The sequence below is a fragment of the Sphingopyxis sp. SE2 genome, assembly GCF_032227185.1.
GTDB lineage: Bacteria > Pseudomonadota > Alphaproteobacteria > Sphingomonadales > Sphingomonadaceae > Sphingopyxis.
Window position 1 is genome coordinate 3,095,605 of the sequence record NZ_JAPMXW010000001.1, and the last position, 56,178, is coordinate 3,151,782.

Annotated in this window: 57 protein-coding genes and 2 pseudogenes (2 of these 59 cut by a window edge); 20 read left to right on the top strand and 39 right to left on the bottom strand. The window is 65.2% G+C overall.

All coding sequences use genetic code 11. The annotated features are described in order from the left end of the window. From metC to OVY29_RS14780, 3 genes are all read left to right on the top strand, one after another. Window positions 1–475, top strand: partial view of a cystathionine beta-lyase gene (metC, locus tag OVY29_RS14770; protein WP_310256014.1) — the final stretch only. 731 nt of this gene lie to the left of the window's left edge; the window shows 475 of its 1,206 coding nt (coding positions 732–1,206); its start codon lies beyond the left edge, outside the window; its stop codon occupies window positions 473–475. Window positions 476–549: 74 nt separating this feature from the next. Continuing rightward, a complete protein-coding gene (locus OVY29_RS14775; protein ID WP_294048577.1) occupies window positions 550–3,024 on the top strand; it encodes a TonB-dependent receptor plug domain-containing protein in 2,475 nt (824 codons plus the stop codon). A gap of 27 nt (window positions 3,025–3,051) precedes the next feature. Continuing rightward, window positions 3,052–4,542 carry a VCBS repeat-containing protein gene (locus OVY29_RS14780; protein WP_313911633.1) on the top strand — a complete coding sequence of 497 codons (1,491 nt, stop codon included), beginning with the start codon at window positions 3,052–3,054 and terminating at the stop codon, window positions 4,540–4,542. 255 nt (window positions 4,543–4,797) lie between these two features. Here the strand turns inward: OVY29_RS14780 and OVY29_RS14785 are convergent, their stop codons facing one another. From OVY29_RS14785 to OVY29_RS14840, 12 genes are all read right to left on the bottom strand, one after another. Continuing rightward, window positions 4,798–5,103 (bottom strand): hypothetical protein, encoded by a 306-nt coding sequence (locus OVY29_RS14785; protein ID WP_137890099.1) that lies wholly within the window; start codon window positions 5,101–5,103, stop codon window positions 4,798–4,800. Between the two features lie 162 nt (window positions 5,104–5,265). Continuing rightward, on the bottom strand, window positions 5,266–5,910 hold the full coding sequence (locus OVY29_RS14790; protein ID WP_053555674.1) for a DsbA family protein: 645 nt from the start codon (window positions 5,908–5,910) through the stop codon (window positions 5,266–5,268). Continuing rightward, window positions 5,907–6,326, bottom strand: coding sequence for a disulfide bond formation protein B (locus tag OVY29_RS14795; RefSeq protein ID WP_137890200.1), 420 nt, complete (start codon window positions 6,324–6,326; stop codon window positions 5,907–5,909). Before OVY29_RS14795 ends, OVY29_RS14790 begins: the two co-directional genes overlap by 4 nt. A gap of 11 nt (window positions 6,327–6,337) precedes the next feature. After that, window positions 6,338–6,823, bottom strand: coding sequence for an SRPBCC family protein (locus OVY29_RS14800; protein WP_053555675.1), 486 nt, complete (start codon window positions 6,821–6,823; stop codon window positions 6,338–6,340). 13 nt (window positions 6,824–6,836) lie between these two features. After that, window positions 6,837–10,016, bottom strand: a complete 3,180-nt coding sequence (locus OVY29_RS14805; RefSeq protein ID WP_053555676.1) for an efflux RND transporter permease subunit — start codon at window positions 10,014–10,016, stop codon at window positions 6,837–6,839. A gap of 44 nt (window positions 10,017–10,060) precedes the next feature. Beyond that, window positions 10,061–12,601 (bottom strand): heavy metal translocating P-type ATPase, encoded by a 2,541-nt coding sequence (locus OVY29_RS14810; protein WP_313911634.1) that lies wholly within the window; start codon window positions 12,599–12,601, stop codon window positions 10,061–10,063. 190 nt (window positions 12,602–12,791) lie between these two features. After that, window positions 12,792–13,262 (bottom strand): SRPBCC family protein, encoded by a 471-nt coding sequence (locus OVY29_RS14815; RefSeq protein ID WP_053555678.1) that lies wholly within the window; start codon window positions 13,260–13,262, stop codon window positions 12,792–12,794. 81 nt (window positions 13,263–13,343) lie between these two features. Next, entirely contained in the window at window positions 13,344–13,688 is a 345-nt protein-coding gene (locus OVY29_RS14820) for a DUF190 domain-containing protein (protein WP_053555679.1), read from the bottom strand. 9 nt (window positions 13,689–13,697) lie between these two features. Further along, complete coding sequence (locus OVY29_RS14825) at window positions 13,698–16,940, bottom strand: CusA/CzcA family heavy metal efflux RND transporter (protein WP_313911635.1); 3,243 nt, start codon at window positions 16,938–16,940, stop codon at window positions 13,698–13,700. Between the two features lie 3 nt (window positions 16,941–16,943). Further along, a complete protein-coding gene (locus OVY29_RS14830) occupies window positions 16,944–18,113 on the bottom strand; it encodes an efflux RND transporter periplasmic adaptor subunit (protein WP_313911636.1) in 1,170 nt (389 codons plus the stop codon). Between the two features lie 109 nt (window positions 18,114–18,222). Further along, entirely contained in the window at window positions 18,223–19,530 is a 1,308-nt protein-coding gene (locus OVY29_RS14835; protein ID WP_313911637.1) for a TolC family protein, read from the bottom strand. Between the two features lie 63 nt (window positions 19,531–19,593). Next, entirely contained in the window at window positions 19,594–20,022 is a 429-nt protein-coding gene (locus OVY29_RS14840) for a hypothetical protein (protein ID WP_313911638.1), read from the bottom strand. A gap of 348 nt (window positions 20,023–20,370) precedes the next feature. Between OVY29_RS14840 and OVY29_RS14845 the strand changes: the two genes are divergently transcribed. The 7 genes and pseudogenes from OVY29_RS14845 (at window position 20,371) to OVY29_RS14880 (ending at window position 27,634) form a co-directional block, all read left to right on the top strand. Beyond that, window positions 20,371–20,778: a DUF3703 domain-containing protein gene (locus OVY29_RS14845; RefSeq protein ID WP_089217538.1), complete on the top strand. Its 408-nt coding sequence runs from the start codon at window positions 20,371–20,373 to the stop codon at window positions 20,776–20,778. Between the two features lie 49 nt (window positions 20,779–20,827). After that, the gene (locus tag OVY29_RS14850) at window positions 20,828–21,166 is read left to right on the top strand and encodes a hypothetical protein (protein WP_313911639.1); all 339 of its coding nucleotides are present in this window, start codon (window positions 20,828–20,830) and stop codon (window positions 21,164–21,166) included. A 65-nt stretch (window positions 21,167–21,231) separates the two neighbouring features. Beyond that, window positions 21,232–21,402: a hypothetical protein gene (locus OVY29_RS14855; RefSeq protein WP_313911640.1), complete on the top strand. Its 171-nt coding sequence runs from the start codon at window positions 21,232–21,234 to the stop codon at window positions 21,400–21,402. Window positions 21,403–21,423: 21 nt separating this feature from the next. Then, window positions 21,424–22,467: pseudogene (locus OVY29_RS24715) on the top strand (TolC family protein); the annotation flags it as partial. After that, window positions 22,464–23,726 carry an efflux RND transporter periplasmic adaptor subunit gene (locus tag OVY29_RS14870; RefSeq protein WP_137865639.1) on the top strand — a complete coding sequence of 421 codons (1,263 nt, stop codon included), beginning with the start codon at window positions 22,464–22,466 and terminating at the stop codon, window positions 23,724–23,726. The pseudogene OVY29_RS24715 and the gene OVY29_RS14870, both read left to right, overlap by 4 nt. A gap of 17 nt (window positions 23,727–23,743) precedes the next feature. After that, window positions 23,744–26,905, top strand: coding sequence for a CusA/CzcA family heavy metal efflux RND transporter (locus OVY29_RS14875; protein ID WP_313911642.1), 3,162 nt, complete (start codon window positions 23,744–23,746; stop codon window positions 26,903–26,905). 117 nt (window positions 26,906–27,022) lie between these two features. Beyond that, entirely contained in the window at window positions 27,023–27,634 is a 612-nt protein-coding gene (locus tag OVY29_RS14880) for a cation transporter (RefSeq protein ID WP_313911643.1), read from the top strand. A gap of 48 nt (window positions 27,635–27,682) precedes the next feature. Here the strand turns inward: OVY29_RS14880 and OVY29_RS14885 are convergent, their stop codons facing one another. Then, a complete protein-coding gene (locus OVY29_RS14885; RefSeq protein WP_313912068.1) occupies window positions 27,683–28,105 on the bottom strand; it encodes a helix-turn-helix domain-containing protein in 423 nt (140 codons plus the stop codon). A 69-nt stretch (window positions 28,106–28,174) separates the two neighbouring features. Between OVY29_RS14885 and OVY29_RS14890 the strand changes: the two genes are divergently transcribed. From OVY29_RS14890 to OVY29_RS14900, 3 genes are all read left to right on the top strand, one after another. Further along, window positions 28,175–28,810, top strand: coding sequence for a cation diffusion facilitator family transporter (locus tag OVY29_RS14890; RefSeq protein ID WP_313911644.1), 636 nt, complete (start codon window positions 28,175–28,177; stop codon window positions 28,808–28,810). A 20-nt stretch (window positions 28,811–28,830) separates the two neighbouring features. After that, window positions 28,831–30,768 carry a cytochrome c/FTR1 family iron permease gene (locus tag OVY29_RS14895; protein WP_313911645.1) on the top strand — a complete coding sequence of 646 codons (1,938 nt, stop codon included), beginning with the start codon at window positions 28,831–28,833 and terminating at the stop codon, window positions 30,766–30,768. Between the two features lie 216 nt (window positions 30,769–30,984). Beyond that, the gene (locus OVY29_RS14900) at window positions 30,985–31,272 is read left to right on the top strand and encodes a hypothetical protein (RefSeq protein ID WP_313911646.1); all 288 of its coding nucleotides are present in this window, start codon (window positions 30,985–30,987) and stop codon (window positions 31,270–31,272) included. 345 nt (window positions 31,273–31,617) lie between these two features. Here the strand turns inward: OVY29_RS14900 and OVY29_RS14905 are convergent, their stop codons facing one another. After that, complete coding sequence (locus OVY29_RS14905; protein WP_313911647.1) at window positions 31,618–33,003, bottom strand: sodium:proton exchanger; 1,386 nt, start codon at window positions 33,001–33,003, stop codon at window positions 31,618–31,620. Between the two features lie 225 nt (window positions 33,004–33,228). On the opposite strand from OVY29_RS14905, the gene OVY29_RS14910 reads away from it, so the two are divergent. After that, on the top strand, window positions 33,229–33,432 hold the full coding sequence (locus OVY29_RS14910; RefSeq protein ID WP_313911648.1) for a hypothetical protein: 204 nt from the start codon (window positions 33,229–33,231) through the stop codon (window positions 33,430–33,432). Between the two features lie 13 nt (window positions 33,433–33,445). After that, complete coding sequence (locus tag OVY29_RS14915; protein WP_313911649.1) at window positions 33,446–33,988, top strand: MAPEG family protein; 543 nt, start codon at window positions 33,446–33,448, stop codon at window positions 33,986–33,988. Between the two features lie 364 nt (window positions 33,989–34,352). Here OVY29_RS14915 and OVY29_RS14920 read toward each other — a convergent pair whose 3' ends face one another. From OVY29_RS14920 to trbB, 12 genes are all read right to left on the bottom strand, one after another. After that, a complete protein-coding gene (locus OVY29_RS14920; RefSeq protein WP_313911650.1) occupies window positions 34,353–35,573 on the bottom strand; it encodes an aspartyl protease family protein in 1,221 nt (406 codons plus the stop codon). A gap of 148 nt (window positions 35,574–35,721) precedes the next feature. Then, complete coding sequence (locus OVY29_RS14925; RefSeq protein WP_313911651.1) at window positions 35,722–35,943, bottom strand: DUF2274 domain-containing protein; 222 nt, start codon at window positions 35,941–35,943, stop codon at window positions 35,722–35,724. Further along, window positions 35,940–37,145: a TrbI/VirB10 family protein gene (locus OVY29_RS14930; protein WP_313911652.1), complete on the bottom strand. Its 1,206-nt coding sequence runs from the start codon at window positions 37,143–37,145 to the stop codon at window positions 35,940–35,942. Before OVY29_RS14930 ends, OVY29_RS14925 begins: the two co-directional genes overlap by 4 nt. Continuing rightward, the gene (trbG, locus tag OVY29_RS14935) at window positions 37,142–37,978 is read right to left on the bottom strand and encodes a P-type conjugative transfer protein TrbG (RefSeq protein ID WP_313911653.1); all 837 of its coding nucleotides are present in this window, start codon (window positions 37,976–37,978) and stop codon (window positions 37,142–37,144) included. The genes OVY29_RS14930 and trbG overlap by 4 nt, the downstream gene beginning before the upstream one ends. Then, the gene (trbF, locus tag OVY29_RS14940) at window positions 37,975–38,658 is read right to left on the bottom strand and encodes a conjugal transfer protein TrbF (protein WP_077032451.1); all 684 of its coding nucleotides are present in this window, start codon (window positions 38,656–38,658) and stop codon (window positions 37,975–37,977) included. The genes trbG and trbF overlap by 4 nt, the downstream gene beginning before the upstream one ends. Window positions 38,659–38,662: 4 nt before the next feature. After that, window positions 38,663–39,943 (bottom strand): P-type conjugative transfer protein TrbL, encoded by a 1,281-nt coding sequence (gene trbL / locus OVY29_RS14945; protein WP_313911654.1) that lies wholly within the window; start codon window positions 39,941–39,943, stop codon window positions 38,663–38,665. After that, the gene (gene trbK-alt / locus OVY29_RS24720; protein WP_409581483.1) at window positions 39,940–40,263 is read right to left on the bottom strand and encodes a putative entry exclusion protein TrbK-alt; all 324 of its coding nucleotides are present in this window, start codon (window positions 40,261–40,263) and stop codon (window positions 39,940–39,942) included. The genes trbL and trbK-alt overlap by 4 nt, the downstream gene beginning before the upstream one ends. Then, window positions 40,193–40,909 (bottom strand): P-type conjugative transfer protein TrbJ, encoded by a 717-nt coding sequence (gene trbJ / locus OVY29_RS14950; RefSeq protein ID WP_313911655.1) that lies wholly within the window; start codon window positions 40,907–40,909, stop codon window positions 40,193–40,195. Before trbJ ends, trbK-alt begins: the two co-directional genes overlap by 71 nt. A 6-nt stretch (window positions 40,910–40,915) precedes the next feature. Continuing rightward, window positions 40,916–43,351: a conjugal transfer protein TrbE gene (gene trbE, locus OVY29_RS14955; RefSeq protein WP_313911656.1), complete on the bottom strand. Its 2,436-nt coding sequence runs from the start codon at window positions 43,349–43,351 to the stop codon at window positions 40,916–40,918. Next, complete coding sequence (locus OVY29_RS14960; RefSeq protein ID WP_053555699.1) at window positions 43,348–43,617, bottom strand: VirB3 family type IV secretion system protein; 270 nt, start codon at window positions 43,615–43,617, stop codon at window positions 43,348–43,350. The genes trbE and OVY29_RS14960 overlap by 4 nt, the downstream gene beginning before the upstream one ends. After that, window positions 43,617–43,913: a TrbC/VirB2 family protein gene (locus OVY29_RS14965; RefSeq protein ID WP_405053473.1), complete on the bottom strand. Its 297-nt coding sequence runs from the start codon at window positions 43,911–43,913 to the stop codon at window positions 43,617–43,619. The genes OVY29_RS14960 and OVY29_RS14965 overlap by 1 nt, the downstream gene beginning before the upstream one ends. A gap of 32 nt (window positions 43,914–43,945) precedes the next feature. Next, window positions 43,946–44,926 carry a P-type conjugative transfer ATPase TrbB gene (gene trbB, locus OVY29_RS14970; RefSeq protein ID WP_137890088.1) on the bottom strand — a complete coding sequence of 327 codons (981 nt, stop codon included), beginning with the start codon at window positions 44,924–44,926 and terminating at the stop codon, window positions 43,946–43,948. Window positions 44,927–45,146: 220 nt separating this feature from the next. Here trbB and OVY29_RS14975 point away from each other — a divergent pair, with 220 nt between their 5' ends. The 5 genes and pseudogenes from OVY29_RS14975 (at window position 45,147) to OVY29_RS14995 (ending at window position 47,513) form a co-directional block, all read left to right on the top strand. Then, entirely contained in the window at window positions 45,147–45,665 is a 519-nt protein-coding gene (locus OVY29_RS14975) for a LuxR C-terminal-related transcriptional regulator (RefSeq protein WP_137890087.1), read from the top strand. A gap of 62 nt (window positions 45,666–45,727) precedes the next feature. Next, the gene (locus tag OVY29_RS14980; RefSeq protein WP_137890086.1) at window positions 45,728–46,060 is read left to right on the top strand and encodes a hypothetical protein; all 333 of its coding nucleotides are present in this window, start codon (window positions 45,728–45,730) and stop codon (window positions 46,058–46,060) included. A gap of 47 nt (window positions 46,061–46,107) precedes the next feature. Continuing rightward, a complete protein-coding gene (locus tag OVY29_RS14985; RefSeq protein WP_310256050.1) occupies window positions 46,108–46,575 on the top strand; it encodes a hypothetical protein in 468 nt (155 codons plus the stop codon). Window positions 46,576–46,784: 209 nt separating this feature from the next. Next, a pseudogene (locus OVY29_RS24725) lies at window positions 46,785–47,024 on the top strand (JAB domain-containing protein); the annotation flags it as partial. Window positions 47,025–47,132: 108 nt separating this feature from the next. Then, on the top strand, window positions 47,133–47,513 hold the full coding sequence (locus OVY29_RS14995; protein WP_313911658.1) for a MarR family transcriptional regulator: 381 nt from the start codon (window positions 47,133–47,135) through the stop codon (window positions 47,511–47,513). Here the strand turns inward: OVY29_RS14995 and OVY29_RS15000 are convergent. The 13 genes from OVY29_RS15000 to OVY29_RS15060 all read right to left on the bottom strand — a co-directional run. Beyond that, window positions 47,489–47,929, bottom strand: a complete 441-nt coding sequence (locus OVY29_RS15000; protein ID WP_137890084.1) for a ribbon-helix-helix protein, CopG family — start codon at window positions 47,927–47,929, stop codon at window positions 47,489–47,491. The genes OVY29_RS14995 and OVY29_RS15000 overlap by 25 nt on opposite strands. Then, window positions 47,926–49,971, bottom strand: a complete 2,046-nt coding sequence (locus OVY29_RS15005) for a conjugal transfer protein TraG (protein ID WP_137890083.1) — start codon at window positions 49,969–49,971, stop codon at window positions 47,926–47,928. The genes OVY29_RS15000 and OVY29_RS15005 overlap by 4 nt, the downstream gene beginning before the upstream one ends. Before the next feature lie 28 nt (window positions 49,972–49,999). Next, complete coding sequence (locus tag OVY29_RS15010) at window positions 50,000–51,637, bottom strand: relaxase/mobilization nuclease domain-containing protein (protein WP_313911659.1); 1,638 nt, start codon at window positions 51,635–51,637, stop codon at window positions 50,000–50,002. Window positions 51,638–51,732: 95 nt separating this feature from the next. Continuing rightward, the gene (locus OVY29_RS15015) at window positions 51,733–51,978 is read right to left on the bottom strand and encodes a hypothetical protein (RefSeq protein WP_313911660.1); all 246 of its coding nucleotides are present in this window, start codon (window positions 51,976–51,978) and stop codon (window positions 51,733–51,735) included. Further along, window positions 51,975–52,724 carry a lytic transglycosylase domain-containing protein gene (locus OVY29_RS15020; RefSeq protein ID WP_313911661.1) on the bottom strand — a complete coding sequence of 250 codons (750 nt, stop codon included), beginning with the start codon at window positions 52,722–52,724 and terminating at the stop codon, window positions 51,975–51,977. Before OVY29_RS15020 ends, OVY29_RS15015 begins: the two co-directional genes overlap by 4 nt. Before the next feature lie 3 nt (window positions 52,725–52,727). Then, window positions 52,728–53,060, bottom strand: coding sequence for a DUF736 domain-containing protein (locus OVY29_RS15025; protein ID WP_137893452.1), 333 nt, complete (start codon window positions 53,058–53,060; stop codon window positions 52,728–52,730). A 5-nt stretch (window positions 53,061–53,065) separates the two neighbouring features. Continuing rightward, entirely contained in the window at window positions 53,066–53,638 is a 573-nt protein-coding gene (locus tag OVY29_RS15030; protein ID WP_409581484.1) for a S26 family signal peptidase, read from the bottom strand. Further along, entirely contained in the window at window positions 53,632–54,141 is a 510-nt protein-coding gene (locus tag OVY29_RS15035) for a DUF2840 domain-containing protein (protein WP_137893456.1), read from the bottom strand. Before OVY29_RS15035 ends, OVY29_RS15030 begins: the two co-directional genes overlap by 7 nt. Continuing rightward, window positions 54,138–54,389, bottom strand: a complete 252-nt coding sequence (locus OVY29_RS15040) for a helix-turn-helix transcriptional regulator (protein WP_053555711.1) — start codon at window positions 54,387–54,389, stop codon at window positions 54,138–54,140. Before OVY29_RS15040 ends, OVY29_RS15035 begins: the two co-directional genes overlap by 4 nt. Window positions 54,390–54,486: 97 nt before the next feature. Beyond that, a complete protein-coding gene (locus tag OVY29_RS15045; protein WP_313911663.1) occupies window positions 54,487–55,020 on the bottom strand; it encodes a DUF2285 domain-containing protein in 534 nt (177 codons plus the stop codon). Beyond that, window positions 54,992–55,285: a transcriptional regulator domain-containing protein gene (locus OVY29_RS15050; RefSeq protein WP_313911664.1), complete on the bottom strand. Its 294-nt coding sequence runs from the start codon at window positions 55,283–55,285 to the stop codon at window positions 54,992–54,994. Before OVY29_RS15050 ends, OVY29_RS15045 begins: the two co-directional genes overlap by 29 nt. Before the next feature lie 127 nt (window positions 55,286–55,412). Continuing rightward, window positions 55,413–55,730 carry a DUF736 domain-containing protein gene (locus OVY29_RS15055; RefSeq protein WP_137893458.1) on the bottom strand — a complete coding sequence of 106 codons (318 nt, stop codon included), beginning with the start codon at window positions 55,728–55,730 and terminating at the stop codon, window positions 55,413–55,415. A 322-nt stretch (window positions 55,731–56,052) separates the two neighbouring features. Next, on the bottom strand, window positions 56,053–56,178 hold the 3' portion of the coding sequence (locus OVY29_RS15060; RefSeq protein WP_313911665.1) for a hypothetical protein. The gene runs 315 nt beyond the window's last position; the window shows 126 of its 441 coding nt (coding positions 316–441); its start codon lies off the right edge, out of view; the stop codon is at window positions 56,053–56,055.

The window sequence follows — 56,178 nt, forward strand, 5'->3', positions numbered from 1 at the left end:
CGCCTATATGGCGATCCGCGGTCTGCGGACACTCCATACCCGTCTCGCACAACATGGCGCCGCCGCGCTTCAGGTCGCCAAATGGCTCGAGGCGCAGCCCGAAGTCCATTCGGTGATGTGCCCCGCGCTGCCGAGCGATCCGGGTCATGCGATCTGGAAGCGCGATTTCACGGGCATCTGCGGCCTGATCGGCGCGGTACTCCAGCCCGCGCCCGAAACGGCTGTCGCCGCGATGGTCGAGCAGCTCAAGCTTTTCGGTCTCGGTTTCAGCTGGGGCGGCTATGAGAGCCTCGCCATTCCCGTCGACCCGCAGCTCAAGGCCCGGACCCACAAGCTCAGCTATCCCGGCCCCTTGCTAAGATTGCACATCGGGCTCGAAAGGGTGGATGACCTCATCGCGGATTTGCGGCAAGGGCTCGACACCCTTTCGCAGGACACCGCAGCGCCACCGCGCAAGTTGAGGGCCGCAGGATAAGCGCCGAAACAAGCGGAAAACAAAAAATCGCAGGTTCACCGGGGGAACGATTTTCCGTATTCAGGAGCAAGACCATGCAAAAATATACGAGACTTCTGGCGGGGGCGTCCTGCGTCGCCGCCGCCATCTCCATGCCTGCTTTCGCGCAGGATGCCCCGGTCGACGACGCCGGTGAAACGGCCTCCCAGTCCGAAATCATCGTCACCGGCACCCGCGGCCAGGCTCGCACCGTCATTTCGAGCCCGACCCCGATCGACGTGATCGGCGGCGAAGAGCTTGAAAAGCTCGGCGGCGGCATGCAGCTGCGCGACGCGCTGACGCAGCTCGTGCCGTCCTTCCAGTCGACGACCGTGGGCAGCTCGTCGTTCAACAGCCTGACGCGCCCCGCGGGCCTTCGCGGCCTTTCGGGCGTCCATGTCCTCGTGCTGGTCAACGGCAAGCGCCGTCACAACAGCTCGATCATCGACTTCAACTCGGGCGCGACGTCGCAGGGCGGCAACCCGGTCGATCTCGACCTCATTCCGTCGAGCGCAATCGAGCGTATCGAAGTGCTGCGCGACGGTGCCTCGGCACAATATGGCTCGGATGCGATCGCGGGTGTGATCAACGTCATCCTGAAGACCAATGACTCGGGCGGCAAGGCGACCCTCGAAGCCGGCCAGCGCTATGGTCGCGACGGCAGCGGCAGCGATGGCGAAACCATCTCAGGCAGCGTCTCGCACGGCTTCGCGCTCGGCGACGGCGGTTCGTTCACACTGTCGGTCGAAGGCAAGAAGGCCAATGCCGCCGTGCGCAACACCGACGTAACCGGGGCGCTTTATTTCCCGCTCGCCGGCGGTGTACCCGATCCGCGCGAACTCACCGCCAATCGCCGCACCTATCAAGGCGGCCTCCCCGACGTGAAGGACGTCAAGGTCGCGCAAACGCTCATCCTGCCGCTCGGCAACGTCACCTTCTATTCGGATGGCACCTTCGGCTATCGCGACGCGCGCGTCGGCCAGGCCGGCCGCCGCCCGAACAGCAACCAGAACATCATCCAGATCTATCCCGACGGCTTCACGCCTTACTACACGCTGCAGGAAACCGACTTCCAGTTCACCGGCGGCCTTCGCGGCGAGACTGCGGACTGGAACATCGATCTCAGCAGCACCTATGGCCGCAACTATGCCAAGAATGGCGCCGAAAATACGCTCAACGCGTCGCTCGGTCCGTCGAGCCCGACCGAGTTCAAGACCTTCAGCTCGGCGTTCGACCAGTGGACGAACAATCTCGACCTGACGCGTCGTATCGAGTTCGGCGGCGAGACGGCACTCCAGGTCTCGCTCGGCGCTGAATATCGTTACGAGAATTACGTCACCAAGCCGCTCGACGTCGACAGCTACCGGGCCGGGGGCTATTTCTATCCGACCGGCCCACTCGCCGGGCGCCCGGCACAGGTCGGCGCGCAGGGCGCGATCGTCGTCACCCCCGAGGATGCCGCGAACATCAATCGCAACATCTGGGCGGGTTATGTCGATCTCGCGCTCGACGTCAGCCCGCGTTTTCTGGTCACAGCGGCGGGCCGCTTCGAGCATTTCGACGACAGCTCGGGCAGCGTCTTCAGCGGCAAGGTGAGCGCACGCTATGAGCTGACCGACTGGCTCGCACTGCGAGGTGCGTTCAGCAACGGCTTCCGCGCCCCCTCGCTGGCGCAGCAGGACTTCGCGCAGACCTCGACGTCGATCAATCTTGTCGGCGGCGTCTATATCCCGGTGCTCACCAAGATCGTGAAGACCAACTCGGCGGTCGCGCAGGCGCTCGGCGCGCAGCCACTCAAGCCGGAGAAGTCGAAGAACTACAGCCTCGGCTTCACGCTGACGCCGGCGTCGGGTCTCTCGCTCTCGGTCGATGCCTATCAGATCGATCTTGATGACCGCATCACCCTCACCGGCCTGTTGTCGGGCACGGGGATCCGGAACATCCTGATCGCGAACGGCTTCTCGGGTGACCAGTCGGTGCGCTTCTTCACCAACGCCGTCGACACGCGCACGCGCGGCGTCGATGTCGTGGGCACCTATGCGTTCGACGTCGGCAGTGCCGGACGCCTGCGCACGAGCGTCGGCTTCAACTATAATGACACCGACATCAGGAAGATCGCAGCCAACCCGAGCGAACTCGCGGGCCTCGGCCTGACCCTGTTCGACCGGCGCACGCAGGGATGGTTCACCTCGACTCCCAAGACCAAGCTGATCCTCGGCGCCAACTTCGAATCCGGTCCCTTCACGATTAACGTCAAGGAAACGCGCTACGACAAATTCAAGTCGCTCGATAATCTCGTCGGGGGCCTTCCCGTCAACGACCAGAGCTTCGGCGCCAAGTGGATCACCGATCTCGAGGTCTCCTATGGCGTGACCGAGAAGTTACGGGTCGCAGCGGGTGCCTATAATATTTTCGACGTCTATCCCGACCGCACGACCGTCGCCAACACCATCGGGCTCGCGCCTTATGGCGCCGGGCCGTTCGGCCAATATGGCGGTTACTATTATGGCCGGATCGCACTCGATTTCTGATCCCCACCATCCTCAGGAGTCCGCATCATGCGCGATGAACTGATGCGGAACCTGTCCTGGGCCGTCCTGTCGATCGGCATTGCCGGCGGCGGGACGGCCGGGACGGCCGGCCCCGCTTTCGCTCCCGTCCAGACCGCCGATTTCGCCATTCCCGGCTCGCTCTCCAACAGCTGGGCAGATTTCGACCGTGATGGCGATCTTGACCTCGCCGTGTCGATCAAGACCGGCGAAATTCGCCTCTACCGCAATGATCGCGGAACTTTCACCAGCATCGGTGCCGCGATGGGCCTGCCCGTCTCCGGCGCCGAGATGCGCGGGCTGTCATGGGGCGACTATGACGGCGATGGTTGGTTCGATCTCTATGCCGGCGCCACCAAGGCGACCGAAGCCAACCTTCTGTTCCGCAATGAGAGCGGCCGCCGTTTCATCCGCCAGGACCTCACACCCGTCGTTCCCGGACGCTCGGCGCGGCAATCGAGCTGGGTCGATTACGACAATGACGGCGACCTGGACCTTTTCACTGCCGACCGCGCTGGCCCCAATGCGCTGTTTCGCCAGGATGCGGGCCGTTTCGTGCGCGTCGACGCCGAACAGGCAGGCGACGACGCGCGGCCGACCGTAGGTGCCTGCTGGTTCGATTACGACCGCGATGGCGATCTCGATCTCTTCCTCGCCAACCAGTCGGGCGCAACCGACGCACTGTGGCGCAACGACGGCGGTCGCTTCGTCGACGTCGCTCCCGCGCTCGGCATGGACCGCCCCGGCCGTCCGGCCGAAGATGGCAGCGTCGGCTGCGCCATCGGCGATTATGACAATGACGGCGAACTCGACCTGTTCGTCGCGAGCTACGGCGTCAATATCCTCTACCGCAACAAGGGCGGAGGCCGCTTCGAGAATGTCGCGCCGCAGCTCGGTCTCGCCGAGGATAATCATGCCGTCGGCGCCGCTTGGGGTGATTTCGACAACGATGGCTGGCTCGACCTCTTCGTTGCCGCCTACACCGGCAAATCGGGCGCGCAGCAGCCAGCGAACCGCCTCTACCGCAACCTCGGTGGCAAGGGCTTCGAGAACGTCCTACCGGCCGGCTCCGAGCTCGACGTCGCCGATCATGGCGTCCAGTGGATCGACTATGACCGCGACGGCGCGCTCGATCTTTCGGTGACGCGCGGATATACCGCGACCGGCGGCCATTTCCTCTTCCATAACGATCCGGGCAAGCAGGCGGCGCGGCGCGGCCTTTCGGTGCGCGTCCTCGACAAGGCGGGGCGTTTCACTCGCATGGGCGCCGAAGTCCGGCTCTACGACGCCGCCGGCCAGATCGTCGCGACGCGTCTGGTCTCGACCGGCGAAGGCTATAATTCGCAAGGCACCCAGCCGGTCCACTTCGGCCTCGCCTCCATGACGCCGGTGACCGTCGAAGTCACCTTCATGAACAGGGCGAGCCGCCGGACGCAGCGGATCGAGCATGTTCGCCCGGAGCGCTATGCCGGGACCGAACTCGTGATCCGTGAGCGGTAGCCCCGGCGGGCGATGCGGCTCCAATCCGGTTACCCGAATGATATCCATGAAACTGTGACCGCGTATGAACGGCCCTGCGCTGGCAAACGGCTCGAAGGTCAGCACGGCCTGCTTGTTGGCGCAGCCTTACGCCGGCCTTTGAAGCGGCTCTGCTATCGTCGCCGACGATGCCCTCCCTGGCTTTGCGCACCAAGGCAAGGTTGTTGTCGATCAGAGAGGTCGCTCTACCTGACGCGGAGACGGCATTCGCCGCGCCTAGCCTCGCCAGTGACGGCCCCGGTGATGATGATGCTGTCGCCTCTTCTGGTAGCGCCGTTCGTATTGATCGCGCCGCTCGAACCGATGAGCGTTGCCGCGATAATAGGGATCGTAGGAACGATAGCCCCGGTCGTGGCCATAAGTGGGGGCGCTGTGCCGAATGGGCCGGTAATCGCGGTCATGTCCGCGCGGAGCATCATGGCTGCCACTCCAGCCGCCACGATCACCATGATGTTGAGCCATTGCGGTGCCCGGGATCGCAAATGCGAGCAGCGCCGCCGCGAACTGCACAAATTTTCGCATGTCTGTCTCTCCTTTTACGAACCTGCAAACTCCCCCTTCGTCATTGAACGCACTGTGAATATCGCACCCGAACACGAGCCGGTGGATCACTCGGGCCAGTGCTGCGGCAGGACGAGATGCTGGAGCGGCTCGCTACCCCGTCAAGGGACACCCCGCTCCGGCTCATTGCCCCATCGCCGCGACCGCGGCCTGAACCTTGGCCTCGACCTGTTCGGGGCTCGGCTGGACGAGCATCTCGCCATTGACGAAGAAGGTCGGGGTGCCCTTGACGCCGACCGCACGCGCGTCGGCAATGTCCTGCTCCATCCAGGCCATTGCATCGGTGGTCGGCATCGCGCGCGCCTTCGCGACATTGAGGCCGGCCTTCTCGGCCGCGGCCCAGGCACCGTCCATCTTGCCGTCGTGCCAGTCGGGCTGCGCCTCGAGCAGCGCCGCCGTTACGGGCTGGAGCTTGCCCTGCACGCGCGCGGCTTCGAGGATCACGATCGCCTCGGCCGAGCCGGGATGGAGCGGCAGGTAGCGCATCACGAGACGCACATCCTTGGGATATTTGGCGACGATGCCCTTCACCGTCGGATAGAAGGCGCGGCAGGCCTCGCACGAGGGGTCGAAGAATTCGACGATGGTCACCGGCGCATTCTTTGGACCGATGATTGGAGAGTGCGGACGAATGAGGCTGTCGACCGGCCCCGCCACGACCTTCTTCGTGGGTTCGCCCTCGGCGGTTCCGCTGTAGAGCATCGCGCCGCCGGTGAAGGCGAGTGCCGAGAGGACAAGCGTGGCAACGACACCGATACGTCTGTTCATGATTTCAGTCTCCTTTGGAAGTTGAGCAAGAGGATAAGGATGAGCGCAAACGCGGCCAGCGACAGGAGGGGCAGCGGCACGCCTCCGATTGCCATGCTCTCTCCCGAGCATGACGGGCCGCCGGTACAGGGGACGATCTGGGCCGGAATGACGCCGACGTAGAGCAGGCTGTGATAGAAAGCGACGAGACCGCCGCCGAAAGCCAGCGCCAGCCCATAAGGAACGACGGCGCGGTCCGACATGAACGCCGCGATGCCGAGAATGATCGCGAGCGGAAACATGAAAGCGCGCTGGAACCAGCAGAGATCGCACGGCGCCTGGCCCATGACCTCACCGACGAAGAGGACAGCTAGGCTCGACAGGAGGGCAATTGCCCAGGCCGCGCCGAGCGGACGCCATTTGTGCGGCGCGAGCATCGGAAAGCTCGTCATCGCCGACCACCTTTGAACTTCGACTTGGGCCGCCGCGGCGGCGATTGCGGCTTGCTGTACTTGGACTTGAGGTAGCTGAGCAGGATGCCGTCGATCGATGCGAGCATCCTTTGAAAGCTCGTCTGGATGCCGGGAAGCCGGAGCCAGGCAAAAGGTCCGCGGCAGCGATAGCGATGGAGGAATTTGGTCCCTTCCGGCGTCCGGGTCAGGATATAGCTCTCCTCGAACTGGAGGATGAAGCTCGGCTTTACGTCGAGAATCAGTTCCTCGCCGGAGCGCGCGGAAAGGACCGTCGCGGAGACTTCGAGAAACTTGGGCTTGTTGGGATCCATTCGCATCGAATAGCGGATCGCGATCGGGTCCTCGGCAAGCCGCTCGATCCGGACATAGGGATTCCAGATCCGGTGGTTCTCGAAATCGCCGAGGACCGCCCATATCTGTTCCGGACTATAGGGGAGGTCATGCTCCCGCTCGAACTCCATCAACTTCACTCCTCTATCGATCGGCCGCCGGGCTTTGCCCCGCGCCGATGTCGGTGACGCCCGCAGGCGATGGGTCGGCGTGCGCGCCGCCGGTCGTGAACCAGCGGCGCAGGCGCGGGGCCATCCGGCGCTCGAAGCCCGCCGCAAGGCTGAAGGACGCCGGTACGATCAGCAGCGTCAGCATCGTCGAAAGGATGAGACCGCCGATCACCGTGACCGCCATCGGCGCGCGCCATGCACCGTCGCCGGTGAGCGACAGCGCGGTCGGGATCATGCCCGCGACCATCGCGACCGTGGTCATCAGGATCGGCTGCGCGCGCTTGTGCCCCGCGTCGACGATCGCCTCGTCGCGCGGCACGCCGGACGCCATTTCCTCGATCGCAAAATCGACGAGCAGAATGCTGTTCTTGCCGACGATACCGAGCAGCATCAGCACCCCGATGAAGACGGGGAGCGACAGCGGATAGCCGGTCAAGAGCAACGCGATCGCACCGCCGAGCGGGGCGAGCAGCAGCGAACCCATGTTGACGAAGGGCGGGATGATCTTGCGATAGAGCAGGATCAGAACGGCGAGCACGAGGAAGATGCCCGACACCACCGCGATTGCGAAGTTACGCAGCATCTCGGCCTGCCATTTGGCGCTGCCGAGCACGAGCCGCGTGACGCCGGCGGGAAGCTGCTTGAGCGCGGGCAGCGCCTCGACTTTTTCCATCGCCTGACCCGTCACCAGACCCGGGGCGAGGTCGGCCCCGATGGTGAGCTGGCGCACCTGATTGGTGCGATTGATCTGGGTCGGGCCGGCGCCAAAGCCGATCTCAGCGACGACCGAGAGCGGCACCGTTCCGCCGTTGCGGGTCGGGACCGGCATATTGCGGAGCGTATCGAGCCGCTCGCGCGCGGTTTCCGCGAGCGCGACGCGAACCGGGATTTGCCGATCGGATAGCGAGAATTTCGCGCTGTTCTGGTCAATCTCACCAAGCGTCGCGACGCGGATCGACTGGCTGAGGGCCTGTGTCGTCACCCCGAGCTGCGCGGCGAGCGCAAAGCGCGGGCGAATGACGATCTCGGGGCGCTGAAGATTGCCCTCGACGCGCGGCGAGCGGATTTCCTTCACCTTGGCCATTTCGGCAAGCAGCCGGTTGCCGACATCTTCAAGCTTCTTCGGGTCGTCGCTGCCGAGTGTGATCGAGATGTCGCGGCTGCTGCCGCCACCGCCGCCATGCTGCGACTGGAAGTTGATGCGCGCATCGGGAACCGCAGCCAGCCGCGGCGCGCGGTCCTTTTCGAACTCGGTCGAGGTGAGTTCGCGGTCCTTGCGCAATTTCAGATAGACCGTCGCCGTGCCGACATCGATCCGCGACAAGGCGGATTCGACGAGCGGGTCGCGCTTCATGAGATCGGTCACCTCGTCGGCCACTGCCTCGGTTTGTTCGAGCGTTGCACCCGGAGCGAGCTGGATTGCGACGCGGCTCGTGTCGGAATCGATCGACGGCTGGAAGGTCATCGGGAGCAGCGAGAAGCTGAAGATGGTCGCGAAGAGCGCGAGTACCCCGATACCGACGACCCAGAGCCGGTGATCCTTGATGTAGGCGAGCCATTTCCAGCGATCGCCTCGGGCGCGGGCCGCATCGGCGGCCCTGGCATCGAGGCTCCAGCGCAGCACGCGCATATAGGTGTCGATCAGCGGGCCTTCGCCATGCTTCTGCGGACCCTGCGCGGAGAGAAAATAAGCGGCGAGCATCGGCGTGATCATGCGCGCGACCGCGAGGCTCATCAGCACCGCCGCGACGACGGTCAGCCCGAAATTCTTGAAATATTGTCCGGCGACCCCCGGCATCAGCCCGACGGGCAGGAAGACCGCGACGATCGTCATGGTGGTCGCGAGCACGGCCAGGCCAATCTCGTCGGCGGCGTCGATCGAGGCCTGGTAAGCGGATTTGCCCATCCGCATGTGGCGGACGATATTCTCGATCTCGACGATCGCGTCGTCGACGAGGACGCCGGCGACAAGGCTGAGCGCGAGCAGGGTCATCATGTTGAGCGAGAAGCCCATCAGGTCCATGAAGAGGAAGGTCGGGACCGCCGAGAGCGGGATTGCGAGCGCCGAGATAAGGGTCGCGCGCCAGTCGCGCAGGAACAGGAAGACGACGATGACCGCGAGGATCGCGCCCTCGACCATCGCGTTGATCGCCGAATGATATTGGCCCTTGGTATATTCGATATCGCTGAACAGCTCGGTGAACTTGATCTTGGGGTTTTCCTTCTCGAGCTTGCGCAACTCCTCGACCGCCGCGTCATAGACGGTGACGTCGGAGGCGCCCTTCGCGCGCTCGAACCCGAAGGTCAGCACCTGCCGTCCGTCCTGCTTCGAGACCGAGCGCTGCTCGGCGTAGAGGTCCTTGACCTCGGCGATGTCCGCGAGGCGCACGGTGCGGTTGGTGCCGACCGAGATCAGGGTTTCGCCGAGCGCGTTCGCGCTACTGGCATTGCCGAGGATGCGCACCGCCTGTTCCGATCCAGCGACCTCCATCCGGCCGCCCGCGGCGTTGACGTTGAGCTGGACGAGCTGGGTGTTCACCGCGGCGGCAGTCAGGCCGTAAGCGCGCATGCGTTCGGGGTTGAGGATGACGCGGATTTCGCGGCTGACGCCGCCCCGTCGATAGGCGTCGCCCATGCCGGGGACGGCAATCAGCCGCTTGGCGACGACATTATCGACATACCAGCTCAATTCCTCGAGCGTCATGTCGGTGGCCGAAGCCGACCAATAAGCCAGCGTATTGCCCGAGGTCGACAGGCGGATGACCTGCGGTTCGAGGATGCCGTTCGGCAGGTTGCTCCTTATCTGGGTGATCTTGTCGCGGATATCGGTGACCGCCCGGTCGATCGGCGTCCCGATCGCGAACTGGACGAAGGTCTGCGACTGGCCCTCGGTGACGGTCGAGTTGAGCTCGTCGATCCCCTCGATCGTGCGCACCGCCGCTTCGACGCGCTGGGTGACCTGCGTTTCGAGTTCGGTGGGTGCGGCGCCCGGCTGCGCGATGATGACGATCGCGCCCGGAAAATCGATGTCGGGATCGCTTTGGACCCCCATCATGAGGAAGGAGACGATCCCCGCGACCGTCAGGCCGAAGAACATGACGAGCGGCGGGATCGGGTTCCGGATGGACCAGGCCGAGATATTCTTGAAGTTCATCCGCTCTCCCCTTTCCGGTCTCGCCTCGCCGCCGCGTTGGCCTCTCAGGCCGCGCTGCGGTCGCGATAGGCGAGGAGCCGTAGCGCGTTGGCGACCACGACCAGTGTCGAGCCCTCATGCGCGGCCACCGCGGGGCCGATGCCCAGCCCGAGGATGGTTGCCGGCACGAGCACGACCACGACGCCGAGGCTCACTACGAGATTCTGGCGGATGATCCGCCGCGTCTGCCGGCTGAGCCCGATGGCGAAGGGCAGATGGGCAAGATCGTCGGCCATGAGCGCGACATCGGCGGTTTCGAGGGCGACGTCCGACCCAGCGGCGCCCATGGCGATGCCGACGGTTGCGCTCGCCATCGCGGGCGCGTCATTGACCCCGTCGCCCACCATGGCCACCGGCTGCTCGGCCTTGAGATCGCGAATGGCGTCGACCTTCTGATCGGGCATCAGGTCGCCCCAGGCCTCGTCGATCCCGACTTCGGCGGCGATCGACTCGGCGACCTTCTGGTGATCGCCCGAGATCATGATCATACGTCTGATCCCGAGCTCGCGGAGCCTAGCGATCGCCGTGCGCGCCGCTTCGCGCGGCGTGTCCATCAGACCGATCGCGCCCAGATCGCGGTCGCCCATACGGACCATCATCGTCGTGCGGCCCTGTTCGCGAAGGCCGGCAATCGCCGTCGCCACTTCGTCGCCGATCGGCGCGATGCCGTCGGTCCCGAACATCTCCACCTTTCCGATCTGGACAGTCTCGCCTTCGACCTTCGCGGTAACGCCGCGCCCCGTGAGGCTGTTGAGGTCGTCCGCCACCGGCACGCGCGCCGAGGTCAGCATGGCCTCGCCATCGCGCGCGATCGCGGCGGCAAGCGGATGGTCGCTGAGCCGCTCGACCGCGACGGCGATGCGAAGCAACTCTTCCTTGGGCACGCCGGTAGCGGGCACGACATCGGTGATGCGCGGCTTGCCCTCGGTCAATGTACCCGTCTTGTCGAAGGCGAGCGCGGTCAGCGATCCCAGATTCTCGAGAGGCCCGCCGCCTTTCACGAGCACCCCGCCGCGCGCGGCGCGCGCGACGCCCGAAAGCACAGCGCTCGGCGTCGCGATCGCGAGCGCGCATGGGCTTGCCGCGACGAGGACCGCCATTGCGCGGTAGAAGCTGTCGCGGAAAGGCTCATCGACGACGACCCAGGCGAAGAGCAGGACGAACACGAGGGCGAGCACGCTCGGCACGAAAATGCGCTCGAACTTGTCGGTGAAGCGCTGGGTCGGCGACTTCTGCGTTTCCGCCTCGCTCACCATCTTGACGACCTTGGCGAGCGTGGTGTCGGCGGCAAGCCGCGTGACCGCGATCTCGATCGCGCCATAGCCGTTGATGGTGCCCGCAAAGACACGATATTTCGCATCGAGCCCATCGGGCTTGGCGGCGGCCAGCACCCGGTCCGCCACCGGTTCCTTGTCGACGGGCACGCTTTCGCCGGTGACGGGCGCCTGATTGACCGCGGTGCGGCCCACTGTCACGAATCCGTCGGCCGGGAGCCGCTCGTTGGGCTTGACGACGACGGTGTCGCCGATCTGCAGCAGTTCGACCGACACTTCGCGCGTGCTGCCGTCGGCGCTCTTTACGATCGCGGTCTGCGGCGCGAGTTCGGCGAGCGCCTCGATAGCGCGCTTGGCTCGTCCCATGGCATAATGTTCGAGGGCGTGACCAAGGCTGAAGAGGAAGAGCAGCAGCGCGCCTTCGGCCCATGCCCCTAGCGCCGCCGCGCCCGCTGCGGCAACGAGCATGAGCGTGTCGATCTCGAAGCGCTTGAGCCTCAGATTTTCGATCGCTTCGCGGACGGTGAACCAGCAGCCGAAGCCATAGGCCGCGAGATAGAAGCCGAAGCTGACCCATTCGGGAGCGACGCCCGATTTCTCGATGGCGAAGCCGATGCCGAGGACGAGGCCGCAGAGGAGCGCAAAGATCAGCTCGGTGCGCTCACCGAATATTCCGCCATGATCATGACCATGATCATGATCATCCGATCCCTTGTGGCCATGTTTATGGTCCGGCCCATGGGCATGATCGGGGCCGTGATCATGGCCATCGTCACCATGGATGTGGCCTTCTTGGGCCGGGACAGCCGCGGCGACGGCGGCCGATTTCCGGGTAACGCCCATATCCAAAAGTATCTTTCTGATCGTCTCGATGGAGGTTTCCGAGCGCTCGAACTCGGCGCGCAACGTCCCCGCCGCGCCGACTTCGGCCTCGATCACGCCGGGAATTTCGCGAAGGCGCAGCCCGATCGTCCGCGCACGCCGGGCGTGGCCGACACCTTCGAGATCGTTCCAGAAGAGATGCTGATATCGACCGGTGAGTACGGCGCCGGCGCTGCGCGCCAGCTGGCGCACCCGTTCGAGCGGGAGTATGTCCGGCCGATAGTGAATGCAGAGCTGCGGCGGCGAACCGTCGCTTGAGCGAACAACATGGACCTTGTCGACGCCGTCACGTCCTTCGAGTTCGCTCGTGAGGCGCGCGACGCAGCGGTCGGCGGTATCGGCGACCTCGGGAAGGAGAAGCGGAATATCGAGCCGCAACTGGTCACTCATGATGCCATCCTTTTCTCTTGGCGATCGGCATTGCGATCGGGGCGCATGTTAAACGCACGGCAGGATGAGGTGCGGGAGCCTCTGCGGGATGCGACCCGGCTCCCGCACCTCCCTTACCGCCGGAGATCCCTGCCCGTGGTGAGGGGGGCGAATGAGAGGGGCCTCCGACGGCCAGGTTTCGAAACTAAAATCATGCGCGCCGTCCGCTCGGCCGCGCGTAGCGGGACTGGACGGTGGTGCGGCGGAAATGCTTTTCGAGCGCTGCGTTCGAGCGGCGCAGGAAAACCGAGCAGGCACGGCGCAGAAAGGGATAGCCGAGCCAGGAGAAGAACCCGCGGCAGTCGAGCCGGTGGGTCACCTCGACACCCTGACCGAGCTTTTCGAGCCGGTAGCTTTCCTCGATGACGAGCAGACCGCGCAGGCCCGTCCGCCATGAAAAACCCGAGAGCCAGTCGAGACCGGTGATCCGGCCCTCGGCCGACAGCTCGGGGCCTCGCGGCCCGCGCGGGGAGTAGACATAGTCCAGTCGCTCTTCATCACCGGGGCGATCGGTGAAGCGGAGCGTCGGATGCCAGTCACCGTACCGCTCGATGTCGACGATCAGCCGCCATACCCGCCCGATCGGGACCGGCAGGCGGAGCGAGGAGCCTACCGAAAACATCGGCCGCCCCCTCGCTCCGGCAAGCTGGTCCGCGACGCAGGCCGGGGACCTGCGCCGCGGTGGAAACCGGCAATTTGCCGGTCAGCTCTGGACATCGGGAGGCTCCGCGGCGGATTTCCCGCCGAGGATGTCGACCGCTTCGAGCGTGATTAGCCCGACGTCCGGTATTTCGGTCAGCTGCGCCGCAAAGTCGCGGAGCCGCTGCTCCTCGTCGATGATCTCGATCACGACCGCCCGGTCATTCTCCAGCGCATGCTTGCGATGGAGATGCGCCGAGCGTCCGAAACCGAGGACCGCTTCGAGGACGGTCACCCCCGCCAGCTTTTGCTGGCGGGCGAGTTCGGCAATGAACTCGAAGACACGTTGATCGCCGAAGAAGGCAGACTCGTCGGTATAGACGCGCAAGAGCTTGGACGCTTTTTGCATGATCCTCTCCTATTCAGTGACCGGCGTGCCGGCCGGTTCGGATTTGCGTTTCATGAAACCGGGCTGCCAGTTCGACCCGAGTACGACCTTGGCGATCGCGGGCAGGACGAGAAGCGTCAGGATAGTCGCCGCGATGAGGCCGCCGATGACGGTGGTCGCGAGCGGCTTCTGCACTTCGGCGCCGGTTCCGGTCGCGATCGCCATCGGCACGAAGCCGATCGCGGGCACGAAACCAGTCATGATCACCGCGCGCATCTTCTCGGTCATGCCCTCGCGGATCGCCTCCACTAGCGGTACATCATTCTCGAGCCGCTCGCGGATCGCCGTCATGACGACGAGACCGTTGAGAACCGCAACGCCGGCAAGGCAGATGAAGCCCACCGCCGCCGATACCGAGAAGTTGATGCCCGTCAGCGCGAGAGTGAACACCCCGCCCGCGAGGCCGAGCGGCACCGCAAGGAACACGGCGGTCGCGCGCCCGAAGGTGCCGAGCGCCATGTAGAGCAGAATGAAAATGCCCGCGAAGCAGAGCGGCACCACGATCGAGAGCCGCTTCGACGCAGCCTGGAGGCTTTCGAACTGGCCGCCCCATTCGAGGTAATAGCCCGCCGGAAGCTTCACATTGGCGATCTTCGCCTGCGCCTCGGCCACGAAGGAGCCTGCATCGCGGCCTTCGAGGTTGACCTGCACGACGACGCGCCGCTTGCCATTTTCGCGACTGATCTGGTTGAGCCCTTCGGTCAGCCGGATCTGCGCGACCTGCGCCAGCGGCACCTGCCCGCGGGTGCCGCCTTCCGAGGGAAGGAGAACGGGCAGCGCGCGGATGTCGTCGAGATTGACGCGGGTCGCTTCGGGGACACGTACGGTGATGTCGAACCCGCGATCGCCTTCGTAAAGGAGACCCGATTCGCGCCCGCCGAGCGCCGCCGACACCGTGTCTGCGACTTCCTGGACCGACAGGCCGTAGCGCGCGATCGCATTGCGATCGAGCTGCACGTCCAGCATGGGAGCGCCGCCAACCTGGTCGGCCTTGACGCTGCCCGCACCCGGGATGCCCTGCAGCACACGCACCATCTCGTTGGCGGCGAGCGACATCTTGTCGAGGTCGTCGCCGTAGAGCTTGATGGCGACGTCGCCGCGGACACCCGCGATCAGTTCGTTGAAGCGAAGCTCGATCGGCTGGCTGACCTCGTAAAGCTGTCCGAGCTGGCCGCCAGCGGCTTTCTCGATGCGCTCGACGACATCGGCCTTCGAATTCACCCCCGCGGGCCATTCGTCCTGCGGCTTCAGGATAACAAAGCCATCGGAAATGTTCGGTGGCATCGGGTCAGTGGCGACCTCGGCTGTGCCCGTCTTCGAGAACATCAGCTCGACCTCGGGCAGTTTCGAGATGGCCGTCTCGACGTTGAGCTGCATCGCAAGCGACTGTTCAAGGCTGACCGACGGCACGCGCGTCGAGGCGAGCGCCATATTCTTCTCGTCGAGCTGCGGAATGAATTCCGAGCCGAGCAGCCCGAAGGCGGGGATCGCGAGCAGGAAGAAGGCGAAGCCGCCCGCGATGAACGCCCACGGCTTCGCGATCGCCTTGTCGAGCAACGGCAGATAGCGTTCCTTCGACTTGCGGATCGCCCAGACTTCCTTCTCGGCAACCTTGCCGCGGATCATCAGCGCAACAAGCGCCGGGACCAGCGTGATCGCGAGAATGAAGGCCGCAACGAGCGCGAGCATGATGGTGATGGCCATCGGCGAGAAGGTCTTGCCCTCGACGCCCGTGAACATCAGCAGCGGCGCGAAGGCGAGCAGAATGATCGCCTGCCCGAAGACGGTCGGTTTAATCATCTCCTGGCTGGCGCGCATCGTCTCCTCGAGACGTTCGCGCAGATTGAGCAATCTCCCTTCATGTTCCTGCCGGTGCGCCAATCTGGCGAGGCAGTTCTCGATGATGATCACCGCACCGTCGACGATCAGACCGAAGTCAAGCGCGCCGAGGCTCATCAGGTTACCGGGCACCCGGAACGCATTCATGCCCATCGCCATCATCAGGAAGGAAAAGGGGATGACGAGCACCGCGATGATCGCGGCGCGCCAGTTGCCGAGCAGGAAGAAGAGCGCCGCCGCCACGAGCAGCGCGCCTTCGGTGAGGTTCTTTTCAACCGTGCCGACCGTCGCGTTCACGAGCTTGGCGCGGTCTAGCACCACCTTCACTTCGACGCCCGGCGGCAGGGTCTTCGACACCTGCGCGATCTTCGCCGAGACATCCTCCGCAACAGTGCGGCTGTTCTGCCCTATCAGCATGAGCACGGTGCCGATGACCGCCTCCTTGCCGTTCATGCTGCCCGCACCGGTGCGAAGGTCGCCGCCGATCTTCACATTGGCAAGCTGTCCGACGGTGACCGGAACCCCGCCACGCGCCGCGACGACGGCGTTGCGGATTTCGTCGACCGAGCGCACGCGCGCATCGACGCGCACGAGATAGGCCTCGCCGGCCCGGTTGTAGTAGTTGGCACCGACCGCGAGGTTGGCGCGTTCAAGGGCTTCGCCCAGTTCGCTATAGGAAATGCCGTAGCTGGTGAGGCGGGTCGGATCGGGTTCGACGACGAAAGTCTTGGCATAGCCGCCGATCGAGTCGACGCCGGCGACGCCACCGACCGACTTGAGCTGCGGGCTGACGATCCAGTCCTGTACCGTGCGAAGGTAGCCCGATTTGGCAACTTCGTCGGTGAGGATATCGCCCTCGGGGGTCAGATAACTGCCGTCGGGTTGCCAGCCTGGTTGGCCCGCAACCTTCTTGGCGCCCTTCCCGTCGGGATTTTTATAGCCAACGGTGTACATGACGACCTCGCCGAGACCCGTTGTCACGGGACCGATCTGCGGCTGCGCTCCATCGGGAAGATTTTCGCCCGCCTGGAGAAGCCGTTCGCCCACCTGCTGGCGGGCGAAATAGAGGTCGGTTTCATCGGTGAAGATTGCCGTCACCTGGCTGAAGCCGTTGCGCGAGATCGAGCGTGTCGTCTCAAGCCCAGGTATGCCGGCCAGCGAAATCTCGATCGGATAGGTGACGAGCTTCTCGATTTCGACAGGCGAGAGACGCGGGTCGATCGTGTTGATTTGCACCTGCTTGTTGGTGATGTCGGGAACCGCGTCGATCGGCAGCTTGGTAAGCTGCCACACGCCGAGCCCCGCTATCACGAGGAAGAGGAAAAGTACCGCCCAGCGCGCGCGGACGGATAGCGCCATCAGTTTCGCGATCACGGTTTATTCCTCCTCGCCCGCGCCCTTGCCGAGTTCGGCCTTGAGCAGGAATGCGTTCTTGGTCGCAACGATCTGGCCGGGTTTGAGGCCTGAAAGAATTTCGACGCGGCCCGCGCTGCGCTGACCCACCGTTACCGATTGCGCGCGGAAGCCTTCCTTGGTGCGCACGAAGACAACGTCGCGGCCTTCAAGTGTCTGGAGCGCCTCGTCGGCGATCACGATACGGGCAGAACCGCCCGTCTCGGCACCTCGGCTGGGAAGCAAGCGAACCCGGACCGCCAGTCCCGGCTGAAGCGAACCCGAGACATCGAGCACGGCCGTTGCCGAGCGAGTTTCGCCCGAAAGGCCAGGTGTTACCGCGCGAACGCGCGCATCGATCGTCCGCCCGTCGGGCAGTTCGATGATCGCGCGGTCTCCGGGCGACAGCCGCTGTGCATCGGCTGGACCGACCGCCGCCTCGATCTGCACCTTGCTGGGGTCGGCGATGCGGTAGAGCTCGGTCTCAGGCTGAACAAAGGCACCAAGGCTTACGCTTTCCGCCGTCACGCGCCCCGTAATCGGGCTCGCGACGATGACGCTCCCGCCATCCGAAGAGACGCGCGCGGCGCTCGCCGAAAGCTGGGCACGCCGCGCTTCGGCGGCCGCCGCGGCTGCTTCGGCCTGCGCCTGCTCATAGTCGACGCGCGCTGACACCTTCTGCTCGAACAGCTTGCGCTCGCGTTCAAGATTCTTCTGCGCGAGACGCGAACGCGCCTCCGCCGAAGTACGTTCCGCGGCAATCTGGGCGGCGTCGCGGCTTTGCACAATGGCGATCGTCTCGCCAGTGCTGACTGGATCGCCAAGCCGCTTGAAGACGCGGGTGACGGCCCCGCCCGCGCGGGCGGTGACGATGGCCTCGCCGCTCGGCGACGCGGCAACAGTGGCTTGCGAGATGATTTCCGAACCGAGCCCCCCCGCGCCGATCGTCTCAACGCCGATCTGGGCGGCTTTGATTGCTTCGGGCGAAATGGCGATGCTGCTGGGAAGGGTCTCACTCGCCCCTTCCGCTTCGCCTTCGGCGGCCGGCGCAGGCGCCGGATCGGCGGTGCAGCGTGCGACGCCGAAACCGGTGACGGCGGCGAGTATCATGGCGCCCGCGACAGTGCCGAGGAGACGCTTGTCCTTGGTGATCATATTCTATCTCCGCTGTTGATGCGGTTTGCGCGCCGACCGGCGGCGCACCCCTGTTGATTGGGAAGGAAGGCGATGCGAGAGTCGATGCCCGCTGGAAGGTTGGGCGCGCTCATGGCTGATGGTCCGCGTCGCCATCGGCGGCGGCTTGGCGCGACAGGATCGCGCGTGCTTCGGCCCTAGCCCGGCGCGCGGCGATCAGTTCGGCCTGCGTCGCGGCATAGGCCTGCTGGGCATCGATATACTCAACGAGCGAGGACTTGCCGGCGCGATAGCTGAGTTCGGCGAGTCGTACTCCTTCGCGGGCCTGCTCGATGCCACTACCTTCGAGCGCCGCAAGGCGCGCTTCGGCAGCTTCGAGTTCGGCTTGGGCGTTGGCAATTTCCGCCTGCGCGTTGATCACCGCGTTTTCGCGCCGCGCGATGGCGGCCGCGACATCGGATCTTGCAGCCGAGATGTTGCCTCGATTGCGATCGAAGACAGGGAGCGGAACCGAGACGTTGGCAATAAGCGCCCGGTCGCCGGTCTCGCGAAGCTGCCGCACACCAAAGCCGACCGAGGGGTCAAGACGACCGTCGGCGCGCTGGCCCTGGAGCCTGGCCTCGGCGATGAGCCGTTCGGTTTCGGCGAGACGAACGTCGAGCGTAGCAAGCGAGTCCACCGACGCCGGCACCACCCACACGTCGCCATCGGCCAGTTCGGCCGGTGGGACCGAACTGCCGAGCAGGGCGGCAAGCGAGCGGCGCGCGGTCCGTTCGTCGGCTTCAGCCGTGCGCAGCTCGGCGGTCGCTTGTGCAAGCGCCGCATTGGCACGGAACGCACGCACCGGCGGTTCATTGCCCGTATCGACCATCGCCTGCGCGACGCGGACGAGTTCGCGCGCCCGGACCTCATTCTCGCGCGCGAGCACCAGATTGTCGCGCGCAGCGATAGCAGTTGCGAACTGGTTGCGGACGTCGAGTGCGAGATCCGCGCGTGCAATCTCGAGTCGATATTGTGCGGCCAGCAGTTCCGCGTCGGCAAGCGTCATGCGCGCGCGGCGGCGGCCACCAAGGTCAAGCCGCTGATCTACCGAAACTGTTGTTTCGAGGCCGTTGAACCCCGAATAGGGACCTGTGCCTGCGAAATTCTCGACGTCGACGTTGAGCGTCGGGTTGAAGCGATAGCCGGCTTGACGCTGACGACCGCGCGCCGCCGCCACTTCGGCCTCGGCGGCAACCACGCGCGGCGAACGCGCATCGGCCTCCTCCATCGCCTGTGCGAGGGACAATCGGGCGGGAAGCGGGCCGGTGCGAACCGCCTCGCCGGATGACGAAGGCGGACCCACCAGCTCCGTCCCTGCCGAATGGGCAGCGGCGGACGCGGCATTTGCGCCTGCAACGAGCGCCGCAAGAGTCGCGGCGACAACTATGGATTTCATGAAAAAGAGACTCCTGACGTTTCCAGGGAGAGGCGCGTGCAGACGGCGCGCAGACCTAGAGCGTCAGGCGATTGGAGGGCGGAACGTCCCGGGGAAAGCAGCGGGAGGCAAAGCGGCCGATAACATTCGCGCGTGCGATTGGGTGCCCGGCAATTCGGCCGATGCCGTCAGTGTTTCAGCCGGCACGCCCGAATGATGGCCGTGGCAACAATGGCATGCGGCAGGAATCTGCTGCTTGTCGCTCGGCGAGGTCTTCTTCCCGTTGGCATCGACATCTTCGGTCGCTGGCGCGGCCACGCAGTCGGCTTCGATCGCTGCAACGAAAAGGCCGGCCTCGGCCCGATCTTCTGTCGCGTGCGCGAGCGACCCTGCGACCGTCCCGGATGCAAAAAGAAATGCCAAAAAGAGGAGGAGCACCCGTCGCATTGGAAACGGCCCGTAGCATCGAAACGGCGCGATGGAAAGCAGAAGATTTTCAATCAACTTCGGCATGGCCCTTCGACCCGCCGAACCACACCTGTAATGTTATCACATGGCCAATGTATTGCCATGTACAATTTCAGATTATACTTGCATCTGCGGCAATTTAAACAAAAAAATTGTACAACAATCCGGAGTTAACCGCAATATTGCTGATATGGTGCTTCGTTATCGCTCCAATATCAATCTCAATTTCCTCTTCCTCGGTGCCGTACAGCTTTCTTCGGCCAGATTCTCACTCATACAGCCATTAGCGATATCGGCCACGGGCCCCGAAAAACATTCGCACGAACATGAGGGGCTTGACCCTGTATCTACTACAGGATGCACAAACCTTTCCGAGACGAGATGGGGTAAACCATGACGACGAAGCCAACACCTGAGCGCCTAGACAAGGCCCTTGTCCTGCCGTTGCTGCGCGAACAATATCGCACCTTTTACGAAGCGCGCCGGATCGGAGATCGGGCCGGCGCGTGGAAAGCGCTCGAATGGGAGCATATTCTCAGTCAGCCCTATATGGGCGCCCACCTCGCCTCGCACTGGCACATGCTCCGCTACGCTATGATGCTGGGGAACTGGAAGGAGACTGCTGGCCAGGCGGCGCGCTTGCTGCTCGTCCTGTTGGGCTCGCTGACGGGCCGACTTCCTGCCGGAAATAATGGGCGCGCCGGCGTGAGTGCCTTCATGCCGATGCCGATTCCCGGTGAGTTATCTGCGCTCATCGAAGCGGCCCGGTCCTTCGTGGAAAGGCCGGGCCGGAAGGGCTGATCCGGATTTGGACTTTCGGAACAGGCCATTCGCTGTTAGGGGCGCGCGCATGTCCGGCGCTCTCCTTCGCCTGTTGCTTGTGTTCATCCTGCTGCTCAGCGGGCTCCACAATTCTGCACCGGCGATGGCTGGCATGGCGCACCATGCGTCGGATTCCCATCTTTCCTACCATGCCGAATCGAGTCATGCGTCGGATAAGGACTCTTCAAAGGGTCAGCAGGACGCCGACCTCCACGGCAGTCACCACAATTGTCCGGTCGCATCTGATCAGGCCATTTCGGGTCATGACGATCTATCCTGTTTTTCCGGCGGCCTCCACTTCGTGCTGCCCGCGACGCGCCTCGCTTCGCGCGCGCTCGCTCCTCCCCTGAACCCTCCCCTCGCCTGAACGACGCCTGCCGCGCGGCCCCTTTCCGGCCTGCGCTCAGTCGAACCGTTCAGGAGTGATCATTCATGCATATCCATATGCGCGCCGCCCTGTTGGCCGGGGCTGCGCTGCTGGCGGGGTCCGTTTGGGCCCAGCCGCTAACGCTCGACCAGGCGGTCGAGCGGGCCATCGCTGCATCGCCCGAGCTCAGAGCGGGTGAAGCGGGGGTCGACGCCGCGCGTGCCGATCAGCTGTAAGCCCGCGCTCGTCCCAATCCGACCGTCTCGGTCGATATGGACAATGGCGTCGGCACGGGCAGCTATGGCCTGTTCCGACAGTCGGAACTGACCGTCACCTATTCGCAGCCGCTCGAACGCGGCGGAAAGCGGGAGGCTCGGATGGCACTTGCCGAGCGCGGGGTCGTTCTGGCCGAGGCGCAGTGGCGGCTCGTCCGGCTCGACATCGCCCAGGAAGTGCAGCGCGCCTATATTGACGCCCAGATCGCCGAGCAGATGGTCTGGATCGCAGAGGATCGCGTCAAACTCGAAAAGGAGATGCGGACCGAAGCGATCCGGCGCGTGCGCGGCTACAAGGATCCGCTCTTCGTCGAGACGCGCGCCGATGCCCGCATCCTCGAAGCCGAACTGGCCCTGAAGGAAGCCCAGGCGAAACGGCAGTCCGCACGCGCCTTGCTTACCTCCTTCTGGGGCGGCACCCCCGATAGCCTCGTCATTGCCGAGGGGATCGAGAAGCCCGATCCGCGCGATCTGCCGCTCGCCGAGGCCGATGCGGCCGTCGTCGACGCGGCCGTCGACCGCGCCCGGGCACAGGTTGTCGTCGAGCAAAGCCGTGCGCATCAGGACTATACGGTGTCGGGCGGCACTCGCTTCCTTCGCGAGACCAATGATGTCGCCGTTCTCGGCGGAATCTCGATCCCGCTCGGACGGTTCGACCGCAATCAGGGCAATATCGCCCGGGCGCAGGCCGAACGGCGGCAGCTCGAGTTCCAATCCGAAGCGAGCCGGCTCGAGCGGCTGCGGCGCCTCGCGTCGCTGCGCGCCGACGCCGACGCCGCACGCGTCCGGGCCGAGGGCATCATGAACGACGTCTATCCGAAGGCGGTGAAGACGCTCGGCCAGGTGCGCGAAGGCTATGCCCGCGGCGGGTTCCTGTTCGCCGACGTACAGGATGCCGCCGACGTCATCATCCAGATCCAGGGTCAGTGGGCCGAGGCCATGAGCCGCTACCGCGATTTGCTCGCGGAGATCGATCGCCTGACCGGCCGCTTCGATGCGGCTCCCCTTGCGGAGAATATTCCATGAAGAAGTTTCCATTTCCCGCCGCGGCTGCGGCGCTGTTCCTTGCCGTGCCTCTCGCTGCCTGCGGCGGCGGAGCCGAGGGCGAAGACAAGCATGAAGAAGGCGAAAGCCACGCCGAGGGCGAAGGCGAGGAAGATGCCAAGGGCCCGAACGGCGGCAAATTGCTCAAGAATGGCGATTTCGCGGTCGAGGTCACGATCTTCGAGAATGGCACCGAGCCGCAATTCCGCGTTTTCGCGACGCGGGACGGCAAGCCGGTCGACCCGAAGGATGTCCAGCTCGCCATCACGCTCACGCGGCTTGGCGGCGACGTCGATCGCTTCACCTTCCGCCCGCAGGGCAAATTCCTCGCAGGGCAAGGTGTCGTCACCGAACCGCACAGCTTCGACGTCGAGGTTGTCGCGGTGACTGGCGGCAAGCGGCACGTCTGGAAATATGCGAACCCCGAAGGCCGCACGCGGATCGCGGCGGACGCCGCGAAGGCCGGAGGCATCGAAACCGCGGTCGTCGGACCGGCGACGGTCGGCGAGATGCGCGAACTCTACGGCACCGTCCAATTGTCTCCGACCGCCCGCTCCGAAATTCGCGGCCAGTTTCCCGGCCGCGTCGTCTCGGTGACCAAGGCGGTGGGTGACAGCGTCCGCCGCGGAGAGCTTCTCGCGCGCATCGAGTCCAGCGAGAGCCTCCAGGTCTATCCAGTCTATGCGACGGTCGGCGGCGTGATCGCCGAGCGCAACGCCAACCCCGGCGACGTCACCGACGGGCGTGCACTCTATGTGGTCACCGACCCGGCGCAGACAACGGTCGTCTTCAACATCTTCCCCCGCGACCTCGCGATTATCCGTCCGGGCATGCGGGTGACCGTGGAGACGCAGGACGGCGCCGAAATCGCGACTGCGCCGCTCGGGCAGTTCCTGCCCGACGGCAATGTCGAGGCGGGCACCGCGCTCATCCGCGCGACCATCCCGAACCGCTCGGGAACGCTCCGCCCGGGCATGGCCTTGCGCGGCCGCGTGATGGTCAACCCCGTCACCGTGCCGCTCGCCGTGCGCACCGAGGCGATCCAGCCCTTCCGCGACTTCAAGGTGGTCTATGCCAATTTCGGGCAGGACTATGAGGTCCGGATGCTGAAGCTCGGCCGTTCGTCGCCCGAATGGACCGAGGTCCTGTCGGGCATCAAGCCCGGCACCGCCTATGTCACCAAGGGCAGTTTCCTCGTTCGCGCCGACATCGAAAAGTCCGGCGCGGGCCACGACCATTGATCGGGGAGCAGGATAACATGCTAGCCAGAACCATAGGCTTTTCGATCCGGCAACGATGGCTCGTCCTCGCGGTCGTCGCGCTCCTCTGCGCGATCGGCGCGTGGAGCGCGACCAAATTGCCCATCGACGCCGTTCCCGACATCACCAACGTCCAGGTCCAGATCAACACCAAGGCGGAAGGCTATTCGCCTCTCGAATCCGAGCAGCGCATCACCTATCCGATCGAGACCGCGATCGCGGGCATTCCGAACCTCAACTACACCAGATCGATCTCGCGCTACGGCCTGAGCCAGGTCACCGTCGTCTTCGAGGACGGGACCGACATCTATTTCGCGCGCCAGCAGGTCAACGAGCGGCTCCAGGCCGCGCGCGGCCAGCTTCCACCCGGGATGGAGCCCGAAATGGGCCCGATCTCGACGGGCCTCGGCGAAATCTTCATGTTCTCGATCGAGGCCGAACCGGGCGCGCGAAAACCCGACGGCACGCCTTATACGGCGGAAGACCTCCGGACGATGTCCGACTGGGTCATCCGGCCGCAGATGCGCACGATTCCGGGGGTCGCCGAGATCAATACGATCGGCGGCTACGCCCGCCAATATCATGTGACCCCGAACCCGGCCTCGCTCGCCTCGCTCAATCTCTCGCTCAACGATGTCGTCACCGCACTCGAGGCCAATAATGCCAATCGCGGGGCCGGTTATGTCGAGCGCAGCGGCGAACAGATTCTGATCCGCGTGCCGGGTCAGGCCAATAATGAGCGGGACCTGTCGCAGATCATCGTCACCACTCGCGGCGGGGTTCCGATCCGGATCGCCGACGTCGCCGATGTCGCGATCGGTTCGGGGCTCCGCACAGGCGCGGCGACGGAAAATGGCAAGGAAGTCGTCCTCGCGACGGTCTCGATGCTGATCGGCGAGAATCCGCGCGTGGTCGCGCAGGCCTCGGCTGAACGTCTCGTCGAAGCCTCGCGTGCGTTGCCGAAGGGCGTCGTTGCCAAGCCGCTCTATGATCGCACCGCGCTCGTCGAGCGGACGATCTCGACGGTGCAGAAAAACCTCGCCGAGGGCGCGCTGCTCGTAATCGTGATCCTCTTCCTGCTGCTCGGCAATTTCCGCGCGGCGTTGATCACGGCGGCGGTCATCCCGGTCGCGATGCTGATGACGTTGACGGGCATGCTCCAGACGCGGACATCGGCGAACCTCATGAGCCTCGGCGCGCTCGACTTCGGCCTCATCGTCGACGGGGCCGTCATCATCGTCGAGAACTGCCTCCGCCGGCTCGGCGAGGCTCAGCACAGGCTCGGGCGCCTGCTCGATCGCGACGAACGCTTCGGTCTCGTCGCCTCGGCGAGTGCAGAGGTGATCAAGCCGAGCATCTTCGGCATCATCATCATCACCGCGGTCTATCTGCCGATCTTCGCGCTCGAGGGCGTCGAGGGCAAAACCTTCCACCCGATGGCGATCACGGTCGTTCTCGCGCTCACGGCCGCTCTGCTCCTGTCGCTCACCCTGGTTCCGGCCGCGGTGGCGCTCTTCGTTACCGGCAAGGTCGAGGAGAAGGAGAATTGGCTGATGCGCGGTCTCGGCAAGGGCTATCGCCCGATGCTCGAACTCGTCCTCAATTGGCCGAAGGCTGCGCTGGCTGGTGCCTTGGCGCTTGTCGCGTTGAGCGGCGTGGCGGCGACCAGTCTCGGGTCCGAGTTCATCCCGGACCTCGACGAAGGCGATATTGCGATGCACGCGATGCGCATTCCCGGAACGAGCCTGACCCAGTCGATCGCGATGCAGGAGGCGCTGGAGAAGAGAATCAGGCAGTTCCCCGAAGTCGAGCGGGTGTTCGCGAAGATCGGCACGCCCGAGGTCGCGACCGATCCGATGCCGCCGTCGGTCGCCGACAATTTCATCATGCTCAAGGACCGGAAGGAGTGGCCCGACCCCAGAAAGCCGCGCGACCAGCTCGTCGCCGAGCTCAACAAGGCGGTGAACGAAGTGCCGGGGAATAATTATGAGTTCACCCAGCCGGTGAAGATGCGGATGAATGAGCTGATCGCCGGCGTTCGCGCCGACGTTGCGATCAAGCTGTTCGGCGACGATCTCGATCAACTGCTCGAATCGGGGCAGGCGATCGAGGAGGTAGCCGGCGGGATCGCGGGCGCGCGGGACGTGAAGCTCGAACAGGTCACCGGCCTGCCGATGCTTTCGGTCACGCCCGATCGCGACAAGCTTGCGCGCTATGGCGTGAGCATCGAGACGGTCCAGGATGCGGTTTCGACCGCGACTGGCGGGCGGCAGGCGGGCGAGCTCTTCAAGGGCGACCGGCGTTTCGACGTCATTGTCCGGCTTCCCGAGGCCATTCGCACCGACCTCGCGTCGCTCGGCAATCTCCCCGTTGCGCTTCCGGCCGGCGGCTTCGTGCCGCTTTCGGAGCTGGCGGAGATATCGCTCGCGGCTGGGCCGAACCAGATCAGCCGCGAGAACGGCAAGCGCCGCGCGGTGATCACGGCGAATGTCCGTGGTCGCGATCTCGGCTCATTCATCGACGAGCTGACCCAGAAGGTCGAAGCCGATGTCGTGCTGCCCGACGGCTATTATATCGAATATGGCGGGACGTTCGAGCAGCTCCAGTCGGCGACCGAGCGCCTCCAGATCGTGGTGCCGCTCGTTCTGCTGCTGATCTTCGGCCTCTTGTTCATGCTGTTCGGGTCGGTTCGCGACGCGGCCATCGTCTTCTCGGGCGTGCCGCTGGCGCTGACGGGAGGGGTCGCGGCGCTGGCGCTTCGCGACATTCCGCTCTCCATCTCGGCGGGCGTCGGGTTCATCGCACTCTCCGGGGTCGCGGTGCTCAACGGCGTGGTGATGCTATCCTTCATCAAGGATCTTCGCGAACGCGGAAAGGCGCTCGTCGATGCAATCCGCCAGGGCGCGCTGACCCGCCTCAGGCCGGTGATGATGACCGCGCTGGTTGCGTCGCTCGGGTTCGTACCGATGGCGCTCAATGTCGGGGCTGGATCCGAGGTGCAACGGCCGCTGGCGACCGTGGTCATCGGCGGGATCATCTCATCGACGATCCTGACGCTGCTGGTGCTGCCTGCGCTTTACCTCTTGGTCCATCGACGGACCGCGAAGGCCGAAGAGGAAGAATTGACGCGCCCGAGCGGCGTGTCCAGCCCTGCAGGCTGAGACCTTCCCGGATGGCCGTCACTCCCCCCTGTCGACGGCAACCGGAAGTGCTGACTGGGACGGAACCCAAAAGGGTTCCGCCTCCTCTTAGGGATGGTGAGGATTGAGGAGCTCGTAATGAAAGAAAAAGCATCCGGGAGCGATCGCGAAAAGCGAACGCTCCAGATCGTTCTCATCCTGAACGCGGCGATTGCGATCGCTTTCCTTGTAACCGGCGCGCTCGGCGATTCGAGCGCGCTGATCGCCAACGGGCTCGACAATCTGTCCGACGCCGCGGTTTATGCCTTGAGCCTCGTTGCGCTCAGCCACGGCCTGCAATGGAAAACCCGGGCTGCCACAGCGTCGGGCGTCATGCTGCTGATCTTTGCAGCCGGCGTCCTGTTCGATGTCGGACGCCGTTATTTCGAAGGCAGCGAACCGATCGGCCCGACGATGATGATCATGTCGGCGGTCGCGGCGGTCGTGAACTATGCCTGCCTGAAGCTGCTTCAGCGCATTCAGAATCCCGACGTCAACCTTCGCGCGGCGACAACCTTCAGTTTCAACGACTTCGTTTCGAACGGCGGCATCCTGACCGCTGGCGTCCTCGTCTGGTGGCTCGGAACGAACTGGCCCGACTTGGTCGTCGGGTTCGCCACGGCGCTGATTGCCGTCAAGGGCGGTATCGAAATTGTGCGCGATGCCTGGAAGGAGACTCGCAGCGCCGCAGGCGACGACCCCTCAACTTGAGAAATACCAAGGTGAAGACCGAATGATGGAGTGCGAACGAGACCGCCGCTAGACTGCGGACGGCGGCGTCGCCTCAATCGCCTCAATCACCCGGCAATCGGATATGCGGCCGCCCTCACAAAGCTGGACGATCCGGGCGAGTTCTGCGCGAAGGCGCGCCATGCGTTCCAGACGCTCGTCGACGTCAAGCAAATGCCGCGCCGCCAGAGCCCGAACCTCGGCGCAGTCCTGCTCGGGCCCTGCCGCGAGTGCAGTAAGTGAACGAATTTCGTCGATCGAAAATCCCAGTCCCCTCGCACTCCGGATAAATGCCAGGCGCCTGACATCGTCGGCACCATAGCTGCGACGTCCGGAGGCGGTGCGCGCCGCGGGTGGCAGAAGCCCGATGTCCTCGTAAAAACGGATTGTATTGACCTTGGTGCCGGTCCGGCTCGCCAGCGCTCCGATTGGAAATCCTACCTCGCTGCCCATATTCACCTCATCACCATGTCACAAGAAATGCCTTGCTTCTACAGTTACTGGAGAATGTAGGACAGCGGGATGAGTGAAAGCAACGACAGTAGCTGCGGCTGTACCGGCGATACCGTGCGTGCCGAGCATGATCCCGCCTATCGTCGGGCCCTGTGGATCGTGGTGATACTCAACCTCGGCTTTGGCGTGTGCGAGATCGTCGGCGGCTTCATCGCCAACAGCCAGGCATTGAAAGCGGATTCGCTCGACTTCATCGGTGACGGTTCGATCACTTTGATGGGATTGCTGGCGCTCGGGTGGTCCGCTGCAAGCCGGGCCCGGATCGCGCTGACCCAGGGACTGTTCCTCGGCGCACTCGGGCTGGGGGTGATTGCCTATGCAATCGCTCGGGCCTTGAACGCCGAGGCCCCGGAAGCGGAACTCATGGGGGGCATTGGCGTCGTCGCACTGACCGTCAACGTTACCGCCGCGCTGGTTCTCTCGCGATTTCGTGACGGCGATGCCAATGTTCGAGCGATCTGGCTGTTCAGCCGTAACGATGCGATCGCGAATGTCGCGGTCATCGTCGCCGCCATATTGGTCGGCTGGACCGGCAGCGCCTGGCCCGACCTTCTGGTAGCGGCTGTTATCGCCCTTCTATTCCTGCATTCGGCAACGGAGATCGTGCGCAACGCACGCGCCGAACTGCGCCCTTCGCCGGCGTAACTAAGGTGAACGCACATTCAATGCTTCGGCGCGCTGCGGCAATCCTGCTCGCCATGCTGATGTTGCTTCCCGTCGTGGCGCGCGCCGATACAGCGGCAGTGCAGACGACCTGGCGCCTCCTCGACTATGTCGCGGTGGACTATAGCGGTGCGGTGCATAACGGCCGTGTTATCAGTGAGGCCGAATATGCCGAAATGCTCGAGTTCACCGATTCGGCCGCCGCGAAAATTGCGACGCTGCCGCCCAACGGCGCGCGCGCGCAGTTGCTGGCTAATGCGAAGCGGCTGAAAGCCGCCGTTGTCGCCAAGGAAAGCCCGCAAGAAGTGGCACGGCAGGCCCGTTCGGTCGCGGCGGCGTTGCTCAACGCCTATCCGGTGCCGCTTGCGCCGGCGCGAAACCCCGATCTTGCGAGGGGCGCTACTCTCTATGGGCAGAATTGCGCATCGTGCCACGGCATGTCGGGCGATGGCCGCGGCCCCGATGCAGCGAGGCTCGATCCACCGCCGGTCGCCTTTTCCGATGTGGCGCGCGCTCGCGAACGCAGCATCTTCGGGCTTTACCAGGTGATCGAGCAAGGCCTCGACGGCACGGCAATGCAAAGTTTCGCCGACCTTCCTGCCGCAGATCGCTGGGCGCTTGCCTTCTACAGCGGCCGCTTCGCTTTCCGTGATACGACGCAGGGCGAGCGGATCTGGCAATCCGACGCGTCCGTCCGCCGCCTGGTGCCTGACATGCCTACCCTGACGGCAACGACGCCGGCGGCGCTCGGTGCGAAGATCGGACAACCGGAGGCTGACGCCGTGATGGCCTATCTCAGGGCCAATCCCCAGGCCGTCACGGGAGCGGGAGTTGGATCGCTCGCGCTGGCGCGGGAGCGGCTCGAACAGAGCTTCACCGCCTATGCTGCCGGGAAAAGGCAGCAAGCCGGGGAACTTGCGCTGTCCGCCTATCTTGACGGGTTCGAACCCCTCGAACCGCTCCTCGCCTCGCGCGACGGTGCCCTCATGGCCCGGATCGAGACTGCGATGGGCGCGGTGCGCGCGGCCATCCAGAAGGGCGCGCCCGTCGCCGAAGTCCGCCACGAGATTTCGGCGCTCGACACGCTCTTCACTGATGCCGAGCAGGTGCTCGCCCCCGAACAGGCGAGCAGCGCATCGGCCTTTGTCGGCGCCCTGACGATCTTGCTGCGCGAGGGCCTGGAGGCACTCCTCGTCGTCATCGCGATCGTCGCCTTCCTGCGAAAGGCCGAACGCCCGGAGGCGCTGCGTTATGTGCATGCGGGCTGGACTGCCGCCCTTGCCGCGGGCGGCCTCACATGGGCGCTGGCAACCTATGCCATCGGCGTCAGCGGGGCGAGCCGCGAATTGACCGAGGGCTTCGGATCCTTACTCGCGGCCGTCATTCTCCTGTCGGTCGGTATCTGGATGCATGGAAAATCTCAGGCCGACCAATGGCAGCGCTATATCCACGCGAAGCTGAGCGCGGCGCTGTCGAAACGCTCGTCCTGGTTCCTGTTCGGGCTCGCCTTCCTCGCCGTCTATCGCGAGGTGTTCGAGACCATCCTGTTTTATGCGGCGCTGGCATCGCAGGGCAGCGGCGGGGCAATCCTCGGCGGCTTCTTGACCGGCCTTGTCCTGCTGGCCGCCATCGCCTGGGCGATGCTCCGCTACAGCCAGCGGCTGCCGATCGGCAAATTCTTTTCGTATAGCTCCGCCCTCATGGCGGTGCTCGCCGCCGTACTGGCAGGCAAGGGAACGGCGGCGCTGCAGGAGGCAGGCATGCTCTCGGTAACACCCGTGATCAACTGGCCTCGAGTAACGCTCCTGGGTATCTATCCGACGCTGCAAGTCATCCTCATGCAAGCCGCCGCGCTGGTCATCATTGTCCTCGGCTTCTGGTATAATCGCCGGGCCATCGGAGCCGGACAACCTGTCGCTACCGACATTCCGTCAGCGTAGACTAGCGATAATCACTACGGATTTCGCGTCAAAGGACCATAAAGGACCATAAAGGACCATAGCGGGGCCTTGTCGCGCAATCCATCGTATATCCAAATGTGTACACATTGAGACCGCCTTGTCCGTCCTCGCCGCTCGGGCACACCCCATCCCATCCTCAATAACCGCCCGCTCGTTATCTCAACGCTCAGCGTTAAACTCTGCTGTGCGTCCGAGGTGGTGCTCGTCTTTCTTCCCGCCCGCCAGCTCGACGCCTTCACAAAGCAAGATGGCGAAAAGGCGGTCGGCGCCGACGGCGATCGCGTCCAGGCATCAGAACGCCACATGCCCGACGTCGCCAAGCGCGAACGCCCTGTCGTTCCTCGACCGCTATCCGACACGCTGAAATTTCGTCGCCATGGTGCGCGCATCATGCTCGGGTCGGTCTTCAAGGGCTTGCCCGCCGCGATCGGCTCCATGTCGCTCGGGGCCACGAATTTCCCGATCGTGTCAGGTTCACCCTGACGATGTATCCACCGCTCGCAAGCGTCACTTAATACTTACAATGCAAACGGACGACATGTGAAAGTTATCCGCACCGCCGGGCATGCGTCCAGGTCACCGCCCCCAATGGGCTTCTCGGCTCCGCAGCCACGGCGCGTCTGAAGAGAGGCGTTGCCTCGTCACGGCGTTGGCCCTCCATCGTCGCGCCTGGCGAACAGGTTGAGAGCAGCGGCGTTATGTGGCGTCAAGTTCAATGCAATTCGAGGGTGATTTGGAGCGTCGGTCCACCTGGCAGAATTGAGTGATCAGCGGCTAACCTCAACTGCCGAATGAAGAGCAAACGACGCGCTTTATCCTCAGACGGATTCATGCGTCACTCAGTCCAGGCGTAGGCAGCGCGTGAGTTTCGGGATGCCGGACTGATATGCCGACACGCAGCAGATGACCGAACGACTTTGCATTGGCGACAAAGACGATGATGGCCAGCGCCAGATAGGCCCAGGCAAGGCCGGTCAAAGTGGCAATCGTGGCGGCCTCGTCGCCGAGGAAGCGTAGCGCCAGTCCAACCTGTACCAAGAACAGGGTGGCGAGAGCGAGCGCCCCCCAGAGGTTGAGCCGAAGCCTCAAGAGCAACGCGATCCCGAAGAGCGATTGCGCAGCGGTAAGGAAAAATTCCTCATGTTGTCGCGCATCAAGCGGAAGTGCGGAAAGACTGCCCGCGCCAAGGCTCATCGCCAGTGGCAACATGCCGACGAGCAACGTCCACTGGTTGATCTTGTCAGAGATCATCGTGGCGAGCCCGTTGGCGGCGCGGCCCGAGAGGACGAACAGGATCGCAATCGTGACCGCAGGCGCTTCGCTCGCGAGCGGCGCGAGCCACTGGATGAGCAGGAATTCGTCAAATCCCAGCACCCGGCCCGAGTCAACCATCGCTTCGGCAAAGGGCTCCGCCGACACAAGGATCACCGCGGCTGCGACGATCGTGAGCGCACCCATCACGAGCCATTGTCGACCCGGGGACAGTGTCACGAGCGCCGCTGCCGGGCCGGGTTCGTCGTCTTCGTCCTCTTCCGCCTTCGGCAGGTGGCTGACGCGCCAGACATAAACGCCGAAGACGGCGACCAGCACCACCGTATCGAGCAGGCCGATCTCGTCGCGCATCAGGATCGTGAACGACCAGATAGACCCGATTAGCAGGAACGTGACTTCCGCAGCGTTGACCGGGGCAAGGTCGATTTGGCGCTCTCGCGTACGAAACCAGTGAATGAGCACAAGAGCAGGCCACGCCAAGCCTACGAGAAGACGGTTCGCACCTGTCATGTTGGCGGCCGCATAATGGACATAGTTCGAGCCGGGGTTCTGTCCCGCGACATAGGCATAATAGAAATCGACCGCATACTCGGGCAGGACCGTAATCAAAGCGATAATCGCAACGATGAGGCCCTGGCTGATACGCTTTTCGGCCGCCTCCGCACCCCAGGAGAGCATGAATCCGGCCGCTAGAATCGCACCACCGAAAAACAGCGCATCAAGCAACGGGTCCGGTCGCCATCCCCCCAGCCGCAGCGCCAATGCCGGTAACGTTATCGCGATCGCTATACCAAGATAGACAGCGAACCTTCCGAGCGAGGCTTGGCCGTGGGCAGGTCTTGTCATGCTGGCCAGCTTTGCGTTGCGCGTGCGGACCAGAATATGGGCAGCCGGCATGAATCGTTGAACGTGTCCGACGTTGCCGATGCGCAACTGATACAAGTCATTACGCTGTCCTCGATCCAAATGATGCCCGCCTTATGCAACCTATAGCAACTGGAGGGTCAAGCGGTCATTGCGTCAGTCAGGGCAGCCGGCGCGCCATCTTGGAGTACCGAATCTCCGACTCGCTGGGATGTCGGGTGACGCCCGGGTTGGCCCTATTGCAACTGGCACATGGCAACCAGAGGGTGCAGATTACTTCAGCGACTCGCTACGGAGGTGATCATGAGCCAGGAATATGATCGACAGCGAGGCCTGATGCGGCTGCATTTTCGGCATACCATCCAGCGGTCGTCGACACCCAACCCAATGCGGACGGCCGCTTCCTCGACTCGTAAGGGCGCCGGATTTGACAAGATGCGAGAAGCAGATCGAATTCACACGACAACTGGAACCATCGCCCTGATCACGGCGGAGCGGCCGGGCTGACATGGAAGTAGCGATGGACTTGGAAACAGAGCAGCGGCAGATCAGGAAACAGTCGAAACTGGCCTTTTGCCTGTGCGCGGCAATTTCGATTGGATGCGCCGTCTTCCTGCCAAAGTTCATCCCCTTCCCAACGGAGGTCGGCGCGCGATTGGCATTCGCGATCCAGACGAGCGCCGTCCATTTTGCCGTGGTGGTTGTTGCAGTCCGGCTGGTGTCGAGCGGGCGCTATCGGTCGGCCGCCGACATCGGCGGAGCAGCCAAGGGACCGCCAAGTCCCGAACTAGCGATCAAGATCGCCTTCTTGCAAAATACACTGGAGCAGGCGTTTCTGGGTGTCGGTGCGCATCTGACATTGGCTTCCATCGCGGGCGGCCGCTGGCTGGCGCTGCTGATCGCGTCCGACGTGCTGTTCGTGATTGGTCGGCTTAGCTTCTACCGTTGCTATAGCGACGGCGCGGGTGCCCGGGCGTTCGGAATGGCGACGACCGCGCTCGCGGCGCTCATCTGCTATCTGGCCGCTGGTACGCTACTCATCGGGCGACTGTTCGGCGGATAAACCGGCCCGGACGCAGCGCGGTCGCATAACCAGAAGCCCCTGGAACGCTGTCGGCGACCTCTGGGCATCGGCCTTGTCCGCACGGGCGATGGCGCTCGCGCCCGGAGTGTAGGACACCATACCAGGAGTGTCCGCGAATATTCAAAGCTGCGTCGGCCGCTCGCCGTGCATTCCATGCGATGGGTGGTCAAATGAACCTTTGCGCGGATGACCCGAAATCGGGGTTTGAACAAGAAAATCTAACGAGTTATCAAATCCCCACTAGCCCCTCCACGCTGCGGCAGAAATCGCCCTCATTAGGCCAGTGTGTTCTATGATATTCAATTAATTCTACTGATGCAGGAATGATGAAAACTGCCACATATCAGTAATAATCATATAGCTCAAGCTCCCTTTCTTCCCCGCTTGCCAGCGTTAGCTTGACTATTGTTTTAGGTGACCCGAAACGCCAACGCCAAAGATCGCCGCTGGTATAGTTCGCATTGATACGATGCCCATTAACCGCGACGATCCGATCGCCAACGGACCAGCCACCGCGCGCGGCAGGACTGTTCGCCGCCACGTGTATCACCGAAAGTGCGGTCGATAACGCCGCAAAACCAAGACCGCTACGGTCTTTTAACATCATAAGGCGGTGATGCGGGTCGAGTTTACGGAACCACAGAGCTTCTGCGGACACGTCAAACACTGCATCGAATTGGCCGATAAGCGGCAGTCCGATATTTCCTACCGTGCTGGTCGGGAGCCAATCTCTCATTACCAGCGTGGGAACGTTCGGAACACCAAATCCAGCGATATCCAGGTGCGGGGTCGTGAAAATGTCGTTTGTCTTAATGCCGTCGACGCCACCAAGCGCCACGGTTGATGCAGCCTTGCTGCGCATCAACCCTTGCTCACGCACATAGTCCGCGCCAAGCATCAACGCCGTTGAATTTCCAAGATCTATCATTACCGGCACGTCAGCTAAACCAGCTATAGAAGCTCGAATGAGCAGTTCCTGCTTGCTCCCGCGCCCAAGCCCGATACATCTCCAGTCCGCCCCCCCGAGGAACGATCCTGTCTTGGTGACGGCAAGACGCTTGTTTGCGAAATCCAAAGCAATGCAGGACCCGGCAAACATGTCGGCGCCCAAAAGAGCATCAATCGGGCGCCCGAACGCTGCGGAAGCGGCTGTGAGGTCTGCAACCACTGCAAAGGACAATCGCCGGATTTCGCCACCAAATGAAACATCAACATCACGCACGAGTTGGACTGGAGCCTTGGCACTGAGGCCGCTGATCGTGCGCCGCTCACCTTTGTCAATGCCGAGTTTCGCCGCCAGGGTAGTGCTGAGCATGGTCGCGCCGCTGCCGCTGTCCAAAATCGCTCGTACCGGCAATCCACCCACTTTCGCGGAAACAAGAATGGTATCACCGGTCCGAACCTCTAACGGCTTCCAATGCGGCTGCTGCGCGCCAAAATTCCAAACACGTGGAGCCACTTGAGACAATTTTGCCAGTCCTGATCGACCCGTGAACAGAGCCGGTCCCGCTAAGAGGAATGTGCGTCTGACCATATTCTTTGCGTCAAGGCGAGTTTTCTTCACAAAACGATCCCTCGGCCGAATGGTTCGCGGATCCGGTATCCTACATCCTCGAGTTGGTAGAGGGTCAAGGTGCATTTGGGTAAGGGGTCACCAGTATCGACGCGGTCCGCCTTGAACATGATGTTCTGCCGCTGCGAGGTGATGCTGATCAGGATTGCCGCCGCAGCTTGCCGAATTCGCGGTCTCCGCTCATGAAGCGCTCGATCATCGGGGCAATCAGCCGCTCGGCCGGCAAAGGCTCGGTGAGCCCGTTGGCCTTGGCATGCACACGGGCATAGTCAGCAAGATCGCGCATAACGCCGCCCGACAGTTCAACCGTGACCTTGACCGGCCGATCCTCGGCGATGGGTCCGAGCCGCAGCTTGCTCATCGGGATTCACTGCTGAAAAGCGGCTCCAGCACCAGGTCGCGGGTCACTATGACCCGAAACGCGAAGCCGGGCCTGATGGTGATGGTCGGCGGTATGGCGAGTTGCCGTTCAACGATCTGCCGCCCGGTCTGACCGATCGAATCCTGCGATCCCGATCGGATCGCGCGGACGAGCCGATCGTCGTCGTCCGCTCCGAGTTCGGCCCCGACGCCGAGCAGCGTCGATATGAGCGCGGCTTTGAACATATGACCCCAATGATGGTCGGTGCGGTCGGCAAGCCCCGCCATTCCGGCGATATCCGCCCCGGGAAGCCGGCCAAGTGCGATCGAGCGGCCGCCTGGAAAGGTCAGCCGATCCCAAGCCAGCAACACGCGATTCTGTCCCGCCACGATCTCGCTGTCATACTCCCCGATCAGGCGTGAACCTTGGGGAATCAGGAGGATGCGTCCCGTCGGACTGTCATAGATATTCTGTGTTACCTGCGCTGTGATCTGGCCCGGAAGATCGGAACGAATGCCGGTGATCAGCGCTGCCGGAATGATATTCCCGGCTTGCACAACATAGGGTGAAGCGAGCGGGACTATGCGTTCGCCGCTGTCCATCCGGCGCGGACCATCTCCCCTCCGAAAGGTGCGAGCCGGGGCTTCTGCGCCCGGCGGATTGATCGCCTGCGCCGCGGGCGGCGCAGGTTGGTCCGAGGCATTGGCTGAAGCACGGCCGCCCCCGCTTGCCAGGAAAAGATTGCTCGAACGCGCCGCGTCGCTTTCCTGGATCCGGCGCTCACGCGCGTGGTCCGCCGCCCGCTGGCGTGGATCGGGCGGCGGCGTTATCATCTCGCCGTCCTTCTGCGCCGAGACGATCGGCCGCCCGAGGTCACCGGGAAGCGGAGGCCCGAGTTTCGGAACCGCGCCATAATCCGCGACCGCGCCCGTGATGAGTTCCGAGCGGTTGGGGCGATCGGTTTCATAGACATTCTCGCGGCGGTCGGGTTCCGGCGTCCGCAGCGCCCAGAACAGCGCGCCCGCGATCGCCAAGCCCGCCGTCCCACCGATGATCGCGAGCGTGCGCCGTGAGAGGCGCATGACGGATGGCATTTCGCCCTCGAGCCGGAACCCGTCTGGGCTGGGCGGCGCGACGGCGCGTTCTGCGACCCCGGTTTCGGAGGCCAGCTCTGCCTTCTCCTCCCGTTCCGGCACGCTCATGACCGCCCCCGACGACGCTTGTCGTCGCGCTCGATCCGCACTTTTTTCGCGTCGCGCCCGCTGCCGAGCCGCAGTTCGGCGCGTTCGAACAGACGATCGACGATCAGGAACCGGCCTTGCACGCGGTAATTGACGAGCTCCGCACCATCCTTGTCGCCGAGCACGAAGAGCGGGGGCATATCGCCCTCCGCAATGCCGTCGCCAAACTCGACGAACAATTGGCGACCGTCGTCGAAGATGCGCAGCGGGCGCCAGGGCACCTTGTCGCCGCTGATTCGATAACCAAAATTGAGCGCCGCAAAGTCGATGCCGCCCGCAACGGGAGCAGCGCGCTCCCGCTCGGTTTCGGCCGCTCGCAATGCGATCAGCTCATCGGCCGGGTAGGACCAGCTGACCGCCGCCATATATGTCGCAGGCGTTGCACGCAGTTCGAGATGATAGGTGCGGCGGTTGGTGTTGATGACGAGGTTCGTCATGATGTCGGGGCGGGTCGGCTTGACGAGAATATGAACGCGCCGCGACACACCGGCGCCGCTCAGCGTGTCGCCGATGACCCAGCGCACCGTATCGCCGGCAGCGACCGGCCCGGGCCCGACGAGCTCTTCGCCTTCCTGGAGCGCGATATCGGTGACCTGCCCCGGCGCCGTATAAATCTGGAACAGCGCGCCATCGGCCCAGGCATATTTCTGGATCGCGTTGAGGAATGTGGCACGGTCCGGCTGGACGCGCGCCGCGTCATTGGCCCGGCCGACCTGCATCTTGACGTCGGAGGGCGCGGCAACCGCGGGAAATGCGAGCGCGGCTGCGGTCACGAGAAAGATAAAACGCGTCACTGGCTGAGCTCCTTCGACCAATTTACGGCGGTGACAAAAATTCCGAGCGGGTTGCGCCGCAAAGCATCGGGTGTGCGGGGCGGCTGAACCGTCACGGTGACGATCGCCGACCAGCGCGACGTCTCGAGAAGGCTGCCGTCCTGATAGCGGCGCTCGGTCCAGGCGATACGAAAGCTATCCTTGGAGGCGCGGATCACGCTCGACACATCGACCGCGACCTGTCGCTTGCCGATCTCCGCGAAGGGATCGTTCAGCCGGGCATATTCATTGAGCGCCTGCGCACCGCTAGCCGTGGTGAAATCATAGGCGCTGAGCCAGTCCTTGCGCAGCACCACCGGGTCGGCCGGGATCGACCGGACATGCTCGATGAAGCGCGCGAGATGGAAGGCAATTTGCGGATCGGTCGGCGACCAGTCGGCGTCTGCGGGCGCGACGGCCCTTGCCTCGCCGAGCTTGTCGACCTCGACCACCCAGGGCGTGATCGTGCCGCGCAGCGACTGCCAGACCAGCGCCGAGGCGAGACCGCCTGACAGAAGCAGGGTGCCGAAAAAGGCGAGCCGCCAATTCTTCGCCTGGACGCGCGCCGAGCCGATGCGATCGTCCCAGACCTGCCCCGCGCGCTGATGCGGCGTGACCGGGACGGGCGAGATCCCATAATGATTGGAGGGCCTGCGGAAAATCATATCAATCCCTTTCGCTGATGTCGGGTGCGGAGCCGCCGCCGTGGCTATCGCCGCCCTTCAGGGTCTGCGCGCCGACCATCGCGCCCTGCGCGACCGCCTGCCGCTGCCGCATCGCGGTCGCCCAAGCCGGCGGGGTGCCGGCAGCAGGTGCGGGCGCCGCCTTCGCCGCCTGACCCGCGCGGCCGGCCGCAAATTGCTCGCGGGTCCGCTCGGCGGCACGCCGAAGCGGGGACGCCGCTGCGCTCGCCGCCGAGCGCGCGACATTGGCGAGACCCGCGCCGAACGCCTGCGCCCCGCTCTTCCCGGCCGCGCCTGCGGCGTAGGAGGCCGATGCGCTGCCCGCAGTGCGGCTAGCGCCAGCCGCAGCGCCGCGCGCAAAGGTGGCGGCGGCACCGGTAGCCAGCGTCGCACCCGCCGCGCCCGCAGCGAGCGTTGCGCCGGCGGCGACGGCCGTGCCGGCCGCGGCGCCTGCGCCGAGTTGGGGGCCGCCCGCGACGATGCCATTGGCGATCGAAGGACCGAAGATACCGAGACCCAGCAATGTGAGCGCGCCAAGCGCGATCGCCATCACCTGCTCGATGTCGGGCTCGGCGCCAATCTGGGCACCCATGAAGCGATCGAAGAGGGTCGTGCCGATCCCGGTGATGACGGCGAGCACCAGCACCTTGATGCCGGAGGAAACGATATGGCCAAGGACGCGCTCCGCCATGAAGGCGGTGCGGCCGAAAAAGGCGAAGGGGATCAGAACGAAGCCCGCGAGCGTGACAAGCTTGAACTCGAGGATCGTCACGAAGACCTGGACCGCGAGGATGAAGAAGGCGAGGACGACGATCACCCAGGCGATCAGCAGGATCAATATCTGCACGAAGTTGGTGAAGAGCCCGATAGGCCCCAATAGGTCCTTGCTCGCATCGAGAAGCGGCTCCGCGGCATCGAGGCCCGTCGCCGCGACGACGCCCGGGCGCATGAAGTCGCCGATCGCCATGGGGCCGCCGCTTGCCTTCAGCCCGAGACCGGCAAAGCTTTCGAGCATGATCGTCGCCAGGCTCTGGAAATTACCGATGATGAACGCGAAGACGCCGATGTAGAGCGTCTTCTTGACGAGGCGCTGAAGGACATCCTCGTCGGCGCCCCACGCCCAGAACAGCGCGGCGATCGTCACATCGATGACGATGAGCGTCGTCGACAGGAACCCGACTTCGCCGCCGAGCAGCCCGAAGCCGCTGTCGATATAGGTCGAAAAGACCGACAGGAATTGGTCGATCACACCCGTGTCGTTCATCGCTCGCTCCTCCGCTCACCGAAAAACCGGCGCCGCTTCGCTTCCCATGCCGCTTCGCAATCGGCGTCGGCGGTCGTGACGGTCCGGCAGCGGCGAAGCCTATCGTCGGGCGCCGGGTGTGCGTCCGCCCCGGAGACCTGGGGGGCGGACGCACGGGGCGCGGGCGGCAAGGTCGCGGCGACGAGCGCGAGCGTCATGGCGATTCCGCCCAGCACTGCCGCGCCTGCGATCCTGGCCGCCCGGCCCATCTCAATTGCCTTTGAGGAAGCGGCGGAAGCGCTCGCGGCCTTCGGCCTCGGCCGCCGCCGCGCGGGCGGCATCAAGCATCTGCGCCCGCCCCTGCGCGGCGATCGCGGCGGCAAGATCACCGAGTTGCTGCGACTGGAGCGCGAGCAGCTGGTTGCCCGCCTGTGCCGCCTGGAGGGCGCCGGCCGCCGACTGGCTCGCGGCCACCAGCGTCGTAATCGAGCGGCGCGCATCGCCCATATTGCCGACGACGCCCGCCTGAACCTTCATCGCATCCTGGAAAGCACCGACGCTGTCGTTCCAGCGCGCTTCGGCATTGGCGACCATTTCCGCCTGCGTGCCCGTCAGCGCGCCGCCCTTGTAGCGTGCGTCGAACGCCTTCTGGATGTCGCCGACGTCAAAAGCGACCCGCTGCGCTTCGCCGAGCAGGGTGCGGGTCCGGTCGACCTGCCCTTGCAGCTCCTCGATCGTCGAGACCGGCAGGCCCGACAGGTTGCGTGCCTCGTTCGCGAGCGACGTCGCCTGGTTCTGCAGCTGCTTGATCTGATTGTTGATCTGCTCGAGCGTGCGCGCGGCGGTCAGGATGTTCTGCGCGTAATTGCGGGGATCGTGGACGATCCCGCCCACCTGGGCCGCGGCCGGGGCGGGCACGGCCGCTGCCGCGATGCCGCACCCGGCGACAAGCAGCGCGGCCGCGCAATGGAAAATCGGGGTCTTCATGGTCATTCACTCCTTCAGGGTGGAAGATTCGAGATTGGCGAGAAGATCGGCCGCCCAGTCGAGGCGGCGCTCACGCAGCCAGGCGGCGGCAAAGCCATCGCTCCCATGTTCGGCGACGAGTTCGCCGATGCGGATCTGGTCGGTCTTGGAAGACGCGGCGGTGAAGGCGAGCGCGATCTCGCCGAGCCCCAGTTCGAAGAGCCGGTTTCCGCGTCGTGACTGGCAATAATAGTCGCGTTTCGGGGTCGACCGGCTCAATATCTCGATCTGCCGGTCGTTGAGGCCGAAGCGCTCATAGACCCGCGCGATCTGCGGCTCGGCGGCGCGCTCGTTGGGAAGGAAGATACGCGTCGGGCAGCTTTCGATGATCGCCGGCGCGATGCTCGAACTCTCGACATCGGCAAGGCTCTGCGTCGCGAAGATGACGCTCGCATTCTTCTTGCGCAGCGTTTTCAGCCATTCGCGCAGCTGCGCAGCGAAGGCCGGACTGTCGAGGATGAGCCAGCCCTCGTCGATGATGATCAGCGTCGGCGAGCCGTCGAGGCGCTGCCCGATCCGGTGAAAGAGATAGGCGAGCACGGCGGGGGCCGAGGCGGCGCCAACGAGGCCCTCGGTCTCGAGCGCCTGCACCCGCGCGTCGCCGAGGCGTTCGACCTCCGCATCGAGGAGCCGTCCCCAGGGTCCGCCGACCAGATAGGGCGCCAGCGCCTGTTTGAGCTCCTGCGATTGCAGCAGGACCGCGAGCCCGGTCAGTGTCCGCTCCGCGACCGGCGCGGTCGCCAGCGACGTCAGCGCCGACCAGAGATGCTCCTTCGCGGCCGGATCGACCGCGACGCCTTCGCCCGCGAGGAGCGCGGCCAGCCATTCGGCGGCCCACGCGCGTTCGCCCGCCTCGTCGATGCGCGCGAGCGGCTGCAGCGCGACGCCGCCGCCGTCATCCTGCAGGGCGCCGCCCAGATCCTGCCAGTCGCCCCCCATGGCGAGCGTCGCGGCGCGGATCGAGCCGCCGAAGTCGAAGGCGAAAATCTGGCTGCCCTCATAGCGCCGGAACTGCAGCGCCATCAGTGCGAGGAGCACCGACTTGCCGGCGCCCGTCGGGCCGACGACAAGGCTATGGCCGACGTCGCCGACATGAAGAGTGAGGCGGAACGGGGTCGAGCCTTCGGTCTTGCCATAGAGCAAGGGGGCATCACCGAAATGCTCGTCCCGTTCCGCCCCCGCCCACACCGCTGACAAGGGTATGAGGTGGGCGAGATTGAGCGTCGAAATGGGGGGCTGGCGGACATTGGCATAGACATGGCCGGGGAGGCTCCCGAGCCAGGCGTCGACCCCGTTCATGCCCTCGACCGTGCAGGTGAAATCGCGGCCCTGGATGACCTTCTCGGCGAGCCGCAGCTTTTCGGCCGCGATGGCGGGATCCTTGTCCCAGACGGTCAGCGTCGCGGTCACATAGGCGATGCCTGCTTGGTCGGCGCCGAGTTCCTGCAATGCCATATCGGCGTCGGCAGCCTTGTTCGAGGCGTCCGAGTCCATGAGCACCGAGGCCTCGTTGGTCATCACTTCCTTGAGGATCGCGGCGAGCGATTTGCGCTTGGCGAACCACTGCCGCCGGATTTTGGTCAGCAGCTTCGTCGCGTCGGTCTTGTCGAGCATGATCGCGCGCGTCGACCAGCGATAGGCGAAAGCGAGCCGGTTGAGCTCGTCGAGCAGGCCCGGCCAGGTCGCGGTCGGAAAGCCGGTGATCGTCAGCGTGCGGAGATGATGCTCGCCGAGCCGGGGTGCGAGCCCGCCGACGAGCGGCTGGTCGGTCAGCAGCGCGTCGAGATAGACGGGTGTTTCGGGGACGCGGACGCGCTGCCGGTTGGTCGAGACGCAGCTGTGGAGATAGGTCAGTGTCTCGCCGTCGCCCAGCCATTCGGCCTCGGGAACGAAGCCTTCGATCAGATGGAGCAGCCGCCCGCTGCGGTCGACGAAGCCCTTCAGATATTCTTTCGGATCGACTCCCGCCTCCGAGCGCCCCTCATAAAGCCAGGCTGCCGCGCGCGCGGCCTCCTCCGCGGGCGGCATCCAGAGCAGGGTCAGATAATAGAAGCTTTCGAAATGCGCGCCTTCCTCGCGAAACTGTTCGCGGCGCTCGACATCGACCAGCGCCGAGACGGCGTCGGGAAAATCGGAGACCGGATAGGATATCGCGGGAACACGCTGCGCCTCGACGAAGACCGCCCAGCCCGAGCCGAGCCGCCGCAGCGCATTGTTCAGCCGCGCGGTCACCGAGACGAGTTCGGCCGGGGTCGCGCTGTCGAGGTCGGGACCGCGAAAGCGCGCCGTGCGCTGGAAGGAGCCGTCCTTGTTGAGGACGACGCCTTCGGCGACAAGCGCCACCCAGGGAAGATAGTCGGCGAGGGCGGCGGATTTGGTGCGATATTCGGCGAGGCTCATCATGGGCGCATCCAGACAGGAAATTTGAGGTGGCGGCGGGCGACGTCGACGAACTGCGGGTCGTGCCGCGCCGCCCAGACCGAAAGGGCATGGCCGATCGCCCAGAGGGCAAGGCCGGCGATCCAGAGCCGAAGGCCAAGCCCGATCGCGCCGGCGAGCGTGCCGTTGACGATCGCCAGGCTGCGCGGCGCGCCGCCGAGCAGGATCGGCTCGGCGAGCGCGCGGTGGACCGGCGCGAAGAAGCCCGGAATGTCGGCCTCCTGTGCCATCAGACGAGCGCCCCGCCGCCGAAGGAGAAGAAGGAGAGGAAGAAGCTCGATGCCGCGAAGGCGATCGACAGGCCGAAGACGATCTGGACCAGTCGGCGGAAGCCGCCCGAGGTATCGCCGAAGGCAAGGCTCAGGCCGGTGACGATGATGATGATCACCGCGACGATCTTGGCGACCGGACCCTCGATGCTCTCGAGGATCGACTGGAGCGGCGCTTCCCAGGGCATTGACGAGCCGCCGGCATGGGCCGGGACGGCGACGATCATCGCGACGACGATCGCGGTCGAAGTGAGCATGGCGCGGCGGGCACCATGCCGGGCGGCACGGATCATGAGCTTTCTCCTTCTTGTGTGTGCGGGACCAGGCGATATTCGCCGGTGGCGGGATCGAGCCCGTCTACCCGCGCAAGTTCGCACAGGCGCCGGCCAGTCCCATCGCGGACGAGGACGGCAACAAGGTCGATGGTTTCGGCAAGCAGCGCGCGCGGCACGGTGACGACCGCCTCCTGGATGAGCTGCTCCATGCGGCGGAGCGCCCCGAGCGCGCTTCCGGCGTGGATCGTACCGATCCCGCCCGGATGCCCCGTCCCCCAGGCCTTCAGCAGATCGAGCGCTTCGGGGCCGCGGACCTCGCCGATCGGAATGCGATCGGGCCGGAGGCGGAGCGACGAGCGCACGAGGTCGGTGAGCGATGCGACCCCGTCCTTGGTGCGCATGGCGACGACATTGCGCGCGGCGCACTGCAACTCGCGTATATCCTCGATGAGGATGACCCGGTCATCGGTGCCGGCGATCTCGGCGAGCAGCGCGTTGGCGAGCGTCGTCTTGCCGGTTCCGGTGCCGCCGGCGACGAGAATGTTCATCCGCCCGGCGACCGCATGCCGCAGCGCGGCGGCGGCAGCCGGCGCCATGATGCGCGCGCCCACATAGTCGTCGAGTGTGAAAACGGCGGCCGCCGGCTTGCGGATCGCGAAGGCCGGAGCGATCACCACGGGCGGCAGCAGTCCCTCGAACCGTTCGCCGCCGCCGGGCAGTTCGGCCGATACGCGCGGACTCCCGGCATGAACTTCGGCGCCGACATGATGTGCGACGAGGCGGATGATGCGTTCGCCATCGGCCGCGCTCAGCCATGTGCCGCTATCCGAAAGGCCAGCACCCAAGCGGTCGACCCAGAGGCGGCCGTCCGGATTGAGCATGATCTCGACGACTTGCGGGTCGGCAAGCCAGCCGGCGATCGCCGCTCCGAATGCGGTCTGCAACATGCGCGCGCTGCGATTTCGCGCTTCGAGCCGGATCGGTTCTGCAGCCATGAGAGGACCCCGTTTCGCGGCGCCGGACCGGAGTGTCCGTGCGACGGGGCCGAGTAAGAGACGCAGGGATTGCCCCAATTCAACAAGCTTTTGAGCGCGTCGCACCGTGGCGTCGAAAGACAGGCTGTGGCGTAGGCGCCGTCATCGCGGGAGAGCGGCCGCGCCCCCGCGAATCACCCCCGGGGCTTGTGCCGGAGGCAATTTTGACAAGAGTGTGAACATGAGTGATTCGAGGTCGCAGACATTTGAGGACGCCGAACGCTGGGCGCGCCTCACCGACAAGCAGCGGGCCTGCCTCGATCTCCTGATCGAGCGACAGACCTCGAAGCAGATCGCGCGGCAGCTCGGAATCGCCAAGCCCACCGTCGATCTCCGGCTGACCAAGGCGCGCGACATATTGGGGACGGCGAACCGCGACGAGACCGCGATCGTCTATGCCCGTCTCAAACAGACCTATGACCGGATCACATGCGATCCGATCGACCTTCCGCCGCCGCCTGCGCTCGTGCCATCCCACTTCCCGGACGGAGGCCCGGCCGACGCGATGGCGCTGAACGACAGTGTCCTGGCGGCGGACGGGCCGATGGAGGCCAGCCCGCCGTTCAGGGATTTCTGGAGGCATGACCATGCCCGGACGAGGCGAGCGCTGATCATGGCGGCCATGCTGGTCGCACTGGTCCTGCTCATCTTATCGGGGCTCGCCATCGCCCAGGCGCTGACGCGGCTGATCTCCGGCTGATCCCTTTCCCTTGTGCCCAAGCAATCGCCGGATCGCCCCCGCGATCCGGAAAAGGAGAAGTCATGTCCAAAGAAATCAGTTTTGCAGCAGCTCGTCTCGAGCGCGACGTCGCGGCTGCGGAAGGCAGGGTCGACGATGCGCTCATCGCGGTGTCCTCGCTGACGACAAGCGTCGTTACCGCGCGACGCGATACCGTCGGTGTGCCGGCCACCAGCGGTCATGCGACGATCCGGCGGCTCGCGAAGGCGCAGATGGCGCTGGTCGATGTGAGCAGCGACATTCTTCGCGTCCATGGCGATCTCGTGCAAATCGGACGCGAGACGGCGGGCTATGACCTCCATGAATGCCCGTCGATTGCCGGCGCGGTTTCCGAGCCTCTTCCGGCGGCCGCCTGACTCCGATTGACCGGGAGCAGCCAGCATGAAAGGTTCGGACGGTGCGCATGGCATTTTTCCTCGCTTTCTTGCTGGTTGCTCTTGGCTATGCGGCCTGGCGCGGGGGCGGACCCGAACGCGCAATGGCCGCGATCGCGCTGACCATGGTGGGAGCGGACAAGATGCTCCACGCTTTCGTACCGGTCGAATTCGCATCGCTGGACATGGGGCATCTCGCGATCGACCTGTTCGGTGCGAGCGCGACCACCCTGCTCGCGCTTTTTGCGCATCGCTTCTGGCCCATGTGCGTCGCGGTCCTCCATATTCTACCGCTCCTCGCGCACACGAGCCGGATCCTCGATGTGGAGATTCATCCGGCGGCTTATCTGACGATGCAGGTCGCGACCTCGTGGCTGGTTCCGCCGATCCTCATCCTCGCAACCTGGCGGCACCAGCGACGCCTGGCGCGCGGCGACAGCGAGCCGTCCTGGTACATCTCGTCGCGTCGATCGATCCCGAGAACAGCCAATCGGTAGCCGAAACGCTACTTGCCGAGTTCCATAGTCTCGATCGCATCTGGTCGCGGTCACCCGAGGCGCTCGCGCGGGTCCTCGGGGAAAAGAGTCCGGTCATAGGCCTTCTGCTTGCCGCGCGCGAGGCCGGCCTCGAAGCCATGCGCGCCGAATTGCTCGGTCGCGTGATCGAACCCTCCAGCCCGAAATTGATCGAATATCTCAAGGCCTCGATGGGGGCGCTGCCCGAGGAAATTCTTCGCGTGCTGTTTCTGGACGCGTCGCGCCGACTCATCGCCGACGAGCAAATGCAGCATGGCTCGGTTCGGCAGCTGACACTTTATCCCCGCACGATTTTCCGGCGCGCGCTCGAACTGGACGCGGCGGCTATCCTGCTGGTCCATAATCATCCAAGCGGTGACCCGGCCCCGAGCGACAGCGATATTCGCGTCACCGACCTCCTGCGGGGCATCGGCCGGGCGCTCGACGTCGAACTCATCGACCATATTATCGTCACCCAGCGCGAGCACCATAGGCTGGCCGCCGGCAAAGCTCCGCCGAGGGGAAGACCGGGACCGCCGTTGACCCTCGGGGACGGGCATCGCGACGAGACGCAGAAAGAGATTGCCGACCTCGCACTCGCCAATGCGCGGCGGACCTTGCGGCGGCGGTTGCTGCGCAAACAGCTTCTGGGCAACGATGAATTATTCGGCGAGCCGGCGTGGGACATGCTCATCGACCTCTTCATTCATGAAGGCGAGGCGAAGCCGGTGTCGACGAGCAGCCTCGGCATCGCCTCGGGGCTGGGGATGAGCAGCGCGCTGAGGCTGGTCCAGCGGCTCTGCGACGCCGAGCTCCTGGTCCGCACGTCGGATCCCGCCGACGGACGGCGAAACTTCATCCAGCTGGCGCCCGAAGTCGCCCACCGGCTTACCGCCTATTTCGCGGCCGGCGAGGAATGAGTGCCGGGCTGTGTGCCCAGCGATACTTCCTCCTGGAACTTCGGCCCAAGTTCCATCCGGCGCGCGAGCGTATCGACGAACGCCTCCCACCGTTTCTTGCCGGTGGCCTGCGCCGCCTGCAGCGCCGCATCGGGGAGCGGCGGATTGTTCGTCAGCCAGGATCGGATGAACAGCGCGGCGGTCTCGTTCGACAGCTCGATATGCCATTCGAGCCGATCGATCTGCCGCGACAGGCGGTCGAGGCGCCGGGCGAGCACCGCCTCGAGCCGCTCCTCCTGATCGGGTGTGAGCAAGGATGCAAGGGCGGCTTCGACAATATCGGTTCGCGTCATGCGCCGGCTGCGCGCCCGTTCGTCGAGCTCGCGGCAAAGCGCGGCATCGAGGCGGAAGGTCCGTTTGACCGCGGGCTTTTTCACAGGTCGATTCCATCGCCCGGATCGAGCGATGCGTTGCGCGCATTGCGCCGCATCGCCCGGTCCATGGCGCGCCGGTCGCGCGCCGCGTTACCTCCCTCGCCGCCGCGGTCGAAATCGAACTCGTTGACCTCGGGCACAGGTTCGGGTGCCACATTCTCATGATCGGCGAGGCCCGGCTCCCGCCGGATCCCCGAATTGGCCCCCTCCTCCGCCGCAGCGCCCCTGGCCGGCGCCGCCGCCTTCGGGTCGCCGTCCTCCGCTGGCGATGCCCGGCGTCCGGCAGGCCCGGGTCCGGGAAGCAGAAGGACGGGCGCCGGCGCCTGCGGCCGCGGCGTCCAGTCGTCGTCCGCCCGTTTCGACGTCCGGGCAGGTGTCGGCGGTGCGAGAATGCGGCTCGTGAACCGGGGGTCGACATAATAGCGTGCCTTCGCAGCCCGGATCGGCGGCACCCCGGCGGCCATCACGATCTGCTCGCCTGGCGGCAGTTGCATCACCTCGCCCGGCGTGAGCAAGGCGCGGGCGGTTTCGGTGCGCGAGACCATGAGATGACCGAGCCAGGGCGAGAGGCGGTGGCCGGCATAATTTTTCATCGCACGCATTTCGGTCGCAGTCCCGAGCGCATCCGAAATACGCTTGGCGGTCCGCTCGTCGTTGGTCGCGAAACTCACCCGGACATGGCAATTGTCGAGGATCGCATTATTCTGCCCATAGGCCTTTTCGATCTGGTTGAGCGACTGGGCGATCAGGAAGGCCTTGATCCCGTATCCCGCCATGAAGGCGAGCGCGCTTTCGAAGAAATCGAGGCGGCCCAGCGCCGGAAACTCGTCGAGCATCAGGAGCAGGCGCCGCGGCCGCGCGCCGGGATTGAGATCCTCGGTGAGCCGCCGTCCGATCTGGTTGAGGATCAGGCGAATGAGCGGCTTCGTCCGGCTGATGTCGCCGGGCGGCACGACGAGATAGAGCGAGGTCGGACGGTCCCCCGCCATCAGATCGGCAATCCGCCATTCGGAGCGGCCCGTCACCGCCGCGATGACGGGGTCGCGATAGAGGCCGAGGAAGGACATGGCGGTCGAGAGCACCCCCGAGCGTTCATTGTCCGACTTGTTCAGCAATTCCTGCGCGGCCGCGGCGACGACGGGATGCACGCCCTTGTCCCCCAGATGCCGGGTCGTCTGCATGCGGCGCAGCGTCGAGACGATCGGTCGCCGCGGATTGGAGAGAAAGGCGGCGACACCGGCGAGCGACTTGTCTTCCTCGGCGTATAGCACGTGCAGGATCGCGCCGACGAGCAGCGCATGGCTCGTCTTCTCCCAATGGTTGCGCTTCTCGAGACTGCCTTCGGGGTCGACGAGCACGTCGGCGACATTCTGGACATCGCGCACTTCCCATTCACCGCGGCGCACTTCGAGCAGGGGATTATAGGCTGAGGATTTGGCATTGGTCGGATCGAAGAGCAGCACGCGGCCGTGCAGCGCGCGAAAGCCCGCGGTCAGCTGCCAATTCTCGCCCTTGATGTCATGGACGATGCAGCTTCCCGGCCAGGTGAGCAAAGTGGGCACGACGAGCCCCACGCCCTTGCCCGACCGTGTCGGCGCGAAGCAGAGAATATGCTCGGCGCCGTCATGCCTAAGATAGTCGCTACCGAACCGGCCGAGCACGACCCCTTCGCCCCCGAGCATCCCGGCAGCGCGTATCTCGCGCCGGCCCGCCCATCGCGCCGAACCATAGGTCTCGGCCTTCCGCCGTTCGCGGGCGCGCCATACCGACATGGCGATCGCCACGATGATGGCAGCGAACCCGCCCGACGCGGCGATCAGCGCGCCCTTATAGAAGATCGGCGGCGCATAGGCGTCGAAGGCGAACCACCACCAGAAGAAGGCCGGCGGCGGATAGACGGGATAATCGCCAAGGCGGAACCAGGGCTCGCCGAGCTCGGGCTGGAAGGCGAGCGCCGCCGCCGTCCATTGCGTCGCGCCCCAGACCGCAAGGAGGACGATCAGAAACACGGCCGTTATCTGGCCCCAGAGAATCCTGTCGTTCACGCTCGCCTCCCATGATGGATGCCCGGCCTCACAGCCCGATGCCCCTGCCGCGCCCGAGCGCCCAGTCGACGGTGCCGCCGGGCGTCATCGTCCCGGTGACATGCTGGCCAAGATGTTTGTCGAGCGCCGGGCGCCAGGGAACGAGCTGGAAACCGAGCCCGTCGTCGATCATCGCGAAACGGCCCGAAGACAAAGTGACGCGTTCGCGGTAGATGCCGCTTACATGGTCATCGGCTCCCGAGGGCCTGTGCGCGAGGCCGGTGCGCTCGGCGATCGAGCGGAACGCCGCGTCGAGGTCGCGCGCGTTCAAGGTCTCGATGAGACCCTGCGCGAGAATGACGCGCTGACCCTGGCGGCTCGCCAGTCCCTGCTCGGCGAGGTGGCGCGACCGCGCATCCATCGCATCGCGAATTTCGCGTCCGAAGCCTTGATGGCTCGCCGCCGGCTCGCGGGCGACGAGTTGACGGTCGAGCCAGGTCGCGCCGGGTGCGGTCACTTGCGCATCGAGCGGCAGGTCCGATCGCGTCACGAGCGACTGCCGCATCTGCCCCTTCGCGTCGGCCCAGGACCGAAGCTCGACGATGGCACCGGGCCGCGCGTCGCCGGTCATCTCCATGTCGCCGAACCGCAGATGATGCGTGCGCCCATCGGCGCCGTCGACAATCGCATAGGCGCTGCCGGCGAGTTCGTCGTGAAGCCCGCGATCGATGAGGCGGCCGATGACCGGATCGGTCGGCACATCGTCGTGGAGAGCAAGCACCGACGGGTCGAAGCGGCCGCCGTCGCGGGTCAATGCCCGGTGCATGGTCTTGATGATGTCGCCGCGAACCGAGAGGTCGCGCAGCACGGCCTCGGCATCGCCGCGCATGACCCAGATGCCGGACTCGATCTGCTCGGCAAGACCGAGCGCCTCGAGCTTCGCCGCCCGGCCAAGCAGCTGCCGATGAAGATGCCCATCGGCCTGACCGTCCGGCCGGAGATCGATCTCGCCTGCCCCCTCGGCGGCTATCCGCTCGAGCGTCCGGTCGAGGCCCGTCCAGCGCTCGGCGTCGACCTCGCGCGCGAGCGCATCGGCGATGTCGCGCGCGCTGCGCGGCCCGAGCTCGAGCGTGGCGATGTCCTCGGCGCGCCAGCGCAGCCCTTCGCTCATATAGCCGCGGTCGACGACGAGATCTTTGCCGTCGTCCGCGACGCCGCGGACGAGGATATGGATGTGCGGATTGTCGGTGTTCCAATGATCGACCGCGATCCAGTCGAGCCGCGTCTCGAGATCCTTTGCCATGTCGGCCATGAGGTCGCGGGTGAAGCGCCTGAGGTCGTCGATCTCCCCGGCATCTTCCGGACTGACGATGAAACGGAAATGATGACGATCGTCCTCGCAGCGCGATGCGAAGCCGGCGCGGTCGGCTGCGTCCCCCTCCGCGTCGAACATCGATGCGTCGCGGCCGTCGCGGGTGACGCCGTCGCGTTCGAGATATTGGATATGACGCGCGAGCGGCGCCGAGCGGAAGCGCTGCCCCTTGTGGCGCACGATCCGCGCCTTGACGACGACCCGGCGGCCGTCGGCACGGAAGCGCACCCGCGCGAGCGCGCGGCGGCCGCGGCCATGATGCCCGGTGCCGCCGCCCGACCCCGGCGGACGGCGCGCGAAACCCTTGCGCGCCATGGAGTGGCGCACCTGCCCCGCGAGGCTCCGCCCCCGGCGCGACGCCTCGGCCCGCGGTCCCGCCCCTTCCCGGCCGGACCTTGAACTCACCGTCTTCACCTGTTCATCGCGGCCTGCCATATTACAAGCCACTGAATTTTCTTGGTAATATTCGCCATCATATGGCCAGGCAATTGCGAGCCATATGAATTTTCCGCTGATTTACGCCCCTCATCGACCAAGTGGCTGGCAGCCCTTTTATCTCGCCATACTTCCCTTCCATCCCGGCCAATCCCGCCCTTCCTTGCCGGCTTTACCCGACAAGGCGCAGACAAACGCGGCGGAGCGAAGAAGGTCTTCATCGACGGTCCTTACCGGAAAGCGGGACGAAGAGCGGATGCCGCCCGGCGCCGGTGGCTGGCGCAGCGGCCGTCGGACTATCCGGCAGACTGTTCGAGTCCGGGACGGCCGGCGCGTGGTCTTCGACGACAAAGGCGTTATCGCCCCGCGCGGCAAAGAGTGTCGACCGCTGCCAGCCCGGCGCGGCCGAAGGCGGCGCGGCGGCGCGCGAAGCAATGCCGGATGCGCCAAGCTCGGGCGCGATCCGCGCGACATAGGCGCGCGTTTCGGCAGGCAGTCCGCGCCGTCCGGACGCAAAAGCGTCGGCGCGGCCCGGTCCCGCATTATAGGCGGCGAGCATCAGCGGCACATCGCGGTAGCGATCCCACATCGCGCGCAGATAAGCGGCACCCGCAAGGATGTTCGAGCGCACATCGAACGGGTCCGCGCCCAAGCCGTGGCGCGCCGACAACATCGCCCAGGTCGCGGGCATGATCTGCATGAGCCCCATCGCGCCGGCGTGCGAGACGGCGCGTGCGTTGCCCCGGCTTTCGGCGTGCATGACGCGCCAGATCCAGCGTTCGGGGATACCGAAACGCTGCGACGCCTCGGCGACCGATGCCGCATAGGGATGGACATCGGCGCGCACCGCCGGCGCGGCGATGGCAGCGGATGCGCCGCCGAAGGGCGCGCCGAGTGCGCAGCCGATCGCCGCGCAGCGCAGCGCGAGCGCAATGGCGGTGCAGGACGATCGCGGCCCGTATGCCATGGTCTAGCTCCGCTCGCGCGCCGACGGGCGCGACCAGAGCAGATGATGTTCGCCCTCGTTTTGCGACGCGCGGAGCAGGTTCGCGCGCAGCGGAACCGCGAAGGCGGGGTCGTCGATCTGCACGGCGATGAACGCTCCGGCGCGCTCGCCGGTGCGATTCCAGCCCGCACCGATTTCGATTCCGCTTGCAGCGTCGCCGAGGAGCAGCCGCCATTCGGGGGCATTTTCAGCCGCCGATGGCTGCACCCGAACGATGACGATGTCGGCATCGCAAGTGAGCGTGCGCAGGCGGCCGGCATAGCCGTCGCCGCGCTTTTCGAAAGTTCCGATAAGCATCGATATCACTCCATTTCGCTACGGGGAAAAGCAAGATCGCGGCCCGAAGGGCGCCAGCGCAGCGGCGCGCCCGGGGCGTCGCGGGTCAGGATCGGGTGCGCCGTTCCGAGCAGGCCGCTGGTCGGAAGCGGCCCGAAATATCGTCCGTCGAGACTGTCCCGCGCCGCATTGATCAGGAAGATCTCGCGGGGCTGCACGATGCGGCAGCCGAGCCAGGCCGGCAGCGGCCGGCCGGCCCGGTCGCGCGCCAGCGCGCGGGCGACGGCCCGGCCGTCGACGGTCACGAAGACGCCCGAGCGACAGACCCGCGCGCCGGGGAGCGCAGCGACACGCTTGAGAAGCGGCACGCCGCGAGGCAGGTAATTGCGCCGCGCCATGTAATCGGCGAGATCAGTCGGCGGCGCGATCGCGACCCAATCGCCCACCACGGGCGCGGCGCCGGGATCGATGCGATAAAGGCCAACCGGCGCGCTGTGGCTCGCATTCCACAGCAGGCGCGGCGCCGGCGCGAAGCCGGCTGAAAGACCGAGCAGCGTCACGGCGGCAGCGACAATATGGAGGTAGCGGCGGTTCACGATTCGATCGCCCGGCGGCGTAGCCATGCCGCATGGCGCTCTGCGCTATAGGGACGAAAGGGCAGGCCGGCGGCGAGACGGTCGGCGACATGACGCCAGTGATCGGGCGACGCATCGCACGGATCGACCCCGGCGGCCTCGACCGCATCGACCGCTTCGAGCACCCGCGACACCTTCGGCCAGCTCTCGATGCTGAGCAGAATTTCGCCGCCGGGCCGGACGAACGGTAGCGCCGTATGGGGCTCGCCGACAGCGACCGCGGTGACGATCTGGATACTCGAGTGGATGGTCCCGAAGTCGTTCGACGACCAGCGCAAATAGGCGAAGGTCGCTCCCGGACGAAACATGACGATGCGCTTGCGGCGGCTGACGATCCGCTCGGCGGCGACGCGGCCAAAGCGGATCCATTGCTCGGTGCGGCCTTCGATCCAGGTCAGTTCGACCTCGGTCAGCGGCATGCGCGCCTCTGCCGTGCTCGCCGCCGCGATGCCGTCGCGCGGCATCATCGGCGCACCGGCCGCGCCGGATGGACGGTGCCCTTGCCCGGATCGGAGGTCGAAGAGCGGCGACCGATCTCGGCCCAGGCGTCGAGATCCTCGATCCCATAGACGACGCGTCCGCCAAGCTTGCGATAGGCGGGCCCGGTCCCGTAGCAGCGATGCTTCTCGAGCGTCCGGGCCGACAGCCCGAGGTGCAGGGCAGCGTCGGGCGTTCTGAGATAGCGCGGGCCAAGGGCGGGCAAGGGGGGATTCATTCGCGTGCTCCTTCCAGCCGCCGGGCCGAAAAAGCCGGTGCGGCGGGTCGTGGAGCGTGGTGGCGCGAAGAGGAGCGGGAGCCGGAGCGGCTAAAGTTCAGGGCAATTTTTGTCGCCCCGCAGGACCGGCGAGCAGTGCCCGATAACCGCCCTGCATCAAGGCGCGTGCTTCCTCGATCAGCCGCTGCGTCCGCCTTCGCTCGGGCGAGGACTTCCATTCGGCGCCGCGGCCGACCGACAGGCGGGAGTAGATGATGAGGCGCGCGACATCGTGAGAGGTGACGCCGGCGCCGCCCAGTCCCTGCAGCAGATCGAGAATGGCGAGCATCATGCCGAGGCGGCGCGCCTGATAGGCGGTCGGCAAGAAACCGGCAGGCGGCGGGCCGGGCGCATCGCCGAGCCATCGATCGAACCGCGCAGCCGCCTCGTGACGCAGGCCGACCAGCGAATCGCGCAGGACCAGGTTCGCAAGCGGGACGCCGGGCCCGTCGGTGCGTAGCCACAGGCGGTGCCATGCCCGGTCGTCGGCGAAGACGAAGTGCCGGCCATCTTCCAGGCGGCGATCGGCGACGACAAGATGGGGCGGCGGAACCGCAAAGGCTTCAGCCGCCGGGCATCCCGGCGGCGCCACGTCGAGGATGTTCGTGTAACCGCAGATCGCCGCCGACCAGAGCGCAGGACTTTCGCGCGCCGAGCGGAACGGCGGGCATGGGAAAGCAAAGACCCCAGCGCCGGGCCATCGCCTCCCGCGCGGCACCATCGCCGCGGCGCCCGCCGGTCATAACGCAGTCATAGTCGCGGACATAAGCAGGATTGCGGCGCAGAAACTCCTGAGCGAAGCCCGGAAAATCGAGCGGCGCCCGCTGCGTCACCTGTAATCGGGTCGTGCCTGCCACCGCCACCTCCATTGGGATGACGGCAGCATCGCGATCGGATGGGATGGGCCTATTCCCACATCGCGGAAGGCCGATCCCCAGAAATGGGTATCCCGCCCGGCTGCTGCCGGGCGGGATACGGGGGCGCTCAATCGCCGCCGCGGCGGGCCTGGCGGTTCCAGACCAGATCATGTTCCTCGCCTTCGCCGGCGAAAAGCTGGGCGAAGATGGGGGCGGCAAACGTCGGATCGTCGAGCTTGACCGACAGATAGGGGCGCTTGTCCTGCGTCTTCTTCTCCCAGGCGGCGCCGACTTCGGCCTCGCCGATGAAGACGCGGTGGCTGGGGGCGTTGCCGCTCGGATTGTCTTCCGGAACGATGCGAACCGATTTCGCCTGCACCGAGAGAGTGACGATCTGTCCCCGATATTCGCCGGAAACCTTCTTGAACGTGCCGATCCTGGCCATGATGCTTGTCCTTTCCTTGGGCTCGGGCCGCACCAGCGCGGCCTCGATGCGCATCGGCGGTCAGCAAGGGGCCGGTGCCGCAGCCATCAGGCCCGCAGCGCAGCGGAGGACGGACACGGGCCGTCTTTCTTGTCTCGCGAGGAACGGCGGCACGCCGGGGGAAGAAAGTCGGTCATGGCCGTTGCGGCGTTCCGGACCAGCGCAGCGACTTGCTGACAGATGGCGCATTCCGAGAGGCCGTGCTGGCGTGGCCAGCGACCGGAAAGCGCAGAATGGCCGGGCCGTCCTCGACGAAGAAACACCGGCGGGTCCGGATATCGCGCTATCGAACGGTCGGCGCATCTCGCATCGCGCCCATCGACGACCGGTCTGCCGCCAGCGACCGCCAACTCGCGCAGGCCGTCGCGACCCCGACAAGAATCGCGAGACAAGTTCGCCAACCGCCGTC

Coding starts and splice junctions, on each gene's coding strand:
- OVY29_RS14775 (WP_294048577.1), top strand. CDS start 550: ATGCAAAAATATACGAGACTTCTGGCGGGGGCGTCCTGCGTCGCCGCC.
- OVY29_RS14780 (WP_313911633.1), top strand. CDS start 3,052: ATGCGCGATGAACTGATGCGGAACCTGTCCTGGGCCGTCCTGTCGATC.
- OVY29_RS14785 (WP_137890099.1), bottom strand. CDS start 5,103: ATGCGAAAATTTGTGCAGTTCGCGGCGGCGCTGCTCGCATTTGCGATC.
- OVY29_RS14790 (WP_053555674.1), bottom strand. CDS start 5,910: ATGAACAGACGTATCGGTGTCGTTGCCACGCTTGTCCTCTCGGCACTC.
- OVY29_RS14795 (WP_137890200.1), bottom strand. CDS start 6,326: ATGCTCGCGCCGCACAAATGGCGTCCGCTCGGCGCGGCCTGGGCAATT.
- OVY29_RS14800 (WP_053555675.1), bottom strand. CDS start 6,823: ATGGAGTTCGAGCGGGAGCATGACCTCCCCTATAGTCCGGAACAGATA.
- OVY29_RS14805 (WP_053555676.1), bottom strand. CDS start 10,016: ATGAACTTCAAGAATATCTCGGCCTGGTCCATCCGGAACCCGATCCCG.
- OVY29_RS14810 (WP_313911634.1), bottom strand. CDS start 12,601: ATGAGTGACCAGTTGCGGCTCGATATTCCGCTTCTCCTTCCCGAGGTC.
- OVY29_RS14815 (WP_053555678.1), bottom strand. CDS start 13,262: ATGTTTTCGGTAGGCTCCTCGCTCCGCCTGCCGGTCCCGATCGGGCGG.
- OVY29_RS14820 (WP_053555679.1), bottom strand. CDS start 13,688: ATGCAAAAAGCGTCCAAGCTCTTGCGCGTCTATACCGACGAGTCTGCC.
- OVY29_RS14830 (WP_313911636.1), bottom strand. CDS start 18,113: ATGATCACCAAGGACAAGCGTCTCCTCGGCACTGTCGCGGGCGCCATG.
- OVY29_RS14835 (WP_313911637.1), bottom strand. CDS start 19,530: ATGAAATCCATAGTTGTCGCCGCGACTCTTGCGGCGCTCGTTGCAGGC.
- OVY29_RS14840 (WP_313911638.1), bottom strand. CDS start 20,022: ATGCCGAAGTTGATTGAAAATCTTCTGCTTTCCATCGCGCCGTTTCGA.
- OVY29_RS14845 (WP_089217538.1), top strand. CDS start 20,371: ATGACGACGAAGCCAACACCTGAGCGCCTAGACAAGGCCCTTGTCCTG.
- OVY29_RS14850 (WP_313911639.1), top strand. CDS start 20,828: ATGTCCGGCGCTCTCCTTCGCCTGTTGCTTGTGTTCATCCTGCTGCTC.
- OVY29_RS14855 (WP_313911640.1), top strand. CDS start 21,232: ATGCATATCCATATGCGCGCCGCCCTGTTGGCCGGGGCTGCGCTGCTG.
- OVY29_RS14870 (WP_137865639.1), top strand. CDS start 22,464: ATGAAGAAGTTTCCATTTCCCGCCGCGGCTGCGGCGCTGTTCCTTGCC.
- OVY29_RS14875 (WP_313911642.1), top strand. CDS start 23,744: ATGCTAGCCAGAACCATAGGCTTTTCGATCCGGCAACGATGGCTCGTC.
- OVY29_RS14880 (WP_313911643.1), top strand. CDS start 27,023: ATGAAAGAAAAAGCATCCGGGAGCGATCGCGAAAAGCGAACGCTCCAG.
- OVY29_RS14885 (WP_313912068.1), bottom strand. CDS start 28,105: ATGGGCAGCGAGGTAGGATTTCCAATCGGAGCGCTGGCGAGCCGGACC.
- OVY29_RS14890 (WP_313911644.1), top strand. CDS start 28,175: ATGAGTGAAAGCAACGACAGTAGCTGCGGCTGTACCGGCGATACCGTG.
- OVY29_RS14895 (WP_313911645.1), top strand. CDS start 28,831: ATGCTTCGGCGCGCTGCGGCAATCCTGCTCGCCATGCTGATGTTGCTT.
- OVY29_RS14910 (WP_313911648.1), top strand. CDS start 33,229: ATGAGCCAGGAATATGATCGACAGCGAGGCCTGATGCGGCTGCATTTT.
- OVY29_RS14915 (WP_313911649.1), top strand. CDS start 33,446: ATGGACTTGGAAACAGAGCAGCGGCAGATCAGGAAACAGTCGAAACTG.
- OVY29_RS14925 (WP_313911651.1), bottom strand. CDS start 35,943: ATGAGCAAGCTGCGGCTCGGACCCATCGCCGAGGATCGGCCGGTCAAG.
- OVY29_RS14930 (WP_313911652.1), bottom strand. CDS start 37,145: ATGAGCGTGCCGGAACGGGAGGAGAAGGCAGAGCTGGCCTCCGAAACC.
- trbL (WP_313911654.1), bottom strand. CDS start 39,943: ATGAACGACACGGGTGTGATCGACCAATTCCTGTCGGTCTTTTCGACC.
- trbK-alt (WP_409581483.1), bottom strand. CDS start 40,263: ATGCCGCCCGCGCGGCGGCGGCCGAGGCCGAAGGCCGCGAGCGCTTCC.
- trbJ (WP_313911655.1), bottom strand. CDS start 40,909: ATGAAGACCCCGATTTTCCATTGCGCGGCCGCGCTGCTTGTCGCCGGG.
- trbE (WP_313911656.1), bottom strand. CDS start 43,351: ATGATGAGCCTCGCCGAATATCGCACCAAATCCGCCGCCCTCGCCGAC.
- OVY29_RS14960 (WP_053555699.1), bottom strand. CDS start 43,617: ATGGCACAGGAGGCCGACATTCCGGGCTTCTTCGCGCCGGTCCACCGC.
- OVY29_RS14965 (WP_405053473.1), bottom strand. CDS start 43,913: ATGCTCACTTCGACCGCGATCGTCGTCGCGATGATCGTCGCCGTCCCG.
- trbB (WP_137890088.1), bottom strand. CDS start 44,926: ATGGCTGCAGAACCGATCCGGCTCGAAGCGCGAAATCGCAGCGCGCGC.
- OVY29_RS14975 (WP_137890087.1), top strand. CDS start 45,147: ATGAGTGATTCGAGGTCGCAGACATTTGAGGACGCCGAACGCTGGGCG.
- OVY29_RS14980 (WP_137890086.1), top strand. CDS start 45,728: ATGTCCAAAGAAATCAGTTTTGCAGCAGCTCGTCTCGAGCGCGACGTC.
- OVY29_RS14985 (WP_310256050.1), top strand. CDS start 46,108: ATGGCATTTTTCCTCGCTTTCTTGCTGGTTGCTCTTGGCTATGCGGCC.
- OVY29_RS15010 (WP_313911659.1), bottom strand. CDS start 51,637: ATGGCGCGCAAGGGTTTCGCGCGCCGTCCGCCGGGGTCGGGCGGCGGC.
- OVY29_RS15015 (WP_313911660.1), bottom strand. CDS start 51,978: ATGAAGACCTTCTTCGCTCCGCCGCGTTTGTCTGCGCCTTGTCGGGTA.
- OVY29_RS15020 (WP_313911661.1), bottom strand. CDS start 52,724: ATGGCATACGGGCCGCGATCGTCCTGCACCGCCATTGCGCTCGCGCTG.
- OVY29_RS15025 (WP_137893452.1), bottom strand. CDS start 53,060: ATGCTTATCGGAACTTTCGAAAAGCGCGGCGACGGCTATGCCGGCCGC.
- OVY29_RS15035 (WP_137893456.1), bottom strand. CDS start 54,141: ATGATGCCGCGCGACGGCATCGCGGCGGCGAGCACGGCAGAGGCGCGC.
- OVY29_RS15040 (WP_053555711.1), bottom strand. CDS start 54,389: ATGAATCCCCCCTTGCCCGCCCTTGGCCCGCGCTATCTCAGAACGCCC.
- OVY29_RS15055 (WP_137893458.1), bottom strand. CDS start 55,730: ATGGCCAGGATCGGCACGTTCAAGAAGGTTTCCGGCGAATATCGGGGA.